Origin of the sequence: Paraburkholderia podalyriae (genome assembly GCF_014397785.1) — a bacterium.
Classification (GTDB): Bacteria; Pseudomonadota; Gammaproteobacteria; order Burkholderiales; family Burkholderiaceae; genus Paraburkholderia; species Paraburkholderia podalyriae.
Window position 1 is genome coordinate 115,344 of record NZ_VZQQ01000013.1, and the last position, 56,134, is coordinate 171,477.

The 56,134-nt window shown below is 64.4% G+C and carries 54 protein-coding genes (1 of these 54 running past the window's edge); 39 read left to right on the forward strand and 15 right to left on the reverse strand.

The features are described 5' to 3' along the window. Positions 1 to 281, reverse strand: partial view of a helix-turn-helix domain-containing protein gene (locus F6X42_RS17500; protein WP_376776375.1) — the 5' end (the start) only. Its footprint begins 367 nt before the window's first position; 281 of the gene's 648 nt are visible here — the first part of the coding sequence; its start codon is at positions 279 to 281; the stop codon falls past the left edge of the window. Between the two features lie 137 nt (positions 282 to 418). Between F6X42_RS17500 and F6X42_RS17505 the strand changes: the two genes are divergently transcribed. Together F6X42_RS17505 and tdh are read left to right on the forward strand one after the other, a co-directional pair. After that, complete coding sequence (locus F6X42_RS17505) at positions 419 to 1,624, forward strand: glycine C-acetyltransferase (protein WP_187635425.1); 1,206 nt, start codon at positions 419 to 421, stop codon at positions 1,622 to 1,624. A 27-nt stretch (positions 1,625 to 1,651) separates the two neighbouring features. Beyond that, positions 1,652 to 2,683 carry an L-threonine 3-dehydrogenase gene (tdh, locus tag F6X42_RS17510; protein ID WP_187635426.1) on the forward strand — a complete coding sequence of 344 codons (1,032 nt, stop codon included), beginning with the start codon at positions 1,652 to 1,654 and terminating at the stop codon, positions 2,681 to 2,683. Positions 2,684 to 2,725: 42 nt separating this feature from the next. On the opposite strand, the gene F6X42_RS17515 is transcribed toward tdh, so the two are convergent. Further along, a complete protein-coding gene (locus tag F6X42_RS17515; RefSeq protein WP_187635427.1) occupies positions 2,726 to 3,376 on the reverse strand; it encodes a YceI family protein in 651 nt (216 codons plus the stop codon). A 122-nt stretch (positions 3,377 to 3,498) separates the two neighbouring features. Between F6X42_RS17515 and F6X42_RS17520 the strand changes: the two genes are divergently transcribed. Beyond that, complete coding sequence (locus tag F6X42_RS17520) at positions 3,499 to 4,164, forward strand: TetR/AcrR family transcriptional regulator (RefSeq protein WP_187635428.1); 666 nt, start codon at positions 3,499 to 3,501, stop codon at positions 4,162 to 4,164. 13 nt (positions 4,165 to 4,177) lie between these two features. Beyond that, complete coding sequence (locus F6X42_RS17525) at positions 4,178 to 4,657, forward strand: nuclear transport factor 2 family protein (RefSeq protein ID WP_187635429.1); 480 nt, start codon at positions 4,178 to 4,180, stop codon at positions 4,655 to 4,657. On the opposite strand, the gene F6X42_RS17530 is transcribed toward F6X42_RS17525, so the two are convergent. Then, positions 4,627 to 4,935, reverse strand: a complete 309-nt coding sequence (locus F6X42_RS17530; RefSeq protein WP_187635509.1) for a hypothetical protein — start codon at positions 4,933 to 4,935, stop codon at positions 4,627 to 4,629. The genes F6X42_RS17525 and F6X42_RS17530 overlap by 31 nt on opposite strands. Here F6X42_RS17530 and F6X42_RS17535 point away from each other — a divergent pair. From F6X42_RS17535 to F6X42_RS17590, 12 genes are all read left to right on the forward strand, one after another. Continuing rightward, on the forward strand, positions 4,907 to 5,425 hold the full coding sequence (locus tag F6X42_RS17535) for a hypothetical protein (RefSeq protein ID WP_187635430.1): 519 nt from the start codon (positions 4,907 to 4,909) through the stop codon (positions 5,423 to 5,425). The two genes, F6X42_RS17530 and F6X42_RS17535, sit on opposite strands and share 29 nt — an antisense overlap. Before the next feature lie 487 nt (positions 5,426 to 5,912). Beyond that, positions 5,913 to 7,253: an MFS transporter gene (locus F6X42_RS17540; protein ID WP_187635431.1), complete on the forward strand. Its 1,341-nt coding sequence runs from the start codon at positions 5,913 to 5,915 to the stop codon at positions 7,251 to 7,253. A 35-nt stretch (positions 7,254 to 7,288) separates the two neighbouring features. Further along, entirely contained in the window at positions 7,289 to 8,506 is a 1,218-nt protein-coding gene (locus F6X42_RS17545; RefSeq protein WP_187635432.1) for an acyl-CoA dehydrogenase family protein, read from the forward strand. 20 nt (positions 8,507 to 8,526) lie between these two features. Next, positions 8,527 to 9,048, forward strand: a complete 522-nt coding sequence (hpaC, locus tag F6X42_RS17550; RefSeq protein ID WP_187635433.1) for a 4-hydroxyphenylacetate 3-monooxygenase, reductase component — start codon at positions 8,527 to 8,529, stop codon at positions 9,046 to 9,048. A gap of 2 nt (positions 9,049 to 9,050) precedes the next feature. Further along, the gene (locus F6X42_RS17555) at positions 9,051 to 9,764 is read left to right on the forward strand and encodes an EthD domain-containing protein (RefSeq protein WP_187635504.1); all 714 of its coding nucleotides are present in this window, start codon (positions 9,051 to 9,053) and stop codon (positions 9,762 to 9,764) included. Positions 9,765 to 9,813: 49 nt separating this feature from the next. Beyond that, positions 9,814 to 10,734, forward strand: a complete 921-nt coding sequence (locus F6X42_RS17560; protein ID WP_187635434.1) for a LysR family transcriptional regulator — start codon at positions 9,814 to 9,816, stop codon at positions 10,732 to 10,734. A 160-nt stretch (positions 10,735 to 10,894) separates the two neighbouring features. Beyond that, entirely contained in the window at positions 10,895 to 12,202 is a 1,308-nt protein-coding gene (locus F6X42_RS17565; protein ID WP_187635435.1) for an MFS transporter, read from the forward strand. A gap of 135 nt (positions 12,203 to 12,337) precedes the next feature. Then, on the forward strand, positions 12,338 to 13,240 hold the full coding sequence (locus tag F6X42_RS17570; RefSeq protein ID WP_187635436.1) for a LysR family transcriptional regulator: 903 nt from the start codon (positions 12,338 to 12,340) through the stop codon (positions 13,238 to 13,240). A 214-nt stretch (positions 13,241 to 13,454) separates the two neighbouring features. Beyond that, the gene (locus F6X42_RS17575) at positions 13,455 to 14,663 is read left to right on the forward strand and encodes a CaiB/BaiF CoA transferase family protein (RefSeq protein WP_281393987.1); all 1,209 of its coding nucleotides are present in this window, start codon (positions 13,455 to 13,457) and stop codon (positions 14,661 to 14,663) included. Then, on the forward strand, positions 14,660 to 15,436 hold the full coding sequence (locus F6X42_RS17580) for an enoyl-CoA hydratase (RefSeq protein WP_187635437.1): 777 nt from the start codon (positions 14,660 to 14,662) through the stop codon (positions 15,434 to 15,436). Before F6X42_RS17575 ends, F6X42_RS17580 begins: the two co-directional genes overlap by 4 nt. Before the next feature lie 68 nt (positions 15,437 to 15,504). Beyond that, a complete protein-coding gene (locus F6X42_RS17585) occupies positions 15,505 to 16,812 on the forward strand; it encodes an MFS transporter (protein WP_187635438.1) in 1,308 nt (435 codons plus the stop codon). A gap of 120 nt (positions 16,813 to 16,932) precedes the next feature. After that, the gene (locus F6X42_RS17590) at positions 16,933 to 17,907 is read left to right on the forward strand and encodes a PDR/VanB family oxidoreductase (protein ID WP_187635439.1); all 975 of its coding nucleotides are present in this window, start codon (positions 16,933 to 16,935) and stop codon (positions 17,905 to 17,907) included. A gap of 15 nt (positions 17,908 to 17,922) precedes the next feature. Here the strand turns inward: F6X42_RS17590 and F6X42_RS17595 are convergent, their stop codons facing one another. Then, complete coding sequence (locus tag F6X42_RS17595) at positions 17,923 to 18,843, reverse strand: LysR family transcriptional regulator (RefSeq protein WP_187635440.1); 921 nt, start codon at positions 18,841 to 18,843, stop codon at positions 17,923 to 17,925. Positions 18,844 to 19,019: 176 nt separating this feature from the next. Here F6X42_RS17595 and F6X42_RS17600 point away from each other — a divergent pair, with 176 nt between their 5' ends. The 6 genes from F6X42_RS17600 to F6X42_RS17625 are packed head-to-tail and all read left to right on the forward strand — an operon-like array spanning position 19,020 to position 23,626. Next, positions 19,020 to 20,303: an aromatic ring-hydroxylating oxygenase subunit alpha gene (locus F6X42_RS17600; RefSeq protein WP_187635441.1), complete on the forward strand. Its 1,284-nt coding sequence runs from the start codon at positions 19,020 to 19,022 to the stop codon at positions 20,301 to 20,303. Next, positions 20,300 to 20,800, forward strand: coding sequence for an aromatic-ring-hydroxylating dioxygenase subunit beta (locus F6X42_RS17605; protein ID WP_187635442.1), 501 nt, complete (start codon positions 20,300 to 20,302; stop codon positions 20,798 to 20,800). Before F6X42_RS17600 ends, F6X42_RS17605 begins: the two co-directional genes overlap by 4 nt. Positions 20,801 to 20,820: 20 nt before the next feature. After that, positions 20,821 to 21,198 (forward strand): hypothetical protein, encoded by a 378-nt coding sequence (locus F6X42_RS17610; protein ID WP_187635443.1) that lies wholly within the window; start codon positions 20,821 to 20,823, stop codon positions 21,196 to 21,198. Further along, positions 21,191 to 21,721 carry a nuclear transport factor 2 family protein gene (locus F6X42_RS17615; RefSeq protein ID WP_376776376.1) on the forward strand — a complete coding sequence of 177 codons (531 nt, stop codon included), beginning with the start codon at positions 21,191 to 21,193 and terminating at the stop codon, positions 21,719 to 21,721. The genes F6X42_RS17610 and F6X42_RS17615 overlap by 8 nt, the downstream gene beginning before the upstream one ends. Then, positions 21,718 to 22,860 carry an amidase gene (locus tag F6X42_RS17620; RefSeq protein WP_187635444.1) on the forward strand — a complete coding sequence of 381 codons (1,143 nt, stop codon included), beginning with the start codon at positions 21,718 to 21,720 and terminating at the stop codon, positions 22,858 to 22,860. The genes F6X42_RS17615 and F6X42_RS17620 overlap by 4 nt, the downstream gene beginning before the upstream one ends. 22 nt (positions 22,861 to 22,882) lie before the next feature. Next, positions 22,883 to 23,626 (forward strand): SDR family NAD(P)-dependent oxidoreductase, encoded by a 744-nt coding sequence (locus F6X42_RS17625; RefSeq protein WP_187635445.1) that lies wholly within the window; start codon positions 22,883 to 22,885, stop codon positions 23,624 to 23,626. Between the two features lie 194 nt (positions 23,627 to 23,820). On the opposite strand, the gene F6X42_RS17630 is transcribed toward F6X42_RS17625, so the two are convergent. The 5 genes from F6X42_RS17630 to F6X42_RS17650 all read right to left on the reverse strand — a co-directional run bounded on the left by F6X42_RS17630 (position 23,821) and on the right by F6X42_RS17650 (position 28,329). Continuing rightward, positions 23,821 to 25,467, reverse strand: coding sequence for an NRAMP family divalent metal transporter (locus F6X42_RS17630; protein WP_187635446.1), 1,647 nt, complete (start codon positions 25,465 to 25,467; stop codon positions 23,821 to 23,823). A gap of 46 nt (positions 25,468 to 25,513) precedes the next feature. Continuing rightward, a complete protein-coding gene (locus F6X42_RS17635) occupies positions 25,514 to 25,654 on the reverse strand; it encodes a hypothetical protein (RefSeq protein WP_187635447.1) in 141 nt (46 codons plus the stop codon). Between the two features lie 667 nt (positions 25,655 to 26,321). Continuing rightward, the gene (locus F6X42_RS17640; RefSeq protein ID WP_187635448.1) at positions 26,322 to 26,702 is read right to left on the reverse strand and encodes a BON domain-containing protein; all 381 of its coding nucleotides are present in this window, start codon (positions 26,700 to 26,702) and stop codon (positions 26,322 to 26,324) included. A 203-nt stretch (positions 26,703 to 26,905) separates the two neighbouring features. Next, a complete protein-coding gene (locus F6X42_RS17645; RefSeq protein WP_187635449.1) occupies positions 26,906 to 27,310 on the reverse strand; it encodes a hypothetical protein in 405 nt (134 codons plus the stop codon). Positions 27,311 to 27,570: 260 nt separating this feature from the next. Further along, on the reverse strand, positions 27,571 to 28,329 hold the full coding sequence (locus tag F6X42_RS17650; RefSeq protein WP_187635450.1) for an SDR family oxidoreductase: 759 nt from the start codon (positions 28,327 to 28,329) through the stop codon (positions 27,571 to 27,573). Between F6X42_RS17650 and F6X42_RS17655 the strand changes: the two genes are divergently transcribed. From F6X42_RS17655 to F6X42_RS17675, 5 genes are all read left to right on the forward strand, one after another. Then, positions 28,328 to 28,510, forward strand: a complete 183-nt coding sequence (locus F6X42_RS17655) for a hypothetical protein (protein ID WP_187635451.1) — start codon at positions 28,328 to 28,330, stop codon at positions 28,508 to 28,510. The genes F6X42_RS17650 and F6X42_RS17655 overlap by 2 nt on opposite strands. A gap of 31 nt (positions 28,511 to 28,541) precedes the next feature. Beyond that, on the forward strand, positions 28,542 to 29,528 hold the full coding sequence (locus F6X42_RS17660) for a LysR family transcriptional regulator (RefSeq protein ID WP_187635452.1): 987 nt from the start codon (positions 28,542 to 28,544) through the stop codon (positions 29,526 to 29,528). A 107-nt stretch (positions 29,529 to 29,635) separates the two neighbouring features. Further along, positions 29,636 to 30,829 (forward strand): CaiB/BaiF CoA transferase family protein, encoded by a 1,194-nt coding sequence (locus F6X42_RS17665; RefSeq protein ID WP_187635453.1) that lies wholly within the window; start codon positions 29,636 to 29,638, stop codon positions 30,827 to 30,829. After that, positions 30,826 to 31,779, forward strand: coding sequence for a hydroxymethylglutaryl-CoA lyase (locus tag F6X42_RS17670; RefSeq protein ID WP_187635454.1), 954 nt, complete (start codon positions 30,826 to 30,828; stop codon positions 31,777 to 31,779). Before F6X42_RS17665 ends, F6X42_RS17670 begins: the two co-directional genes overlap by 4 nt. Positions 31,780 to 31,855: 76 nt before the next feature. Beyond that, a complete protein-coding gene (locus F6X42_RS17675) occupies positions 31,856 to 33,187 on the forward strand; it encodes an MFS transporter (protein WP_187635455.1) in 1,332 nt (443 codons plus the stop codon). Between the two features lie 392 nt (positions 33,188 to 33,579). On the opposite strand, the gene F6X42_RS17680 is transcribed toward F6X42_RS17675, so the two are convergent. Further along, positions 33,580 to 34,311 carry a GntR family transcriptional regulator gene (locus F6X42_RS17680; RefSeq protein ID WP_187635456.1) on the reverse strand — a complete coding sequence of 244 codons (732 nt, stop codon included), beginning with the start codon at positions 34,309 to 34,311 and terminating at the stop codon, positions 33,580 to 33,582. Positions 34,312 to 34,480: 169 nt separating this feature from the next. Between F6X42_RS17680 and F6X42_RS17685 the strand changes: the two genes are divergently transcribed. The 4 genes from F6X42_RS17685 (at position 34,481) to F6X42_RS17700 (ending at position 41,056) form a co-directional block, all read left to right on the forward strand. Beyond that, entirely contained in the window at positions 34,481 to 35,701 is a 1,221-nt protein-coding gene (locus F6X42_RS17685) for a pyridoxal-phosphate-dependent aminotransferase family protein (protein WP_187635457.1), read from the forward strand. 282 nt (positions 35,702 to 35,983) lie between these two features. Continuing rightward, the gene (locus tag F6X42_RS17690; RefSeq protein WP_187635458.1) at positions 35,984 to 37,270 is read left to right on the forward strand and encodes an MFS transporter; all 1,287 of its coding nucleotides are present in this window, start codon (positions 35,984 to 35,986) and stop codon (positions 37,268 to 37,270) included. A gap of 3 nt (positions 37,271 to 37,273) precedes the next feature. After that, the gene (locus tag F6X42_RS17695) at positions 37,274 to 38,023 is read left to right on the forward strand and encodes a 2-keto-4-pentenoate hydratase (RefSeq protein WP_187635459.1); all 750 of its coding nucleotides are present in this window, start codon (positions 37,274 to 37,276) and stop codon (positions 38,021 to 38,023) included. Beyond that, positions 38,024 to 41,056, forward strand: a complete 3,033-nt coding sequence (locus F6X42_RS17700) for an FAD-binding and (Fe-S)-binding domain-containing protein (protein WP_187635460.1) — start codon at positions 38,024 to 38,026, stop codon at positions 41,054 to 41,056. A gap of 25 nt (positions 41,057 to 41,081) precedes the next feature. Here the strand turns inward: F6X42_RS17700 and F6X42_RS17705 are convergent, their stop codons facing one another. Beyond that, a complete protein-coding gene (locus F6X42_RS17705) occupies positions 41,082 to 41,957 on the reverse strand; it encodes a helix-turn-helix domain-containing protein (protein ID WP_187635461.1) in 876 nt (291 codons plus the stop codon). Between the two features lie 250 nt (positions 41,958 to 42,207). Here F6X42_RS17705 and F6X42_RS17710 point away from each other — a divergent pair, with 250 nt between their 5' ends. The 3 genes from F6X42_RS17710 to F6X42_RS17720 all read left to right on the forward strand — a co-directional run bounded on the left by F6X42_RS17710 (position 42,208) and on the right by F6X42_RS17720 (position 45,930). Further along, positions 42,208 to 43,110, forward strand: a complete 903-nt coding sequence (locus F6X42_RS17710) for a DMT family transporter (RefSeq protein WP_187635462.1) — start codon at positions 42,208 to 42,210, stop codon at positions 43,108 to 43,110. A 285-nt stretch (positions 43,111 to 43,395) separates the two neighbouring features. Beyond that, complete coding sequence (locus F6X42_RS17715) at positions 43,396 to 45,579, forward strand: NHL repeat-containing protein (protein ID WP_187635463.1); 2,184 nt, start codon at positions 43,396 to 43,398, stop codon at positions 45,577 to 45,579. A gap of 93 nt (positions 45,580 to 45,672) precedes the next feature. Beyond that, a complete protein-coding gene (locus F6X42_RS17720; RefSeq protein ID WP_187635464.1) occupies positions 45,673 to 45,930 on the forward strand; it encodes a hypothetical protein in 258 nt (85 codons plus the stop codon). Positions 45,931 to 46,006: 76 nt separating this feature from the next. Here the strand turns inward: F6X42_RS17720 and F6X42_RS17725 are convergent, their stop codons facing one another. The 4 genes from F6X42_RS17725 to F6X42_RS17740 form a co-directional block, all read right to left on the reverse strand. After that, the gene (locus F6X42_RS17725) at positions 46,007 to 47,743 is read right to left on the reverse strand and encodes an FAD-dependent oxidoreductase (RefSeq protein ID WP_187635465.1); all 1,737 of its coding nucleotides are present in this window, start codon (positions 47,741 to 47,743) and stop codon (positions 46,007 to 46,009) included. Positions 47,744 to 47,861: 118 nt separating this feature from the next. Continuing rightward, positions 47,862 to 48,854 (reverse strand): DedA family protein/thiosulfate sulfurtransferase GlpE, encoded by a 993-nt coding sequence (locus F6X42_RS17730; RefSeq protein ID WP_187635466.1) that lies wholly within the window; start codon positions 48,852 to 48,854, stop codon positions 47,862 to 47,864. A 420-nt stretch (positions 48,855 to 49,274) separates the two neighbouring features. Next, entirely contained in the window at positions 49,275 to 49,526 is a 252-nt protein-coding gene (locus F6X42_RS17735; RefSeq protein ID WP_008921056.1) for a hypothetical protein, read from the reverse strand. A gap of 498 nt (positions 49,527 to 50,024) precedes the next feature. Continuing rightward, positions 50,025 to 51,425 (reverse strand): GntP family permease, encoded by a 1,401-nt coding sequence (locus F6X42_RS17740; protein ID WP_187635467.1) that lies wholly within the window; start codon positions 51,423 to 51,425, stop codon positions 50,025 to 50,027. A gap of 325 nt (positions 51,426 to 51,750) precedes the next feature. Between F6X42_RS17740 and F6X42_RS17745 the strand changes: the two genes are divergently transcribed. From F6X42_RS17745 to F6X42_RS17765, 5 genes are all read left to right on the forward strand, one after another. Then, positions 51,751 to 53,217, forward strand: a complete 1,467-nt coding sequence (locus F6X42_RS17745; protein ID WP_187635468.1) for a sigma-54 interaction domain-containing protein — start codon at positions 51,751 to 51,753, stop codon at positions 53,215 to 53,217. Positions 53,218 to 53,316: 99 nt separating this feature from the next. Continuing rightward, positions 53,317 to 53,580 (forward strand): hypothetical protein, encoded by a 264-nt coding sequence (locus F6X42_RS17750; protein ID WP_187635469.1) that lies wholly within the window; start codon positions 53,317 to 53,319, stop codon positions 53,578 to 53,580. 532 nt (positions 53,581 to 54,112) lie between these two features. Continuing rightward, a complete protein-coding gene (locus F6X42_RS17755) occupies positions 54,113 to 54,316 on the forward strand; it encodes a hypothetical protein (protein ID WP_187635470.1) in 204 nt (67 codons plus the stop codon). Between the two features lie 67 nt (positions 54,317 to 54,383). Further along, the gene (locus tag F6X42_RS17760) at positions 54,384 to 55,583 is read left to right on the forward strand and encodes a serine hydrolase domain-containing protein (protein ID WP_187635471.1); all 1,200 of its coding nucleotides are present in this window, start codon (positions 54,384 to 54,386) and stop codon (positions 55,581 to 55,583) included. A 125-nt stretch (positions 55,584 to 55,708) separates the two neighbouring features. Beyond that, positions 55,709 to 56,008: an H-NS histone family protein gene (locus F6X42_RS17765; protein ID WP_187635472.1), complete on the forward strand. Its 300-nt coding sequence runs from the start codon at positions 55,709 to 55,711 to the stop codon at positions 56,006 to 56,008. Positions 56,009 to 56,134 lie beyond the last annotated feature (126 nt).

A 56,134-nucleotide genomic window follows, 5' to 3' on the forward strand; every position in this document is an offset into this window, starting at 1 on the left:
TCGAGGCTCACGCCGAGCGCGTTGGTCAGCCGCCACGCGACCGCGATCGTCGGATTGGCCTTGTCGCGCTCGATTTCCGACAACGTCGATTTGGACACGCCGGCCGCGCGCGACAGATCGTCGAGCGTCATGCGCCGCTCCGCGCGCAGCCGCTGAATCTGCTCGCCGACGCGCGGCGGCGCCGCACTCGCCGTGGTCAACGGTGCTGCCGCGGTAGCTGAGGTGAGCGCCGCTTTGGCCGCCGTGCGGCGTGTACCCGAACTTGCCATTTCCTGACCCATCGTTTAGAGTTGTTCGATATACCGGATTTTAGTTCGAAAAAACGAAAATATCCGATAAAGCTGACAGCCGACTATAACAGGCCGCCTTTCCCGCGCCCATCCGAACGCGGGCGCCATCACCCTCAGGAGTGCCGTTCATGCGTGACCAATACCTTGCCCATCTGCGCGGTACCCTCGAACAGATCCGCGCCGACGGTTTCTACAAGAGCGAGCGCGTGATCGCGAGTCCGCAGTCGGCCGACGTGCGGCTTGCCGATGGCAGCGATGTGTTGAACTTCTGCGCGAACAACTATCTCGGTCTCGCCAACGACGCGCGGCTGATCGAAGCCGCCAGGCAAGGCCTCGACAGCGACGGCTTCGGCATGGCGTCGGTGCGTTTCATCTGCGGCACGCAAACCGTGCACAAGCAACTCGAAGCGGCGCTCGCCGCGTTCCTGCAAACCGACGACTGCATTCTCTACTCGAGCTGCTTCGACGCGAACGGCGGACTGTTCGAAACGCTGCTCGACGAAAACGACGCGATCATCAGCGACGAGCTCAATCATGCGAGCATCATCGACGGTGTGCGGCTGTCGAAGGCGAAGCGCTTTCGCTACAGGAACAACGACCTCGCCGATCTCGAAGCGCGTCTGCAGGAAGCCGATGCGGCTGGCGCGCGCTTCAAACTGATCGCGACCGACGGCGTGTTCTCGATGGACGGCATCATCGCGAACCTCGCCGGCATCTGCGATCTGGCCGACAGGTACGGCGCGTTGGTGATGGTCGACGACTCGCATGCGGTCGGCTTCATCGGCGAACACGGCCGCGGCACGCCCGAGCATTGCGGAGTGATGGCGCGCGTCGACATCATTACCGGCACGCTCGGCAAGGCGCTCGGCGGCGCATCGGGCGGCTACGTCGCGGCGCGCAACGAGGTCGTCGAGCTGTTGCGGCAGCGCTCGCGTCCGTATCTGTTCTCGAACACGCTGACGCCGAGCATCGCCGCGGCGTCGTTGAAGGTACTGGAATTGCTCGCTAGCGATGAAGGCGCGCAGTTGCGCGCGCGCGTGCGTGAAAACGGCGCGCACTTTCGCCGCGCGATGAGCGCGCTCGGTTTCACGCTCGTGCCGGGCGAACATCCGATCATTCCGGTGATGCTCGGCGACGCGCAACTCGCGGGACAGATGGCCGATGCGCTGCTGAAACAGGGCGTCTACGTGATCGGTTTTTCGTTTCCGGTCGTGCCGCGCGGCCGCGCGCGCATCCGCACGCAAATGAGCGCCGCGCACACGCCCGAACAGATCGATCGCGCGGTCGAGGCATTCGCGCGGGTCGGCCGCGAGCTCGGCGTGATCCCGGCATAGTCCCGCGTGATTGGAACGGAGAAGCAGATGAAAGCATTGGCAAAACTCGAACGCGGACCGGGCCTTACACTGACCGACGTAAAGAAGCCCGAAGTCGGTCACAACGACGTGATGATCCGTATTAAGCGCACCGCGATTTGCGGCACAGACATTCATATCTGGAAGTGGGACGACTGGGCGCAAAAGACGATTCCAGTGCCGATGCACGTCGGTCACGAATACGTCGGCGAAATCGTCGAGATGGGGCAGGAAGTGCGCGGCTTTGCGATTGGCGATCGGGTGTCGGGCGAAGGCCACATCACCTGCGGCTTCTGCCGCAACTGCCGCGCGGGCCGCCGGCATCTGTGCCGCAACACGGTAGGCGTCGGCGTGAATCGCGAGGGCGCGTTCGCCGAATACCTGGTGATTCCGGCCTTCAACGCGTTCAAGATTCCGCCCGAAATCTCCGACGACCTCGCCGCGATCTTCGATCCGTTTGGCAACGCGACGCATACGGCGCTGTCGTTCAACCTCGTCGGCGAGGACGTGCTGATTACCGGCGCGGGGCCGATCGGCATCATGGCGGTCGCGATCGCGAAGCACGTCGGCGCGCGCAACGTCGTGATCACCGACGTCAACGACTATCGCCTCGAACTTGCGCGCAGGATGGGCGCGACGCGCGCCGTGAACGTGTCGCGCGAATCGTTGCGCGACGTGATGCACGACCTGCACATGGCCGAGGGCTTCGACGTCGGCCTTGAAATGTCGGGCGTGCCGAGCGCGTTTACGGGCATGCTCGAAGCGATGAACCACGGCGGCAAGATCGCATTGCTCGGCATTCCGCCCGCGCAAACCGCGATCGACTGGACCCAGGTGATTTTTAAAGGCCTTGAAATCAAGGGCATTTATGGGCGCGAGATGTTCGAGACCTGGTACAAGATGGTCGCGATGCTGCAAAGCGGGCTCGATCTGTCGCCGATCCTCACGCACCATTTCAAGGTCGACGATTATCAGCAGGCTTTCGCGACGATGCTCTCCGGCGAGAGCGGCAAGGTGATTCTCGACTGGACCGCTGCCTGAGCGAGGACGGCGTAGTTCGATGTGCCGACGCCCGCATCGCGCTTACGCGCCTGCGGGCGTTTTCACGAACTCGGCCTGGATGCGCACGTGAACATCGTCGCCGACGGCGGGATACCAGGTAGCGAGACCGAACTTCGCGCGGCTGAAATGACCGTCCGCGGAAAAGCCGAGCGTGTCTTTCTTCGTCAGCGGATCGGGCGCAAAGCCGTTGAAGGTTACGTCGAGCGTGACCGGCTGCGTGACGTCGCGGATCGTCAGGTCGCCGCTCAGCGTGCCGCGCGCTTCGCCGGTGCGCTCGAAACGCGTGCTCGCGAAGCGGATCTGCGGATAGCGCGCGACGTCGAGCATGCTGTCGCCTTTCACCATCTTGTCGAGCAGCGGCACGTTCGTGTCGATGCTCGCGGCGTCGATCACGACCGACGCCGTACTGCGCTCAAGGCCGCCGTCGTTCCAGTCGAGCTGCCCCTGCTTGCGATCGAAACGCATCGTGAAGCGCGTGTATTTGAAGTGATCGATATCGAACGTGATGCTCGTATGGTCCGGATCGATCTCGTAGCGCCCAGGCGGCACGCGCGCTTCGTTCTGACTGACCGAATGCGTGAGCACCTGGATCGGCGTGCAGGCCATCGCGCTTAACAGCGTTGCGCCGAGCAGCGCGCGTATCCACGTGGTGCGAACGGAGGATAGGTTCATCGAAGCGATTCCGGTTGAGCGGTGGACCAGCGATTCCCACCAAGATAGCAGCAAGCGTATTCAGCGCGCGGAAGCTCGAAGAAAAACTTGACGAAGGAGAATGATCGTTCTACCTTTCGTCGATGACACGCGAGACCACCCCGACCGATCCGAACGACCCGGCCCAGCCCGGCACTGCGCGCGAGCGGCTGCTCGATGCCGCCGAGGCGCTCATTTACGCCGGCGGCATCCATGCAACCGGCGTCGATGCAATCGTGCGGCAGTCCGGCACCGCGCGCAAAAGCTTCTACACGCATTTCGAATCGAAAGACGCGCTGGTCGCAGCCGCGCTCGAACGGCGCGACGAGCGCTGGATGAACTGGTTTATCGCTGGCACGCAACGACGCGGCAACAGCGCGCGCAAACGCCTGCTCGGCATGTTCGACGTGCTGCGCGACTGGTTCGCATCGGCGGATTTTCATGGCTGCGCGTTTCTGAGCGCGGCCGGTGAAATCGAATCCGCCGACGATCCGATCCGCGTCGTCGCGCGCAAACACAAGGCCCGGCTGCTCGATTTCGTGCGTGCCGAATGCGATGCGTTTGTGGCGGAAGCGCAAATCGATGCGCGTCGCGCGGTGCCGCTCGCGCGGCAATGGCTTGTGCTGCTCGACGGCGCGATCGCGGTGGCGCTCGTGAGCGGCGAAGCCGATGCGGCGCTCAACGCGCGGACGGTAGGCAAAACCGTGCTCGATGCGGCAGCGAGACCCGCCGCCACCAAACGGCCGCCATCCCGGCGCACCACAACCTGACTGAGGAGCCATCATGGCCGATACGATCGAAACCCGTCCGCCGCTGCCGCCGTTTACGCGCGATACAGCGATCCAGAAAGTGCGCGCCGCGGAAGACGCATGGAACACGCGCGAACCCGAGCGCGTTTCGCTCGCCTATACGACGGATAGCGTGTGGCGCAATCGCGCCGAATTCGTGCATGGCCGCGCGCAGATCGTCGGCTTTTTGCGCCGCAAGTGGGCGAAGGAGCTCGACTATCGGCTGATCAAGGAGCTGTGGGCGTTTACCGACAACCGCATCGCGGTGCGCTTCGCATACGAATGGCACGACGATTCGAACAACTGGTTCCGCTCGTACGGCAACGAGAACTGGGAGTTCAACGAGCATGGTCTGATGGCGCGTCGCCACGCGAGCATCAACGATCTGCCGATCCGTGAAGCCGACCGCTTGTATCGCTGGCCGCTCGGCCGGCGGCCCGACGATCATCCCAGCCTGTCCGATCTCGGTCTGTAGACGTTGCTGCCACGTTCATCGCCGACGGCGCGCTCGATGCGCGCCGCGAACTTCTTCACCGCTTGTTCATCACGTCGCCATAGGTTCTCCGTTATCGTGGCGGTTCCGGCTGCGGGGGCCCGTCGCCTGCCCGGCCGGCCGAGCCAGTCCTCAACAGCGACCGCGCGGCGTCGGGTACAGTGCGCGACGGTCGGCACGCGAATCACCAGAACACCATGACACCGGCGCTCGACCGGTGACGGAGAAGAAATGCACTTCAGGCAGATGAACAGGAACATCCGACGCGCCTCGGTGGCGCTTTTCGCAAGCTTCGCGGCGGTCTCCGCGGCGCACGCGGGCAACTGGTGTGACGGCGGTGTATGGGTTGATGCGATGCTCGGCTCGTATCACATCAATCCCGATCCGGATACGCACTTCGAGCAGTTCAATCCTGGGCTTGGCGTCGAGTGCTGGCTGAACAACCAGTGGGCGCTGACGGCCGGCGGCTTTCGCAACTCGCTGCGTCGGCCGTCCTACTACGGTGGCGGCATATGGGCGCCGGAGTTCGCGCATTGGGGCATCGTGCGGATCGCGGCGATCGGCGGGATCATCTCCGGCTACAACTACGGCAACTGGGGCCTTGGGAGCAATCACACGATCGGGCCCGTGGTCGCGCCGATCGTGATGGTCGACTACAAGCGCGTCGGCGCGAACTTCATCATCATTCCGCCGATCCCATCGGATCACCTGCCCTTTACGATCGGTTTTCAGCTGAAGGTAAAGTTCTGACAGAGTTGTCAGCAATGAGGGCGATCGCCCTCAGGTGAGGTTTTTCGGGAGCCGACGGCTCCCGCTTCGCCAGCATCGACCGATTGTCGTGGGCGCGAGGCCTCGTATGCGAGGCTGATCTCCTGGAACTCCTCACTGTTGCGTGCCAGCGTCATTCGCTCGACTCCTGGAAATCCTCACCATCTGGAAGTCCTCACCTCAACGGTCGCGCTTCGGTTTCCAGCCCCCCATTTCGTCCCGCGCGCCGCTCCCGTAAATCCTCACCCTAGCACCACCTCCTGGAACTCCTCACCATTGGCGCGTCGCGCGAGCCGGGCGTCGCCCATGCACGCCATTCATATCGACCATTTTTGGCTCGAATTTGACCGCGTTTATCGCCGCTCATATCGTGCAGTCATGTCGTCCGGATGTGATTCGCCCCGCTGCGCAAGCCATCGTCATGCGGGAACTTAATCTTCGTTCTCCCTGAGCCATGAACTCTGACGCCATGAATTCCGATCTGAGCGCTCCGCCCGGATCACGCCGATCCGCCGCCGTGGCGGGCGGCGTACGACGCGCGGTCACGACCGCCGTGCTCGGTCAAATCCTCGAATGGTATGACTTCTTTCTGTACGGAACGGCCGCGGCGCTCGTATTCGGCAAGCTGTTCTTCCCCGTCGGCAGCGATCCGCTCACCGGCACCATCGCTGCGTTCGGCGGCTTCACGGTCGGCTTCATCGCGCGGCCGATCGGCGGTGTGCTGTGCGGACATCTCGGTGACCGCTACGGACGCAAGCTGGTGACGATGCTGACGCTGTTCGCGATGGGCACGGCCACGATGTTGATGGGCGTGCTGCCTACCTATCAGCAGATCGGCCTCGCCGCGCCGGCGCTGCTCGTGTGTCTGCGCATCGTGCAGGGGCTTGCCGCGGGCGGCGAATGGAGCGGCAGCATCCTGCTCATTCACGAGAACGCGCCGCAATCGAAGCGCGGCGCGCTTGCCGCATGGAGCCCGTGCGGGGCGGCGCTCGGCTTCGTGCTGTCGACCGGCGCGTTTCTGGTGGTGCAGAACCTGTCGTCTTCTGATTTCCTGAGTTGGGGCTGGCGCATTCCGTTCCTCTGCAGCGCCGCTCTCGTCGCACTCGGCTTGTGGATGCGCCGCTCGGTGGGCGAAAGTGCCGCGTTCGCTCGAGCGAAGGCAGCGCGTCACGAGAGCCGCATGCCGGTGATCGAAGCATTGCGGCAATGTCCTCGCGAAGTGCTGACGATCTTCGGTCTGCGCTTCGGCGAAGGCGGTGCGTCGTACATCTTCTTCGCGTTCTCGATCGCATATGGCCAGTTCCTCGGCGTGAAGTCGAGCTGGATCCTCGGCGGCCTGACTCTTTCGATGCTGCTGATGATTCCGTTCTCGCTGTTCTTCGGCTACCTGACCGACAGGGTTGGACGCAAGCCCGTGTATCTCGCGGGCGCGATCGCGACGATGCTGGTCGCGGGGCCGTACTTTGCGCTGCTCGGCTCCGGCGAATACTGGAAAGTGATCACGGCCCTCGTGCTGGCGAACAGCGTCACGCTGGGCATCCTCGAAGGCGCGCAGCCCGCGTTCATCAGCGAACTGTTGCCGGTGCATCTGCGCTTCTCGGGGCTCGGCATCGGGCGCGAAATCGCCTCGGTGCTCGGCGGCGGCCTGTCGCCGATGATCGCCACGGCGCTGCTCATGCACTATCGCAGCGCGACGCCGGTCGCTCTGTATCTCGGCGCGCTCGGCCTGATCACCGTGATCGCCACACTGCTCGCCCGGGAGACCTATCCGAAAGCGATGCGCATCAAAGCGTGTCAGGAAGCCGAATGACATCGTTCACATCATTGGATCAGGAGGTAACGCGCATGCACGCCGTTCATACCGCCCGCGCCCGCGCTTGCACCGCCGACGCACGCATCATCGATACGCAGGACGACTACCCCGAATACACGGGCCCGTTGTCGCTCGATGAACTCATCATCGAAGTCGAGCGTCGCCGCGACGAGTTCGATGCGGTTTCACACGTCCCGCGCGACATGATCGCGAAGATGAAGCGCGCGGGCATTTTCCGCGCGAGCACGCCGAAACGCTTCGGCGGCGACGCGCTGCCGCCACCGCAGTTTCTGGCGATGCTCGAGCGCATCGCGATCGTCGATGGTTCGACCGCATGGGTCGCGGCCTTTGGCTCCGCGAACACGTACCTTGCGTCGCTGCCGGTCGAGACCCAGGCTCGTCTCTACGCGTCCGGTCCGGACCAGGTTTTCGCGGGCGGCTTGTATCCGCTACAACCGGCCGAGCGCGCGCCCGGCGGCTACCTCGTGTCGGGTCAATGGCGCTTCGCGAGCGGCTGCAAGGGCGCGGACTGGATCGGCGTCGGTATCGGCGGCGCACCCGGCAAGCTCGGCGACGCGAACGCGGGCAAGCCGTTCACGGCCGTATTTCCCGCAAGCGAAGTCGAGATCGTCGATAACTGGAACGTGGTCGGCATGCAGGGCACCGGTAGCCACGATCTGCGCTTGAAAAACAAGTTCGTCGACGAACAGTGGACCTTCGTGCGCGGCGGTGTGCCGCTGATCGACGAGCCGCTCTACCGGTACCCCGCTGTCGCGTATCAGGCGCAAGTGCATGCGGCGGTCAACCTCGGGCTCGCGCGCGCGGCGCTCGACCTGCTGGCCGGCATGTCGGGCGTGACTAAAACGACGACCGGCGCGCCGCGTCTTGCCGACCGCGCGTACTATCGCTCGGACCTCGCGCAGGCCGAAGCGAATCTGCGCAGCGCGCGCGCGTTCTTCTTCGAGTCGGCGCAAACGTCGTGGCGCACGATCATGGCGGGCGACCCCGTGTCGCCCAGCGAAGCCAATCTGCTACGGCTCTCCGCCACGCATGCCGCGCACACGTGCGCCGAGGTGGTCATGCAGGCGTACAAGCTGGCGGGCATCGGTGCGATCTATCGCGAGAGCCGTATGCAGCGGATGGTGCGCGATTCGATCGTCGTCACGCAGCACGCGTTTCTCGGCGAGGGGACGTACGACGCGTCGGGCGCGCTGTTCGTCGGTATTGCGCCGGTCACACCCTATCCCTGAGCGACGAAGGAGCGACTGCCATGACGCACGACGAAACGCGCACGCACTTCCGCAACGCGATGGCTCGCCTCGGCGCGGCCGTCAACATCATCACGACCGATGGTCCGCGCGGGCGCTGCGGCATCACCGCGAGCGCGGTCTGTTCGGTGACCGATACGCCGCCGACCATGCTGGTGTGCATCAATCGATCGAGCTATGTGCATGACGTGCTGCACGAAAACGCGAACGTGTGCATCAACATCGTCGGCGCGAACTGCCAGGACCTGGCGCGCGTGTTCGCGGGCATCACGGGTTGCTCGATGGACGCGCGTTTCGATCAGTGCGCATGGCAGCCGGGCGCGCTCGGCATTCCTGTTCTTGGCGACGCGCTCGCGAGTCTCGAAGGACGGATCGTCGACAGCAAAACGGTGGGCTCGCACTCGGTGATGTTCGTGCGGATCGAGCGCATCGCCACACACGATGACGGCGACGGCCTCGTCTACTTCGGCAGGCAGTTCCACCGGCTTGCGCGTTCCGGGGATGCTGCTTGCGAGGCAGCGTGACGATGCAGGTCTGCCTCTTTCTCACCGCCACGTGCGGCACGTGCGACATGCGGCAGCCGCTGACGGACACGCCCGCATTGCTGCGGGCCGCCACGCAGGTCGCGGGGCTGCGCAAGCTGATCGTGCATGAGCCGATCGCGGGGGAGGTCGATGCGTGTCTCGCGCCGGCGGCGGATGCGCCGTCCTGCGTGCTGCAATGGTACTTCGACGAACTCGCGCCGCTCGAAACCGCACTCGAGCCCGACGGCACGATCGTGCAAGCGTTGCAGTCGACGATGCGAGCCGAACTTAAAGCGCAAACATTTTCGCAGCAGCTGATGGCCGTGCGTACCTTTGCTCCGCCGCATGCTGCGTCGGTTGAACCGAGCGCGCAACGCTGCACCTATCTGGTCGCGTACGAAGGCGTCGCGCAAGACTTCAACGCATGGCTCACGCACTATCTCGCGCATCATCCGCCGTTGATGCTGCAATTGCCCGCGCTGCGCGAGCTGGAGATCTACACGCGCATCGACAGTCGCAGCGGCTTGCCGTTCGCGCACGCGAGCGCGATGCAACGCAACAAGGTCGTGTTCGACGATGCGACCGCGCTCACCGATGCGCTCGGCTCGCCGGTGCGTGATGCGATGCGCCGCGACTTCCACGCGCTGCCGGCGTACAGCGGGGCGACGCCCCATTTTGCAATGCGCAGCATCTACGGTAACCTCGCGGCATGCTGACCAGCGCGTCGCGCGGCCAGCGACAAGCCTTCGTTTGCGAGAGCTGCGCATGAACAAGCTGAATCTCGGCGTCGCCGATCTGAATCTTCTGCGCGTTTTCCTCGCGATCTGGGACCTGCGCAGTCTGACGGCGGCCGGCGATCGGCTTGGCCTCACGCAACCCGCGGTCAGTCATGCGCTGCGCCGTCTGCGCACTCTGTTCGAAGACCCGCTGTTCGCGCGCACACCCAGCGGCATGGTCCCCACCGATGCGGCGTACCGCCTCTATCCGCCGCTCGCGCAAGCGTTCGCGATCATCAACGAAGCCGTGCAGCAGTTGGCGAAGTTCGAACCGTCGAGCGCTCGGCGCGTGTTTCGCGTGTCGATGTCGGACATGTCGGAGTTCTATTTCTTGCCGCCGCTCGCCGCGCTGCTCGATCGCGAAGCGCGCGGCATCCGCATCGAGGTCACCAACGTGCCGGTCGAGTCTGTCAGCGCGGCGATGCGCGCTGGCGAAATCGATCTCGCGCTCGGCTACGTGCCGGGTCTCGACGCGGGCTGCGTGAGCCAGACGCTGTTCGTCGACGAGCACGTGTGCGTGGTGCGCGCGGGTCATCCGTTGCGCAAGACCAAGCCGAGCCGCGAAGATCTGACCGCGCTGCGCTACGTCTACGCGAGCACGAATGCGACCGGGCATCGGATGGTAGAGCAATGGCTCGACGAGTTGAACCTGAAGCGCGATGTCGTGCTGCGGCTGCCGCATTTCGTCGTCGCTCCCGAGATCGTGACGAATACCGATCTTGCCGTGATCTTTCCGAAGAGCATCGCGAAGCGCTTCAACCGCGGCAAGGCTTTCCGGATTCTGCCGCTGCCGTTTTCGCTGCCGCCGATCGAAATCCAGGTGCATTCGCACACGCAGTTCGCGGCGGACCCCGGCATCGCGTGGCTGCGCGAGACCATCCATGCGATGTTTCATCAGCCGGCAGGCTGAGCTTGCCCCCAGGTGCCCGACCACGCCGGGCATATTAGCTGCACTGATACCCGCCCTGCTTTTCGGCTAATTTGACGCGGCTATCTGTCGCCTCGACACTGCATATCGTGCGAAGCCTGTTTGACAGGCCGCAATCCCCTCAATTCAGAAGCGAGCTGACATGTCCTCCGTTCAATCCCCGATCGCGGCCGCGCGCGCCACGGCAGAGTCGGATCGCGCACTCAGGAAAATCATCATTGCGTCGGTGGCCGGCAACGCGATGGAGTGGTACGACTTTTTCGTGTACGGCACCGCGGCTGCGCTCGTGCTCGGGCAACTGTTCTTTCCCGCGCACGCGGACCCGTTGATCGGCACGATCGGGGCGTTTGCCGCGTTTGCGATCGGCTTCGTCGCGCGTCCGCTGGGCGGCATCGTGTTCGGGCATATCGGCGACCGCTATGGACGCCGCGCGTCGCTCGTCTGGACGCTGCTGATCATGGGCTTTGCGACCTTCGGCATCGGGCTGTTGCCGACCTATGAGCACGTCGGTCTGGCCGCCCCCGCGGCGCTCGCCGGATTGCGCTTGCTGCAAGGCATCGCGTCGGGCGGCGAATGGGGCGGCGGCGTGCTGATGATCAGCGAAAATGCGCCGCCCGAAAAGCGCGGTTATTTCGCGGCGTGGAGTCAACTCGGCGTGGGCGGTGGCTTCGTGCTGTCGGCGGGCGCGTTCCTCGCGGCGCAAGCGTTGCCGCACGATCAGTTCATTGCGTGGGGATGGCGTCTGCCGTTTCTCGCGAGCATTCTGATTTTTGCGCTCGGCGTGTACATTCGCCACAACCTGCCGGAGAGCCGCGACTTCGAGAATGCGGAAAAAGCCGGCAAGACCACGCACATGCCGGTGCTCGAAGCGATCAAGCGTCATCCGAAAGAGATCCTGATGGCGATGGGTCTGCGGGTCGCCGAAAATGGCGGCGCTTATATCTTTCTCGCGTTTTCGCTCGTGTACGGCAAGTTCGTCGGCATTTCGAATTCGGTGATGCTGACAGGCGTGATGCTCGCGATGGTCGTCGAAATGGGCGCGATGCTCGCGTGGGGCAAACTGTCGGATCGCATCGGGCGCAAGCCGGTGTATATGATCGGCGCGGTGTCGCTCGCGGTGATGGCGTTCCCGTTCTTCTGGCTGCTCAACGCGCAGTCCACGCCGCTGATCTGGCTCGCGCTCGTGCTGGGCACGGCCGTCTGCCACGGGGCGATGATCGGCACGCTGCCCGCACTCGTCGGCGAACTGTTCAGCACCGAGGTCCGTTATTCCGGCGTGGCGCTGGGTCACGAAGTCGCGTCGATCTTCGCGGGCGGCCTGTCGCCGCTGATCGCCACCGCGCTGCTCGCGCACTATCAGGCCTACTGGCCCGTGGCCGTGTTCCTGATCGTGCTCAGCCTGATCACTGTCGTGACGCTGAAGTTCACGCACGAAACGCGTCAGCAGTGATGCTTCGCCTGCCTGTCGTGGAAGCCTTCGAACGATTAGGGCGCGCGCGGATGGTTCGCCACGGACCGCGCAGTCTGAGCTAACGGAGTGCGGTAACATGGCGCTCCCACCCAGACGCGGTTCGCATGTCAGCGCATGAAAGTCGACACCACCACCGTTCGTCTCATCGTCGCGATGGTCGAGGAGGGCAGCATCTCGCGGGCGGCCAACCGGCTGGGGCTCGCCGTGGCGGCGGCATCGCGGCGCGTGACGGATCTCGAGGAGCAGCTCGGCACGAAGCTCTTCAGGCGCGTGCCACACGGTGTGGAAGTGACCGAATCCGGCAGCAAGTTGCTCGGCTATCTGCAGCAGGTCGACACACTGGTGGACCGGCTCGCAAGCGAGGCGCAGGCGCTCGTGAGCGGGTTCGATGGACGCATCGTCATCGGCGCGCCGAAAGCCGTGATCATTGAGTTTCTCGCCGCGGACATCGCCGCAATCCAGAATACCTATCCGGGCATCTCGCTGAAGGTCATCGAGGAGAACAGCCGCATCGTTCAGCAGATGCTGCGCGACAAGATGATCGACATCGGCATCTACGAAAGAAAGAGCGGCTTTCTCGACCTGCCGCAAATGCGCTACCGCGAGGACCAACTGGTGCTCGTGTATAGTCGCGCACATTTCGCCGTTGATCCACAGCCCGTTGCGCTCGACGCATTGCTCGAGCTCCCGCTCGTCAGCCTCGGCAAGGGCTCGGCGATCCTTGCCGCCGTGCAACGCGCGTTTCGCAGCCGCGGCCGCCGCTTCGATTGCGACTATCTGGTCAACGGATTCGACACGATGCTCGCCATCGTGCGCCATGGGCTCGGCGTCGGTCTGATGCCGCCCGACGTGCTGCTCAGCTTCCATCCCGAGGACGGCCTCGGCGTCGCCGAACTCGCGGGCGACTGGCATCAGCGTAGCTACGTGTTGTCTTGCGTGGAAGGACATGCGCAGGCGCAGACGCTGCGCCACATCGAGGCCGCGCTCATCGCCGGACGGCGCGTGGCCGGGCGCTGACGCGCGACGGCCACAGTGCCGCCGGTCGACACGCTCGACCGCCAGGCAAACCCCCTTCGTCTTTTGCGAAACCAGGTATGACCGTCGCGTTCTTGCGGTGGCACCCTCGCGTGCGCCACAGTTGACGCACGCTAACAGGTGCCGCAACGGCCGGCCGCGATTTGCGCTTCGCGCTTCGCGCGACAGCGGCCCGGCCGAAAAAACAGGAGACGACATGACGCAAAGCCACGCACAAACACCATCCAGCGACGACGCGGACACGGACAACCGGCCATCGCCGCTGCAGGGCATCCGTGTGCTCGACGTCAGCCAGGTGATGGCCGGCCCGTTCGCCTGCATGATGCTCGCCGATCTCGGCGCGGACGTCATCAAGATCGAACCCCTCGAAGGCGACCAGACGCGCGGCGCCATGGGCTTCAAGATGAAAGGCCCGGACAGCATGGGCTTTCTCAACATGAACCGCAACAAGCGCTCGGTCGCGCTGGACCTGAAGACCGATGAAGGGCGCGAGTTTTTCTACCAGTTGGCCAAGACCGCCGACGTAATCGTCGAGAACTATCGGCCCGGCGTGGTTCAGCGGCTGCGGATCGACTACGAGACGATGCGCGAAATCAACCCGAAGATCGTCTACGCGAGCATCTCGGGCTTCGGACAGAGCGGCCCGTGGTCGCAGCGCCCCGGCTTCGACCTGATGGCGCAGGCCATGTCCGGCGTCATGAGCGTGACGGGCTACAAAGGCGGCAAGCCCGTGAAGGCCGGCGTGCCGGTGGCGGACATCGGCTGCGCGCTGTTCGCCGTGTACGGCGTGCTTTCCGCTTATATCGGCGCGCAGAAGACCGGGCAGGGGCAACACATCGACGCCTCGCTGTTCGATTCGGCGATGGCCTTCTCGATCTGGGACATGTCGGATTACTGGGGAACGGGGGTCGAGCCGACGCCGCTCGGCACCAGCAACAAGATGAGCGCGCCGTATCAGGCCGTGAAGGCGCGCGACGGTTACTTCGTGATGGGCGCAACCAACCATAAGCTGTGGTCGCGTCTTTGCGACCTGCTGGAGCGGCCCGATCTGCTCGCGAATCCCGAGTTCGAGACCGTTTCGCTGCGCCTGAAAAACCGTGAGGCGCTGATCGAATCGCTCGAGACGTCGTTCGGCCAGCGCGACTGCGAGGAATGGATCGAAACGATGCTGGCCGCGGGCATTCCCGCCGGACCGATCCTGTCTTATCCGCAAGCCTTCGGCAGCGAACATGCGCAGTATCGCCGCATGTGCATGGAGATCGACCATCCGGTTGAGGGCAAGGTCAAGAACATCGGGTTTCCGGTGAAGATGCTCGGAACGCCGCAGCGCGTGCGACGCCATCCACCGCGCCTAGGCGAGCACAACGACGAGCTTTATGCAGAGATCAACGGGGCCGCGAAATGAGCGAAGCGGCCAGTGAGAAAGTCAGGCTCGAACGTCTGACGGAGTCGGTCGCGCAGATCGTGATCGACCGCCCCGAGCGGCACAACGCAATGTCGATTCCGATGTACGAGACCTTGCTGGCACTGTTCGACCAGTGCCGCGCGGACGAAACGGTGCGTTGCATCATTCTGCGCGGCGCGGGCGGCAAGTCCTTCATTTCGGGCACCGACATCGATTACTTCCGCGACTTCACGGCAGGCAGCCAAGGTGTCGAGTACGAAGCGCTCGTCGAATGGGTGATCGGCGCAGTCGAGCGCATTCCGGTGCCCACCGTCGCCGCGATCGACGGTTGGGCCGTGGGCGGCGGACTCGCTATCGCGACCGCGTGCGACTTCCGAGTCTGTGCGGACGGTTCGCGCTTCGGCGCGCCGATCGCGAAGACGTTATCGAACACGCTGTCGTCGCGCAATCTCGCGCGGCTCGTCGCGGCATTCGGCGTGCCGCGCGTGAAGAAGATGCTGCTGCTCTCCGATTTCGTCGGCGCCGCCGAAGCGCACGCGTGCGGCTATGTGTACGAGGTGACAGCGAAAGAACAGGTCGGCAGCGCGGCATGCGCGCTTGCCGAACGGCTCGTTGCGCTATCGCCCGTCACGCAGCATGCGGTCAAGGAGAGCTTGCGGCGCATCGTGATCGACCAAAGCCTCGAAGACGAGGATCTGATCGAGGCGGTGTACGGCAGCCAGCGGTTCCGCGACGCCGTCGCGGCATTCGGCTCGGGGGCGCCGAAGGGCTGAGCGTCCTGCGCTGCACGCGTAATGGCAGCGCTTCACCCAAAAAATAAATGACATCTGGAGGACGACACATGAAACGCCTGTCGCTGAAGGCCACCACCACCGTGCTGGTGATGCTGTGCCTGATGTATTTCATCACCTATGTGGATCGCGTCAACATCAGTACGGCAGCCGGGCAGTTCAAGAGCGAGCTCGGCCTGAGCAATACGCAGCTCGGCATCATCTTTTCGGCATTCGCGTATCCGTACGTCATCTTCCAGTTTATCGGCGGATGGGTGAGCGACCGCTTCGGAGCGCGCCGCACGCTGCTCGCGTGTGCGGCAATCTGGGCCGTGGCGACCGCGCTGACCGGCATGGCAGGCGGTTTCGCTTCGCTGATCGCGGCGCGGCTGCTGCTCGGTCTGGGCGAAGGCGCGACGTTTCCAGCCTCGACGAGCGCTATGGCCTCGTGGATCGCTCGTGACAAGCGCGGCATGGCACAGGGCATCACGCACTCGTCCGCGCGGTTGGGCAACGCTATCGCACCGATGCTGGTCGTCGCGCTGATGACCGCCTTCAACTGGCGCTTATCGTTCTATCTGCTCGGTGCAATGAGCGCCGTCTGGCTGGTCCTCTGGTATCTGACCTATACGGAGCGCCCCGTCGATCACCCGCGCATCACGCGCGCGGAACTGGATAAACTGCCGCCTCCTACGACGCGTCCGGTCGATCCGCGTGGCACGTGGATGCGCCTTTATAAACGGATGGCACCGATCTCGGCGGTGTACTTCTGCTACAACTGGATCCTGTGGCTGATGCTCGACTGGATGCCGCTGTACTTCATGCATACGTTCCACCTGAACATCAAGAAGGCCGTGGTGTTCACATCGGGCGTGTTCGTGGCGGGCGTGATCGGCGATCTCGTGGGCGGCATGGTAAGCGACCGCCTGTTGCGCAGGACCGGCAACGTCAAGCGCGCGCGCAGTCATCTCGTGGCCGTGTGCATGGCGCTGACCGCGCTGTCGCTGGTTCCCGTCGTGCTGCTACACGATCCGATGATTTCCCTGATCTTCCTTGGCGCGGCGATGTTCTTCAACGAAATGAACATCGGCCCGATGTGGGCGATCCCGATGGACGTCGCCTACGACCGCTCGGGCACGGCCAGCGGCATCATGAGCGGCACCGGCTTCACTGCCGCGATCGTGAGCCCGGTCATCGCCGGGTTAGTCGCTGATCGCTTGCACAGCTGGGATCTGACGTTCGTGCTGTCGATCGGCGTCATGATCTTCGGCATCATGCTGAGCTTCTTCATGAGGCCGAACGTGCCGTTTTCGAACGACGCGGCGCAGCCGTCCGGCGGCTCGCAACGCAAGGAGGGGGATGCGCTGTCGGGCGCTTGACATATCGGAACAAAATAAACGGCATTGATGTCATCGCAGCTTTTTAACCTATTTTGCTTATTCGATGCGGGGCGCTAATCTCGGCATATCGTCCCCCCAGGAACACATCGGAAGGCAATCATGCAGGCGCAATCCCTGAAGGTTCGGGTCGACGCGTTGCGCGACGAAGCGCACGGCGTCCGCTCGTTCAGCATTTCGCGGCTCGATGGGCTGCCGTTCGAGCGTTACGAACCCGGCGCCCATATCGACGTCACGAGTCCTTCCGGCGTCACGCGGCAATATTCGCTGTGCGGCGACCCGGAACGTCTCGACTCGCAGATATTCGCGGTGAAGAAGGAAGAGCAATCGCGCGGCGGCTCGCGTTCGCTTCATGAAGAGGTGAGCGTCGGCACCGAGTTGTCGGTCGGCGCGCCGCGCAATCTTTTTCGCCTCGAAGAAGGCGCGGGCGAGCACATTCTGATGGGCGCGGGCATCGGCATTACGCCGTTGCTGTCGATGGCTTATCGGCTCGCCGCGCGGCAGGCGCGCTTCACGCTGCACCATTTTGCGCGCAGCGAAGCGCATGCGGCGTTCATGACGCTGCTCACGCGCGAGCCGTTCGCGCGGCACGTGAAGCTGCATTTCGGTGTGCAGCCCGACGAGCTAAAACCCGCGCTCGATGCGTGTCTGCGCGATGCAGGCGCGAACGCGCATGTCTACACGTGCGGTCCGTCGCCGTTCATGGATCTCGTTGTCGCGAGTGCCCGGCAACGCCTGCCCGCGGACGCGATTCATCTCGAACGCTTCAAGGCGGAGACCGCGCCGGCGCCCGCGGCTGACGCGTCGCTCAAAAGCTTCGACGTGCAATTGGCGAGTAGCGGTCAGACGGTGCGGGTCGATGCGAGCACGTCGATCGTCGCTGCGCTCGCGTCGATCGGCATCGAAGTGGACACGTCGTGCGGCGAAGGCGTGTGCGGCACCTGCATGGTCGATGTGATCAGCGGCGAGCCCGAACATCGCGATCACTGCCTGAGCAAGGCCGAGCGCGCGAGCAATAGCGTGATCTGCTGTTGCGTGTCGCGCTCGCGAACCCCCGTGCTCGTGCTCGATCTCTGATTCACTTACGCGCAATCACATCTTCTCGAAGCCGGCGAGGATCTCGGCGATGAGGCCGCGCATCCACGCAATGCCTTCGTCTTCATGGAAGTGCTCGTGCCAGTGCATCGTCACGGCGGCCTTCGGCAGCGGCACCGGCAGTGCGTAGATCCGGAACGCGTCGCCGCGATTGAGGATATGCGCGAGCCGTTCAGGCAGCGTCGCGAACAGATCCGTCGCGGCCAGCACACCGGGCACCGCGACGAAGTGCGGCAACGCGAACGCGATATTGCGGCCGACGCCTTGCGCGCGCAGCGCATCGTCGAGCGCATGGTGGCTATGTTCGAGCGAGCGCACCTGGATGTGCGAAGCGGCGAGAAACCGTTCGAGCTTCAGCGTGTCACCGCTCGGCAGGTCGCGGCGCTTGCGCGTCATGCACACATACGACTCTTCGAACAGCAGGCTATGCCGCGTGCGCGGCAGCAGCGACGGCAGATTGCCGATCGCGAAGTCGAGCCGGCTCGAACGTAGCGCCTCCTCGATCTCCTCTACGGGCAACGGCTCGACAACCAGCTTCACGCGCGGCGCAGACTTTTGCAGCGCCGCGCACAGCGCGGGCAGATACGCCATCTCGCCCGCATCCGATAGCGACAGACGAAACGTGCGCGTGCTCGTCGTCGGATCGAAACGTTCCGCGTAACGCAGCGCCTGACGCACGGTGTCGAGTGCGTGGCCGACGATCTCCGCGAGTTCGAGCGCGACGGGCGTCGGCTGCATGCCCGCACGCGTGCGGATGAACAGTGGGTCGTCGAACATCGAGCGCAGACGGCCGAGCGAGTAGCTGACCGCGGGCTGCGACAGCGCGAGGCGTTCGCCCGCCCTCGTCAGGCTGCGCTCCTCGACGATCGCCTGAAACACCCTCAGCAGATTGAGATCGACGTGGTCGATAGAAGTCATGGCCGGCTCTTGTGATATCAGCCGGATTTATCCGGCGACCTGTTTTTAATCGATTTGACGCATGATCGTCGCAAAGCGAGACTGATGTCAACGAGAGGATGCGCCAATGTGTGGCACGTGGCTTCACGCGTCGACGTGCATCTTCATTTCAACCACGCAACCGTCCCCCGCACACGATGAGTACGCCGACCTATCAAACCATCGACACCCGCGCTTTAGCCAGGCGCGCCGAGGCCGATCGCATCGCCCCTTCGCTCTACTACGATCCCGAGCTGTTCGAAGTCGAACTCGAGCGCATTTTCTACAAGACGTGGATCTGGGTCGCGCATGACAGCGAGTTGCCGAAGCCCGGCGATTTCATCACGACGACGATCGGCCGGCAGCCGGTCATCGTCGTGCGCGACAAGAGCGGCGCGGTCAACGTGCTGCAAAACCGCTGCCGTCATCGCGGCGCGACCGTGTGCGAGGAGCACAAGGGCAATGTGAAGGGCTTCACGTGTCCGTATCACAGCTGGTCGTATGCGCTTGACGGCACGTTGCGCGCGCTGCCGTACGGCGACGGTTACGAAGGCGTATGCGAGAAGGGCGATCTGCCGCTGAAGAAGCTGCGCGTGGGCGTTTATCAAGGCCTGATCTTCGCGAGCTTCAACGAAACGATCGAACCGCTCGAAGACTTCCTCGGCGGCGCGAAGCCGTGGATCGATCTGTTCATGAAGCAGGGCGCGGGCTATCCGATCAAAGCGAACGGCGAGCACAAGTTCAAGTTCAAGGGCAACTGGAAGATCCAGCTCGAGAACACGACGGACCTATACCACTTCCCGGTCGTGCACAAGTCGTGGATGAAGTCGATCGACGACGAGACCGCCGCCGCGATCACGAGCTTCATGACGAGCGATCAGGCGTTCTGCCGCTCGCTAGGCAACGGTCACAGTCTCGCGGTGCTGATGCCCGAGATCGTCGATCTGGACCGCGACGACGGCGCGCCGCTGCCCGAGCGCTTCAGCGAACTCGCCGCGCAACTTGCGCAAAAACACACGCCGGAAGCAGTGCGCCGCATCGTGCGCTCGCTGATGGGCGTCGGCTTCAACCTGAACCTGTTCCCGAACCTTGCTCTTTCTATGGCGTTCTTCCGCGTGCTGCGGCCGATTTCCGCCGAGGAAACGGAGATTCGCCACGTCGCGCTCGCGATGGACGGCGGTCCCGATGAAGCGAATCGGGTGCGCCTGCGCATCCACGAGCACTTCCAGGGCCCGTTCGGCTTCGGCAGTCCCGACGACGCCGAAGCATGGGAGCGCGTGCAGCGCGGCTCGCATGCCGGACCAGACGTGCCGATCCTCGTCAATCGCGGCCTGAATCGAGAAACGACCGCCGCGAACGGCGAGAAAACCGCCCACGCAACCGATGAAACCGGCATGCGCGAAGCGTACAGGCAATGGCGCTCAATGATGGAGCAGGCATGATGGACGACAGGAACGCACTTCTTTCCCACCAGACCTTTGCACGCGCGATCGAATTCATCTGGCGCGAAGCCGAATTGCTCGATCGACGCGATTACCGCGAGTGGCTCGACCTGTGGGACCCGTCCGGCCACTACGTCGTGCCGATCGATCCGAATACGACGGACTACGCGGCGACGCTGAACTACGCTTACGACGATCAGGATCTGCGCCAGAAGCGCGTTCAGCGCATGACGTCCGGCTATTCGGCGTCCGCGTCGGATGCCGCGCGCACGGTGCGCACGGTGTCGCGCTTCACGCTCGCGAGCGACAGCGCGGATGGGGTCGAGGTGAAGTCGTCGCAGATCATCATCGCGTACAAGCGCGGCGCGTCGACGATCTTCGCGGCCAATCTCACGCACAAGATCAGCATGGCGAGCGGCGAGCCGCGTCTCGTCGAGAAAGTGATTCGCCTCATCGATTCGACCGATGCACTGAGCGCGATCGGCTTCCTGCTGTGACGGAACCAGGGAACGTTCCCATGAACGACGACCGAAACCTGCCTTTGCGTGTGCTGTTCTGCTGCGGCGTCTCGCAGAACTTCTTCGACTTGCCGCGGGAACAGATCGGCGAAGTGTGGCAAGCGTACGGCAAGATGCTGAACGCGATCGAAGCGATGGAAAACGTGCGGGTGCTGGGCGTAATGGACGACGATCGGCTCGTCGTCGGCAATGCCGATGGCGCGCCGTGGACGTTTTACATCATGGCCGATGTCGCCGACTTCGATACCGCGGTGGCCGTGTGCAATCTGTATCGAACGACGCCGGTCGGCGACTACAACCTGTGGCGCTACGGCAAGATCGAAGCGCGTGTGGGCCGTACGCTGACGGTGCCGCCGGTGCTCGCCAATCATGCGTGACGCGATGACCGATCCGGCTATCGACGCGCTGCTCGCGCGCGTCAAAGCGCTCGAAGCACAGAACGCGGTGCGCAATGCGATCGCGCGCTACATGGCGTTATGCGATGTGCCGGCGCGCGCGCTCGAAGGCGAAGCGCTCGCCGCGCTATTCGCCGACGACGCGATCTGGGAAGGCATCGGCCCGCAGTACGCGAACAAGTTCGGGCGTCTCGAAGGGCCCGCGCGGATCGTCGCGATGCTGCAGCGTTATCTGCCGCCTACGCCGCACTTCGCGACCAACGTGCACTTTCTGACTGCGGAGCACATCGAGGTGAACGGCGACATGGCGAAGGGTCGCTGGATCATGTTGCAGGCTTCGGGTTATGTCGATGCGAAAGCCGAACTGATCGCGGCGCGCCTCGAAGTCGACTTCGTGCCCGCCGCTCACGACGCGGGCGCGACTTGGCTGATCCGCCGTTTCCGTACCGAGCGTCTTTTCGATGCACCGTGGCAAGTCAACCCGGTTGAGGGAGTTTCGGCATGAGCGCATTTCTGCGGACATTCAATCTGAGCGCGACGGACGGCGCCGATGCGCCGACGATCGCGATCAAGGACAGCATCGACATAGCCGGCTATGCGACGACGGCGGCAAGTCGCGCGCTCGCCGACGCACCGCTTGCATCGGAGCATGCCGAAGTCGTGCAGCGTTTGCTCGACGCCGGCTGGCGCATCACTGGCAAAGCCAACATGCACGAACTCGCGTTCGGCATGACCGGCATCAATGACTTCTCCGGCACGCCGCTCAATCCGCAGGACACGGCACGCATTCCGGGCGGATCGTCCAGCGGGTCCGCCTCGGCGGTCGGACAGAAGCTCGTGGACGCCGCGCTCGGCACCGACACAGGCGGCTCGGTTCGTGGCCCCGCCGCTTGTTGCGGCGTGATCGGCCTGAAGCCGACATTCGGCCGCGTGTCGCGGCACGGCGTGGCGCCGCGTGTGACGACGCTCGACTGCGTCGGTCCATTCACGCGCGAGATGGGCATGCTGATTCGCGTGATGACGGCGATCGATCCTTCGTTTCGCGCGGACGCTGCGCGTCGCGACGTTTCACGGCTCCGCATTGGCGTGGTGTCAGTCGATGCCGACGAAGACATCGCCAAAGCGATCGACAACGCCGTTGGAAAGGCCGGACTCGCCACACTAACGATCGAACTCGCGTCGCTGAAGGACGCATTCACGGCCGGCCTCGCAGTGATCAACGCGGAGACATCGCGCGCATTCGGCCATCTGGTGGCAAGCGGCAAGCTCGGCGCCGATATCGAGGCGCGCCTGCGCGCAGCCGCGGCCACGAGCGCCGCCGATCTCGACGCGGCCGAACGTGTGCGGCGCGCGTTCACCGACGAAGTGGACCGCGCGCTCGATCGCGTCGACGTGCTCGTGCTACCGACGATGCCTTCATTGCCGATCACGCTCGAAGCGGCGCGCGCCGGCACGTCGGTGATCGGCATGTCGTCGCTGATCCGGCCGTTCAACCTGAGCGGGCATCCGGCATTGAGCCTGCCCGTTCCGATCGAACATTCGACGCTGAAGGCGGGTCTGCAGATCATCGGTCGCAAGCACGACGACGAAATGGTATGCGCGCTCGCCGCTCACATCGAGGCGCGCCTCGCGCAATCCGCCTGAACGCAATCAAGGAGTCAGCAACGTGTCGAACAGAATCGCGCTCGTGACGGGCGCCGCGCGCGGACTTGGCGCAGTTCTCGCGCGTCGTTTTCACGAGGCAGGCTACAAGGTCGCCCTGGCCGATATCGCGATCGAGCCCGCGCAAGCGCTCGCGCATGAACTGAGCGGCGACGGTTCCAGCGCCTGCGCGATCCACCTCGACGTTACGCGCAAGGCGGACTTCGAAGCGGCGCGCGATGCGCTGCTCGAACGTTGGGGCACGGTGGATGCGCTCGTCAACAACGCGGGCGCTTCGAAGGTCGTGCCCGTGATGGACATCACCGCCGAGCAATTCGATCAGGTCGTCAACGTGAATCTGCGCAGCGTGCTGTTCGGCAGTCAGGTATTCGGCGGGCACTTCGCGCAGCGCGGCACGGGCCGCATCGTCAACATCGCGTCGCTGGCGGGGCAGAACGGCGGCTCGGCAACGGGCGCGCACTATGCCGCCGCGAAGGGCGGTGTGCTGGCGCTGACCAAGGTCTTCGCGCGCGATCTCGCCGCGAGCGGTGTGACGGTCAACGCGATCTCGCCGGGCCCGCTCGATTTGCCGATCGTTCACGAGAGCGTGAGGGCGGACGAACTGGCGAAGGTGATCGAAACGATACCGGTGGGCAAGCTCGGAGCGGCGTCGTATGTCGCCGATGTCGCGGTGGTGCTTGCTTCCGGCGACGCCTATTTCGCCAATGGCGCGTGCTGGGACGTCAACGGCGGCCTGTACATGCGCTGATGCGTCTACATGGGTCGCGGCGGCCGTGTCATTCCGGCCGCTCGTGCGGCGCTCGGCTTAGCCTCGACCGACCCGTGCAGCACTTCCTTCTCGCGCGAGGTGAGCGAGTTGATCCGCTCGCGCAGCTGCAGCGAACATGGCTCCCGTAAATCCTCACCATTGCCCGTACCTCCTGGAACTCCTCACCATTCGCACTACTTCAGCAACGCCACCTGCACGACCTTGACGATCACGAGCGCGATCGCGAGCAGCAGATAGCCGCGCAGCACGCTCATCCACAGGCGTTTGGCGAGCGTCAGACGCGGCGGCGGCAGTTCGTCGAGCGGCGGCATGCGCCATGTGTTGCGGGCCTCTTTCGCATAGACGGGCGCCGGTTCGGCCGCGGACTCGCGTTGCAGCTTGCGAATCCCGATGGTCGCGACATACCCGACGACCGCGAGAAACGTGCCGCCCGCAAGTACTTCGATTATCGTTTCCGCCGCGATGTCCGGATAGATCACCGACGCGGTCAGGATGATCGACAGCATCACGAGTACCCAGATCACCGCGCCGGTAAACAGGTTGAGCTTCTTCGAATTGGCCCACGGACCCAGCACCGCGCGGTCGTTGCACAGCAGCAGCAGGAACACGGTCGCGCTCGGTAACAGCACGCCCGCGAGCGTCTGCACCGCTTCGGTCAGCAGCCCGAGCGGGCTGCCCGGAATCAGTACCAACGCGGCGGCCGCTGCGACGATCGCGAAGTACACGACGTAGAAGCCCTTCGCATCCGACACGCTACGATGCAGCGAATGGCGGATCTTGAACACGTCGCCGATCGCATAGGCGGTCGATAGCGATACGGCCGCCGCGCCGATCACGCACGCGTCGAACAGCGCGATCGCAAACAGCACCGCCGAGGTGCGTCCCGCGTATTTCTCGAGACCGGCGATCACGCCGCCCGCGTCCGTGAAGTTGCCGAATCCGGGACGGCCGTCGAACAGCGCCGCGCTGAACGAGATCATCGCGACCGCGCCGATCAGCACGAACACGATGCCGATCCATAGGTCGGCTTTTTCGTAGTTCATAAAGCGCGGCGTGATGCGCTTGTCGACCACATAGCTCTGCTGAAAGAACAACTGCCACGGTGCAACCGTCGTGCCGACGATGCCGATCACGAGCAGCATCACGTCGGACAGCTTCGAATGCGCGGGCCAGTTTGGAATGAAGAAGTCACGCGCGATCTGGCCGACCGGCGGATGAATCGACACGAGCACCGGCACGAGCAGCAGGCTCAACACACACAGCGCGACCGCGAAGCGCTCGAAGCGGCGGAAGTCGCCGGTGCTGACGGCGGCCATCGTCAGCGCCGCGGCGATGCACACGCCCGCGATCTTCGAGACGCCGAAAAAGTCGAGCACAAACGTGATGCCGATGAATTCCGTCACGATGGTCAGCGCGTTCAGCAGGAACAGATCGATGACGCTGAACGCGCCCCAGAACTTGCCGAAGCGCTCGAAAATAAGCCGCGCGTGGCCCACGCCCGTCACTGCGCCGAGCCGCAGCACCATCTCCTGGTTGACGAACAGCACCGGCACCAGCAAAAGCATGGTCCACAGCAACGTCGTGCCGTAGTTCTGGCCTGCCTGCGTGTAGGTGCCGAACGCGCCCGCGTCGTTGTCCCCGACCATCACGATCAGACCGGGGCCGAGAATCGCGAGCAGCGTGCGCAGGCGCGCCCACCAGCTCGTGCGCGGCGCGGTGTCATGGTGAGCGATGGTGCCGAGTGCGCCTTTGATATCACCGACGTGTGCCGAATCGAGCACGGCGCTGCGCGCGGAGGAAATGTTCGTCGGAGTAGACATGTCGTTCTCTCCTGGTTGTATTTGTCGAAGGACGGATCGCGAAACGCTACGCCACGCGCGACATCAGGCGACGCCAGAAGGCGACGAACGAATGCGGTTCGCGAGTGTGCAGCACGAGCAGGCCGTCGTAATGGGCGCGCGATTCCTGCACGCGCGGGAACTGCGAAAGAAGGAGGCCGAATTGCATGAGGTAGCTCCGTGCGTCGGTTTCGACACGCTGATGGAAAGCCAGCAGACACGGAGGCCGCGTATGTCCGTGCGCGGCGGTAGAGGTCTACTCGCTTTCCTCGGTTGATAGAAGAGGGAAGCGGCATATGGGATAACTGTCACTGTCAGGCATGGCGGCTCCTTGTCGGTGTATGTAGCGGGTACCGCATTCGCGCGCATCGCGTTGAACTGACTGCGTTGACTGCTGACAACGCGCGCGCAAACGCGACCGCGGGCGCGAGGCTCGCGATGCGACGTCGTACCGGCGGACGGACGCGCGTGAACGCGACGTTCCTGTCATACGGATACGACGTTACTTAGGTGCACGGGAAGAGACTGCGGCGCGCACCGTCTGCCTGCTGGCAAGACGGCGGCTGATGAAGAGAGCGCGGACGTCCTGCCGGTCAGGCAGCGAATCTGTTCGAAAGTCGGCTACTGCAGGTGTCCAAGGCGTGAGCCCCACTGGTGATGATTTTTGAATTCTAGGGGTCGCCTTCCGCCGAGGTCAACCTGTTTCTTAAGCAGAGCAGAAATGATGTGCTACGCGCAACACTGCGCACGTCTGAATGACGTGCGGGTCAAGGCCGATATAGAGGAAGCTCGAACAGGCGGCATCGATCCATCCGACCGTTGCCGCCACGGCGCGCTCACTGGCTGGCGCGCCGACGCACGGTCAGCCGGTTATGCACGCTTGTGACGCCGCGAACCGAACGCGCGGCGTTGCCGGCTCGCGCGATTTGCGATTGCTGCGGCACCGTGCCGGACAGCGTCACGATGCCGTGGCGCGCCTCGACACGAATGTTCGCTGAATTGAGGTTCGTTGTGCGCGTGAATGCGCGGCGGACGTCGCGAACAATCGCGCTGTCGGTCCGGTTGTTGTTCCGGTTCGAAGCCGCGGGGGCCGCCGCGCTTTGCATCGACGCGTCGTTCGGCATGCCGCCCGTCTGTGCGTTCGCATAGGTCGCGCAACTCGCGATGGCCGCCGCGACAATTGCGCCGAGGATTCTGCTCGCGCCGTTTGTTTTCATTCTTCCTCCTTTGCCGGTTTGTCAGGAACTGCCGTTCGAGCCGCGTAAAGCCAGCGGGGAAGAGGCGGCGCAACGCACTGCCGCCTCGCGACGAGTAATCGACCGTCGGCTCCGATTATATTCTGCGGCGTACGCGTCGATGCCGATAGGTGAGAGGATTCGGGAGCCGCCGAGGTGAGAATATGTGCACCTGTACGCGCACTTCAAAATTGAGGGTGAGGAAATTCGGGAGTCGTCAGACGGTGCGGCAAGTCGCGGATGGTTTCCTTGGAAACTGATGTCGCATCCTCAAGGTTTTGTTCCTTTTTCGTCAGGTTCGCCACGTCGCGACGGGTGCGTCGCGCGAAAGGTGAGGTTTTTCGGGGGCCGCGCGCGGGCGGTTCTTTTGCAACTAACCGGCCACGCCCAAGCATGGAACAAGCCGCGGGCAAGAGCCTCGCGGGAACGCGCGCATCTTTGCCTGTTAGCCATAGGTGAGGATATTCGGGAGCCGTCGATGCCGAACCGGTCGGCTGCACGCTTTGTTGGCGTGCAAGACGCACTTCATGTAGCCGCGAATCATTGCATCCGTCGCGTTGACTGTTCGCCAACTGTGTAACGTAAGTCATTGAATGTCCAGGCGATCTGCCGCATAAGCGGCCGGCATCAGCGAAGCGAACCTGCCGCGTTCGATCAAAGGTGAGTGTTTTCGGGAGCGGTGCGCGAGAGCAGCAACGCGCGCACCGAAACATGCCCTTGACCCTCGTTTTCTCCGCAAAGGTGAGGCTTTTCGGGAGCAATGGCGACCGCACTTGACGCCGATTCGCCACGGCTCCGTGCCTGAGGTGAGGCTTTTCGGGAGCGCAAAAACCCGGCGGCAATAGCCCGTTCAGGCCGATTTCGCGATCTCGCGAATGTCCGCGACCGGTGTCTGCCCGAACGCATCGCTGAACGCGTAGTCGATCAACTGCGCCGCGCATTGCTCGGGCGTCGACAGTTGGCCATTGCGCTTCAGGTCGTCAAAGCGCGCGCGCATCGGGAATTGCTCTTCGCCGCTGCCGCGAATCTGCGCCTGCATGTCTGTATCGACCACGCCCGGTGCGAGGCTGCAGATGCGCAGCGCGCGATTCGCGTCGAGCGCGACGGCGCGCGCGTGATGATCGAGCGCGGCCTTCGTCGCGCAGTAGATGCTCCAGCCCGCATACGCATTGCGCGCCGCGCCGCTCGATATGTGCACGATGCGCCGGTCGGTGGCGTCGACGGCCGCGGCGGCAAGGGCGCTCGCGAGCATCAGCGGCGTCGCGACGTTCAGGCTCACCGCGTCCGCGACGTTCGTCGCGTCCTGTCCTTCGATGGGCCCAACCGGCTGCACCATGCCCGCGTTGTTGATCAGCAGCACCGTCTGCGCGCCGCGTACGAAGTGGCTCAGTGCGTCGGTAGCGATCCATTGCGCGACGCGCGCGGGGTCGGCCAACGGTAGCTCGATCTCTTCGAGCTGCGCGGCAAAGCGCGCCTTCAGCGCGGCATGTCGCGAGCGCGACAGACCCAGCACCGTGACGTTGCGCGCGAGCAGTTGTTCGGCGAGCGCCGCGCCCAGGCCGCGCGTATGGCCGGTGACGATCGCGCGAATCGGAGAAGAGGGAGGCATGTCGTACCTTGTGATCGTGGGCTTGCAGAGTCGACGATTTTCTCACGCCGCATTCAGGCCGGACGAAAACGCTCGCGATACTGCGTTGCAATCTATCCGCGATGGCATCGCCACGCTGTTCGGAATCGACGACAGCAAAAACCGTGACGGTGCTGGCGGTGCGTCCTCAGCTAGAGGATGATTATCACTGACCGAATTTCCGTCGCCGCGCCATGGTCATCAAAAACCTTCTCCGCAAGCTCGACCTCACCACGTTGCAGCTGTTTCTCGCCGTCTTCGAAGAGGGCACGCTCACGCGTGCCGCCGAGCGCGAGGCGATCGCCGTGTCCGCCGCCAGCAAGCGGCTGCTCGAACTCGAACAGGCAGTCGGCGCGTCGCTATTCCAGCGCAACGCGCGTGGCATGACGCTGACGCCTGCCGGCGAGACGCTGCTGCATCACGCGCGCCGGGTGCTGCGCGACATCGAGAACATCGGCATCGAACTGGCCGGCCATGCGAGCGGCGTGCTTGGCTACGTGCGGATGGTGGCGAATCTGTCGGCGATCGTCGAATTTCTGCCCGAAGATCTGCGCGCGTTCCAGTCGTTGCACGAGCGCGTGAAGATCGACCTCGAGGAGCGGCCGAGCGGCGGCGTCGTCAAGGCCATCGACGAAAGCCTCGCCGATCTCGGCATCTGTTCCGCCGACGCGGATACGCGCGAGCTGCACGTCGAGCACTACCGGCGCGATTCGCTCGTGGTCGTGATGCGCGACGATCATCCGCTCGCGGCGCGCACGAGCATCGCGTTCGCCGAAACGCTCGATGGCGATCACGTCGGCCTGCATTCGGCGAGTTCGATCAACGCGCGCACGCACCTCGCCGCGCGCCAGGCCGGCAAGCCGCTGCGGCTGCGCATCCACGTGCCGGGCTTCGATGCGGTCTGCCGGATGGTGCAGGCGGGCATGGGTGTCGGCGTGCTGCCGCGGAAGGTGTATCAGCTGATGGGCGGCCCGCTCGGTCTCGTCGGCACGCCGCTCGATGATGACTGGGCCGAGCGCAGCCTCGTCCTCGTCGTGCGTGAGGTCGATGCATTGTCGCCGGTGAGCCGACTGCTGTTCGATCATCTGCGCACGGTCGAAGCGCAGGAAGCCGCAGCGCACGCTCGAACCGAACCCGCTCCCGCAACCACGCAACCTCGGCGTCGAGCCCGTAGCCGCTGATGAGCGTTCGCCGTTGGCGAACGGTCGTTGGCGAATTGCGGTTGGACGCCGCCACCACGCCGCTCCTAAGCTGTCTCCCAACACGAAACGAGTTCGGAGACAGCAACATGAGTGGACCCCTGCAGGGTATCCGCGTCGTCGAGATCGGCACCCTCATCGCCGCGCCGTTCGCTGCGCGCCTGATGGCCGAGTTCGGCGCCGACGTGATCAAGATCGAAGCGCCCGAAACTGGCGATCCCCTTCGCAAATGGCGCAAGCTGCACGAAGGCACGTCGCTGTGGTGGTATCTGCAGTCGCGCAACAAGAGGTCCGTTTGCGTGAATCTGAAATCGGCCGATGGCGTCGAGATCGTCAAGCGCCTCGCCGCCGATGCCGACGTCGTCATCGAAAACCTGCGCCCCGGTGCGCTCGAAAAGCTCGGCCTCGGCTGGGACGTGCTGCACGCGCTCAACCCGAAACTGACGATGGTGCGCATCTCCGGCTATGGCCAGTCCGGTCCGTATCGCGACCGGCCCGGCTTCGGCGCGATCGGCGAGGCGATGGGCGGCATCCGCTACACGACGGGCGACGTGGACGGCGCGCCGGCGCGCGTCGGTGTGAGTCTCGGCGATTCGCTCGCGTCGTTGCATGGCGTGATCGGCGCGCTGATGTCGCTATTGCGCGTGAAGACGGGACAGGGCGAAGGCCAGGTGGTCGACGTGTCGCTGGTCGAGAGCGTGTTCAATCTGATGGAAAGCCTCGTGCCCGAGTACGATCTGCTCGGCCATGTGCGCGAGCGCAGCGGCGGTGCGCTGCCGGGCATCGCGCCGTCGAACACCTATCGCACCGAGGACGACGGGTTTGTCGTCATCGCGGGCAACAGCGATCCGATCTTCAAACGCCTGATGCATCTGATCGACCGCCCCGATCTCGCCGACGATCCCGCGCTCGCGCACAACGACGGCCGCGTGAAGCAGGCCGAGATGCTCGACCAGGTGATCACCGCGTGGACCTCGCATCACGCGACCGAAGACGTGCTGACCGCGCTCGAACGCGCTGAAGTGCCGGCCGGTCGCATCTATTCGGTGGCCGACATCGTCGCCGATCCGCATTACCAGGCGCGCGACATGGTGCTGCAGACGCAGTTGCCAGGCGGCGCGTCGGTGAAGATGCCGGGCATCGTGCCGAAGCTGTCGAACACGCCGGGCGAAGTGCGCTGGCCAGGACCGACGCTCGGCGAGCACACCGTCAGCGTGCTCAGCGAGCTTGGATTCGCGAACGACGACATCGAGCGGCTGCGCCGCGGCGGAGCCGTGCAATGAGCGCCACCATCGACTCATCCGGTTTCGACGCGCTGATCGTGCAGGAAGTCGCCCCGCGCGACGGCTTGCAGATCGAGCCCACGTGGGTCGAAACCGCCGACAAGATCGCGCTGATCAATGCGCTGTCCACGTGCGGATTCACGCGCATCGAAGCGGGCTCGTTCGTCTCGCCGAAAGCGATTCCGGCGTTGCGCGACGGCGAGGCCGTGTTCCAGCAGATCGAGCGGCGAGCTGGCGTGATCTACGTCGCGCTGGTGCCGAACCTGAAAGGCGCGCAGCGCGCATTGTCCGCGCGCGCTGACGAACTGAACCTTGTAATGTCCGCGAGCCAGACGCACAACCGCGCGAACATGCGCATGAGCTGCGAGTCGTCGCTCGCGGCGTTCGACGACATCGTGCGTCACGCGATGGCCGCGGGCGCGCGGCTCAACGCGACGGTGGCGACCGCGTTCGGCTGTCCGTTCGAAGGCCGCATCGACGAAGATCGCGTGATCGGCATCGTCGATACCTATCGCGAGATGGGCGTCGAGGGCATCACACTCGCCGATACGACCGGCATGGCGAATCCGCGCCAGGTCGCGCGGCTCGTCGCCCGCGTGCTCGAACGGCTACCGGCCGCGGCGCTGACGCTGCACTTTCATAACACGCGTGGCCTCGGCTTCGCCAACGTGCTCGCCGCGTATGAGGCCGGCGCACGCCGCTTCGACGCGGCGCTCGGCGGCCTCGGCGGCTGCCCGTTCGCGCCGGGCGCGTCGGGCAACATCTGCACCGAAGACCTCGTGAACCTGTGCGACGAAATGGGTATCCCGACCGGGATCGATCTGCCAAAGCTGCTCGCGCTGTCGCGCGGTTTGCCTGCATTGCTCGGCCACGACGTACCGGGGCAACTCGCCAAGGCAGGCCGCAATTGCGACCTGCATCCGGTGCCCGACTACGTTCGGCAGATCTGAACAGCACCGACCAAGTAACTCCCTTAACCGATCAAACGACCGGACGGCACCGCCGAATCCGGCATTGGAGACAAGCATGAGTGACCTGGGCGTAGTGGCGGGCAGTACCCGCGAACATGGCGCGGACGATCTCGCAGCCATCATCCGCAAAGTCGCGTGGCGACTGATGCCGCTCATCATGATCTGCTATCTGTTCGCGTTCTTCGACCGCATCAATATCAGCTTCGCGAAGTTTCAGCTGCAAAGCGATCTGGGGTTGTCCGATACGGCCTACGGTCTCGGCGCGAGTCTGTTCGTGATTGGCTACGTGCTGTTCGAAGTGCCAAGCAACCTGTTCCTGTACAAGGTCGGCGCGCGACGCTGGATCGCGCGGATCATGATTTCTTGGGGTCTCGCGACCGCGGCGATGGTATTCGTCAACAACGAATGGCAGTTCTACGGGCTGCGCTTCGTGATCGGCGCAATGGAAGCGGGCTTCGCGCCCGGCGTGCTGTACTACCTGACGCTGTGGTTTCCGACCGCGTATCGCGGCCGCATCACGTCGATGCTGTTTCTCGCGTCGGCGTTTTCGGGACTGGTCGGCGCGCCGCTCGCGGGGCTCGTGATCGGCCATCTGGACGGCGCGCTCGGCATGCCGGGTTGGCACTGGCTGTTCCTGCTCGGCGGCTTGCCGTGCATCGTGCTCGGTCTGCTGGTGCTGAAGCTGCTGAAGGATCGCATCGACGATGCGGGCTGGCTGTCGCCGGCGGAAAAGACCTTGCTCGCTGGGCAGATCGCGCAGCAAAGCCGCCCGGCACAGACAGCCCATTCGCTGATGGGCGCGCTGAAAACGCCGGGCTTCCTGACGCTCGGGCTCGTGTACTTCCTGATTCAGATCGCGTCGTACGGTCTGAACTTCTGGGCACCGCATCTGATTCACGTGGCGGGCACGAAGAATCCCACCGTGGTCGGCCTGCTGACGGCGGTGCCTTATGTGTGCGGCGCGATCTGCATGGTGGTCGTCGGGCGGCTGTCGGACGCGAGCGGCGAGCGGCGCAAGTTCGTGTTCGGGCTGCTGTTGATGTCGGCGCTCGGCTTCTTCGCCGCGGGCTTCTTCGACAAGCAGACCACCTTGCTGGTGGTCGCGCTCGCGGTGATGGGCGCGGGCGTGGTCGCGTCGATTCCGGCGTTCTGGGCGCTGCCGCCAAAGCTGCTGACGGGCGCGGGCGCCGCGGGTGGCATCGCGTTGATCAACACGCTCGGGCAACTCGGCGGGATCGTGAGCCCGGTGATGGTGGGACGCGTGATGGATCTGACCGGCAGCACGACGCCAGCGCTGTATGTGATCGGCGCGCTGAGCGTGGTGTGCGCGGTGATCGTGCTGTATGGTCTGCCGGAGTCGCTGCGCAACCGTGAAACGGCGCAGTGAAATCGAGGTGAAGGGCGCGGCCGTTGGCTTGCATCACATGATGTGCCGCGCCGCTGCCCGCTAGTGCATCCGCGAATGATAGGCCTGCCGCATCAATCACTTGGCGGGCCTGTGCTCAGGTTGTCCACAAGCTTGTTCCCAAATTATGTGGACAACTGCACTTTGAGATCGTCGTGAGTGATACTGCGTCCTTGCGAAGCACGGTTGCCAGTATCACGGGCTCCGTAGCGCGCTCGCTGCCTACGCGTGAACCGCGCGCAGATAGTTCTCACGCTTCAAGCACTTAAGCTCGCTGTGCGAAGGTTGTCCACAGCCTTGCCAACATTTTAGGTGGACAAGTTTTGCTTGCCGGCGGGGCGCGTGGACCGGAACTCGGCATGGAGTTGTCCGCATCACGCCTTCAATACAGGCGCCGAAGCCACCACCTCTTCCCGCACCTGCACCTGCAAAACCGCATCCCGCTTATCAAGCAGATGTTGCCGCAGAATCGCGCTGAGCTTCTTCCCGTCGCGAGCCTCGAGCGCCTTCAGCATTTCATCGTGATCGTGAATCGCGCGGTCCCACTTCGGCGTCTGATAGTTCGAGCGAAAGCGCAGCGCCTGCAGCCGACGATTGACGGACACATACGTCTGCCGCAGCGCCGAATTTCTCGCCGCTTCGTTGATCTTGTCGTGGATCGCCTGGTTGCGGCTGTAGTAGCCCGGCAGATCGTTCTGCGCGCGGCACGCGAGCATCGCGTAATGCAGCGCCTTGATGTCGGCGAGTTCGGCCGCGGTGATGCGCTCCGCCGCGAGTTCGCCGGAAAATGCTTCGAGGCCGCTCATCAATTCGAACGTTTCGCGCACTTCCGCTTCCGACATTTTCGATACTGACGCGCCCCGGTTCGGCGAAATCTCGATCAGACCTTCGGCAGCCAGCACCTTCAACGCCTCGCGCAGCGGCGTGCGCGAAATGCCGAGCGTTTCGCACAACTCGCGCTCGTTCAGTTTCTTGCCGGGCTCCAGCGCCCCCTCGACGATAAAGCGGCGGATGTGCTCCACCACCGTATCGTGCAGGCGCTGACGCTCGACCTTCGGCATCAGCGGGGCGGCGGTCAAACCCGCGTCGACATCCGAATTTTGCATACAAAAACCTCAGCTTGACATGATGTAGGATTTTATCCGAACGCTAATGATTAGTTAATCACTGTGCAAACGAGGGTAAACACCGGCCTCATTGGCCAATTTTTGACTTGGGGCGTCACCGTTCGTCTGATATAGTTTTTTGCATGCAAAATTCAATTGGAGGAACCCGATGTTGAAGCTAGATTTCCATCCCGCTGGCCGTCACTTCCTGCAGATTCCGGGGCCGAGTCCGGTCCCCGATCGCATCCTCCGCGCGATGAGCTATCCGACCATCGACCACCGCGGCCCCGAGTTCGGCGAACTGGGTCTCAAGGTGCTCGACGGCATCAAGAAGATCTTCAAGACGCAACAGCCGGTCGTGATCTATCCGGCGTCCGGGACGGGCGCGTGGGAAGCGGCGCTGTCGAACACGCTGAGTCCGGGCGATCACGTGCTGATGTTCGAGACCGGCCACTTCGCGACGCTGTGGAAAAAGATGGCGGAAAAGCTCGGCCTGAAGCCCGAATTCCTGGGGCTGCCAGGCATCGAGGGCTGGCGGCGCGGCGTCCAGCCGCAGATGATCGAAGAGCGTCTGCGCGCCGACACGCAGCATGCGATCAAGGCGGTCTGCGTCGTGCACAACGAAACCTCCACGGGCGTCACGTCCGACATCGCCGCCGTGCGCCGCGCGATCGACGCCGCCGGCCATCCCGCGCTGCTGCTCGTCGATACGATCTCCGGTCTCGCGTGCGCTGATTATCGCCACGACGAATGGGGTGTCGACGTGACCGTGTCGGGTTCGCAAAAGGGCTTGATGCTGCCGCCAGGCATCAGTTTCAACGCGATCTCGTCGAAGGCGATGGCCGCGAATCAGCACGCGAAGCTGCCGCGCAGCTTCTGGGATTGGCCGGAAATCGTCGAGATGAACGAGGCCGGCTACTGGCCGTACACGCCGAACACGAACCTGCTGTACGGGCTGCACGAAGCGATCGAGATGATTCTCGGCGAAGGGCTCGACAACGTGTTCGCGCGCCACGAGCGGCTCGCCGAAGCGACGCGCCGCGCGGTGCGCGCGTGGGGGCTCGAAATCCAGTGCGCCGATCCCGCTGTCTATAGCCCGGTCCTCACCGGCGTGATGACGCCCGACGGCGTCGATGCCGACGTGGTGCGCAAGCTGATCTACGAACGCTTCGACATGTCCCTCGGCACGGGCCTCGGCAAGATGAAGGGCCGCATGTTCCGCATCGGCCATCTCGGCGATTGCAACGATCTGATGCTGCTCGCGACACTGGCCGGCTGCGAAATGGGTCTGCGGCTTGCTGGCGTGCCGGTGAAGGAAAGCGGCATGCCGGCCGCGATGGAGTGGCTGAGCCAGGCACCGAAGACGCCGGGGCTGAAGGCGGCGGCCTGAGCGTCGGGCGCTGTTCGTAGGCGTGACGCGCTGCGCGCAAGGGTTTGCTTGCCGCAGCGCGACGCACCTCGAACGCTAGCGAACCCCAGCGAGCCTCGGGCAGGCAAACAGTCAGCAACAAAGAACAATCCGCAACAGCAGGGAGCGCTTCCCTCAACGAGCTGCGCACAGAACGCGGCCAGAGCAACATGCAATGCGTCCATAGCGGCCCTCGCCGCCGACGGGCGACGATGCAGCGCGCCACTTCAGACGCGCCGTCGACAGATGCCATGGAGAGAGACGATGAAGCGGTTTCGTTTGACCAGTGCGACCAGTATCGTTCTAGTGATGCTCTGCATCATGTACTTCATCACGTACCTCGATCGCGTGAACGTCAGCACCGCGGCCGCGGGTTTCGGCAAGGAATTCAATCTCACGCATACGCAGGTCGGCCTCGTGTTCTCGGCCTTCGCGTATCCGTATCTGCTGTTTCAGGTGATCGGCGGCTGGGTCAGCGATCGCTTCGGCGCGAGACGCACGCTGCTGTTCTGCGGCGCGATCTGGGGTCTCGCGACGGTGCTCACCGGCCTCGCAGGCGGACTCGCCTCGTTGCTCGCCGCGCGTCTCGTGCTCGGTTTCGGTGAAGGCGCGACGTTCCCGGCTGCAACTTCGGCGATGTCGCGCTGGGTCGCAAAAGAAAAGCGCGGCTTCGCGCAGGGCATCACGCACGCCGCGTCGCGAGTCGGCAATGCGATCGCGCCGGCGCTCATCGTGCTCGTGATGACTACCTGGGGCTGGCGCGCATCGTTCTTTATCTGCGGCGCGCTGAGTCTGGTGTGGGTCGTCATGTGGGCACTCACCTTCACCGAGCACCCGAAAGATCATCCGCGCATCACGGCTGAAGAGCTCGCCGTGCTACCCACGCCGAAGCCGAAAATCGCCGGCCTGCCGTGGGGCAAGCTGTTTCGCCGCATGGCGCCGGTCACGATCGTCTACTTCTGCTATGGCTGGACGCTGTGGCTGTTCCTGAGCTGGATTCCGCTGTACTTCCTGCACAACAATCATCTGCAATTGCAGAAGTCGGCGATCTTCGCGTCGGTCGTATTCTTCGCCGGCGTGATCGGCGACACGCTGGGCGGTATCGTCACCGATGCGATCTTCAAGCGCACCGGCAGCCTCAAACGTGCGCGCAGCTGGATGGTGTCGGTGTGCATGCTGTTCTGCCTGCTGTCGCTGATTCCGCTGATGTTCACGCATGACCTGACGCTGTCGATCGCCTGTCTCGCGTCGGGCTTCTTCTTCGCCGAGATGACGATCGGCCCGATGTGGGCGATCCCGATGGACATTGCGCCGGAATTCTCCGGCACCGCGAGCGGCATGATGAACACGGGCTCGGCGCTCGCCGCGATCATTTCGCCGGTGATGGGCGGATTTCTGATCGACTACTTTGGCAACTGGGATCTGCCGTTCGTCGGCAGCATGTTGCTGATGGGCGTCGGCGTCGTACTCGCGTTTCGCATGCAGCCGGAGAGCCGCTTCGAACTCGGCGCGTCGGAGAAGGCGCACGTTTCCACCCGCATGGGCGTATAAAACATGATCACATCACTGAGCCAGCTTCTTGCCGATGCGCGTCGCCGTCGCACTACGCTCGATACGTTGTCGCCCGAGCAGCTTCCTTCCGATGCCGACGCAGCCTACGCAATCCAGCACGAGATCCTGAGCGCGTGCGGCGCGCGAATCGGTGGCTGGAAGATCGGCGCGAAATCGGCGAGCGGACCGATCCAGGGTGCGCCATTGCCCGACACCGATCTGCGCGCGGACGGCGCGCGTCTGTCGCGCGAAGGCTTCGCGCCGCTCGGGCTCGAACTCGAAGTCGCGTTCCGTTTCGGCCGACGCTTCGAGCCGTCCGCGACGCCTTACGACGAAGACGAAGTGCTCGCGGGCATCGGCTCGATCGGCGCGACCATCGAGATCGTCGCGAGCCGCTATGCCGCGTGGCCGGCCGTCGACAAGCTCGCGCAGCTCGCGGACCTGCAAAACCACGGCGCGCTGATCGTCGGCGAATTCACGCGGTATCGCGAGGATTTTCCGTTCGTCGCGCCATCGCTGCGGTTCGAGTTCAACGGACGCAACGTCGTCGAGACGACGCCCGCGAATCCGGCCGGCGATCCGCGGCGGCTGTTGGCGTGGCTCGTCAATCATGCGAGTGCGCGCGGCATCGAGGTGACGCCGGAGATGGTGATCACCGCGGGTTCGTACACCGGCATGTTTTTCCCGCGAGAGGCGGGTACCATGAGCGGGCATATCGAAGGCCTCGCGCCGGTTCATTGCGCGTTGTACTAAATGACGAATCCCACTGCGGGCTTGCTCATCAAGCCGATCCATCTGGTTCCCTCCGCCGCGCGCGCGATAAGCCCGCTCGCGCGGCATCTGCGCAAATCGCTGCGCGGCGACGTGCTGTTCGATCTCGCCAGCCGGGGCCGCTACGCGACTGATGCGTCGATCTATCAGATCACGCCGATCGGCGTCGTGGTGCCGCGCGATCAGGACGACCTGCGCATCGCGCTCGAGATCGCCCGCAGCGAGAAAGTGCCGCTGCTCGCGCGCGGCGCGGGTACGAGCCAGTGCGGGCAGACGGTCGGCGAAGCGCTCGTGGTCGATACCAGCAAGTGGCTCAATAACATCGTCGCGTTCGATGCCGACGCGCGCACCGTGACGGTCGAGCCCGGCGTCGTGCTAGATCATCTGAACGCGTGGCTGAAGCCGCATGGACTGTGGTTTCCGGTGGATGTATCGACGGCTGCCCAGTGCACGATCGGCGGCATGGCCGGCAATAATTCGTGCGGCTCGCGCTCGATCGAATACGGCAACATGGTGCACAACGTCGACGCGATCGAAGCGATTCTTGCCGACGGCATCGAAGCGCGCTTCGCGTCGCTGCGCGAGCCGCCGCAAGGCGAGCGCTTGCAGCAGATCGTCGCGGGCGTCACGCGGATCGCGCAGCGCGAGCGTGACGAAATCGTCGCGCGCGTGCCGAAGGTGCTGCGCCGTGTCGCGGGCTACAACATCGATCTGTTCGACTGCCAGAATCCGCGCGCCTATACCGACGACGGCAGCGCGAACCTCGCGCATCTGCTGGTCGGCTCGGAAGGCACGCTCGCGTTCAGCCGGCAGATCACGCTGAAGCTCGCGCCGCTGCCCGCGCCCAAGGCGCTTGGCGTGGTCAACTTTCCGACCTTCCGGCAGTCGATGGCGCTGACGCAGCACATCGTCAAGCTGAAGCCGGTCGCGGTCGAACTCGTCGATCGCACGATGATCGACCTGGCGTTGAGCAATCCCGCATTTCGTCCGGTGATCGAGAAAGCGCTGGTCGGCGAGCCGCAGGCGATTCTGCTCGTCGAATTCGCGGGCGAGGATCGCGACGCGCAGCTCGCGTCGCTGAAGCAACTGACCGAGTTGATGGGCGAACTGGGCTTGCCCGACGCGGTCGTCGAAATGCCGGACACGAATGCGCAGAAAGCGCTGTGGGAAGTACGCAAGGCCGGGCTCAACATCATGATGAGCATGAAGGGCGACGGCAAACCGGTGTCCTTTATCGAAGATTGCGCGGTGCCGCTCGAACATCTGGCCGACTACACGAGTCGTCTGACCGACGTGTTTCATCGCCACGGCACCGAAGGCACATGGTACGCGCACGCGAGCGTCGGCACGCTGCACGTGCGGCCGATTCTCGACATGCGCCGCGACGGCGCCACGAAGATGCGCGCGATCGCCGAGGAAGCGGCCGCGCTCGTGCGCGAGTACAAGGGCGCGTATTCCGGCGAGCATGGCGATGGCCTGTGTCGCGGCGAATGGGTCGCGTGGCAATACGGGCCGCGGCTCAACGAGGCGTTCGGCGAAATCAAGACGCTGTTCGACCCGGACAATCGCTTCAATCCCGACAAGATCGTGCGTCCGCCGAAGATGGACGACGCGCGCAATTTCCGCTTCGCGCCGGGCTATCGCGAACAGCGCATCGAAACGGTGCTCGACTGGTCGACGTGGAACGTGAAGCGCGATCCGCTGACGGGCGAAGAAAGCGCGCCCGGCAGTGGCGACGATCTGAGCGGCGGTCTCGCGAAAGCGGTCGAGATGTGCAACAACAACGGCCACTGTCGCAAGTTCGACGCGGGCACGATGTGCCCGAGCTATCGCGTGACGAAGGACGAACAGCATCTGACGCGCGGGCGGGCCAACACGTTGCGGCTCGCGATTTCCGGGCAGCTAGGCGAACGCGGGCTCGCGAGCGATGACGTGAAGGAAGCGCTCGACCTGTGCGTGTCGTGCAAGGGCTGCAAGCGCGATTGCCCGACCGGCGTCGATATGGCGAAGTTCAAGATCGAGGCGCGGGCGGCGCGTGCAAAGACGCACGGCGTGCGGTTGCGCGACAGGCTCGTCGCGTTCATGCCGCGCTATGCGGGCGCGGCGAGCCGCATGCCGGGACTGCTGGCGCTCGCGGACAATGTGCCGGTGCTGTCGGCGTGGTTCAAGCGTTCGGTCGGGTTCGCGACGGAGCGGAGTTTGCCGCGGTTCAAGAAGGCGTTTCTGGCCGATGCGGTGTCCGCGAAGTCTGCACGCAACGCCACACAAGCCGCCACTCTGAAAGAAGTCGTGCTGTTCGTCGACACTTTCAACAATCACCTGGAGCCCGACAACGCGCGCGCCGCGCAACGGGTGCTTGAAGCGGCGGGCTACACGGTCCACTTCAACGCACGCCCGGGCGAGCGCCCCGTGTGTTGCGGCCGCACGTTTCTCGCGGCGGGTCTCGTCGATGAAGCGAAGCACGAAGCGCGGCGCATGCTCGATCTGTTCAGGCCGTTTGTCGAACGCGGCGTGCCGGTGGTGGGTCTGGAGCCATCCTGCCTGCTGACGTTGCGCGACGAATTCCTGCAGTACGGTTTTGGCGACGAAGCGCGGCGCCTCGCGCAGCACGCGTTTCTATTCGAGGAATTCCTCGTGCGCGAAGAACAGGCCGGACGTTTGCGGCTCAAATTGAACCCGCTGCCGATGCAGCAGGCGCTCGTGCACGGCCACTGCCATCAGAAGGCGTTCGACGCATTCACGCCGGTGCAGACCGTGCTGAAGTGGATTCCCGAATTGAAGGTATCGACGGTCGAATCATCGTGCTGCGGCATGGCCGGCAGCTTCGGCTATGAAGCGGAGCACTACGCGAGCTCGCAGGCGATGGCCGAGCTGTCGTTGCTGCCCGCGGTGCGCAAGCTCGATGCCGCCACGGTGATGATCGCCGACGGTACCAGCTGCCGCCACCAGATTCACGATGGCGCGGGTGTCGACGCGATCCACGTCGCGCGCGTGCTGGGGATGGCGCTGCAATGACGCGGCGCTAACGCAAGCGCGAAACTCAAACGCCGATCGCTTGTCGATATGCACTCGGCGCCACCCCAACAGCCTCGCGAAACCGGTGACTAAAGTGACTCGCGTTCGCATAGCCGCATTGCCCGGCGATCTGCGCGAGCGGCAGCGTCGTCGTGCGTAGCAGCGTGCGCGCGTGATCGAGCCGTTGTCGTGCGATCCAGGCGGCGGGCGGCAGCCCAAACGACTCGCGAAACATGCGTGCAAGATGAAACTCCGACAGCGCCGCGACGCCCGACAACTCACCGAGCGTCAACGGCTGCGCGAGATGGCTGTCGATATAGTCGCGCAGGCGGCGCCGCGTCGCGGCCGAGAGCCCGCCCTTCAGCGCCACGTTCGCGCGCCGCACGCCCTGTCCGCGCAATAGCAGGCTCAGCACTTCGTGCGCCGTCTCGTTGGTGCGCAGCAGACCATCGGGACTTGCCCACTCTTCGTTGACGAGCGACTGGCACAGACTGGCAATGCGCGGGTCCTCGAAATAAGTGCGATCGGCGAGCGTCAGTTCGCGCGGCTCGCGGTCGAGCTCCTGCACCGCGCGTCGCGTGAAGTGCTCGGGCAGGAAGTACAGGTGCATGAAGTGCATGTGGCCGCGCACCCACCAGCGCGATTCGTGATCGCCGGGCAATGCGCACAGCCGCGACGGCGCGCCGTAGTGGCCCGGCATTTTCTGGCGCTCGGTGCGATAACCGCCGTCCAGATAGCACGACAGCGTGTGATGGCCGGGCCGCTCGTAGACGGTCTCGGCTTCCTTCGTGTCGCGCGTCCATAGCGCGATCGCGAGTCCGTCGCCGAGCCACGCGAAGCGGTCCAGATGCGCGTTTGCGCTGGCGAGCGTGTGACAGACCGACTGCAAGCCAAAAGGCATGCCGGCGGTGGATATCACGGGGACGGACGGACTGGGGTTCACGGCGGCGCGCGGAGGTTTTTCCGGGTATAGGGTGAGGGCTGAGCGGCCAGTATACGGCGCGTCCGGTCAGCTTGCGCATCGGTGCGAAAAAGTGCGCAATTTTAGACAATTGCCGGCGGCGGAGCGGTTGCATAGTCGGGCTTTCGTCCATGCTGCGTGCCATTGCAGACCGTCATCGCAGCCCGTTATTGCAGTTTGAGGCCCGACCATGAATCTCCTCCTTTATGCCGTCACCGTGCTGATCTGGGGCACCACCTGGATCGCAATCAAATGGCAACTCGGCGCGGTACCGCCGCCCGTATCGATTGCGTGGCGTTTCTGGATCGCCGCGCTGCTGATGTTCGCGCTGCTGCGCATCATGCGCCGGCCGCTCTGGCCGCCGCGCGACGCGTGGCGTTACCTCGCCGCGCAGGGTCTCGCGCTGTTCTGCCTGAATTTCCTGTGCTTCTACTACGCCGAACAGATCGTGCCGAGCGGGCTCGTCGCGGTGGTGTTCTCGACGGCGCCGCTGCTGAACTCGATCAACGGGCGACTATTCATGGGCCGGCCGCTGCAGCCGAGCGCGATTGCGGGCGCGCTGCTCGGGCTCGTCGGCATCGTCTGTCTGTTCGTGCAGCAGATGGCCGGGCATCTCGGCGATCACACCGCGTGGCTCGGACTTGGCGTCGCGTTTCTCGGCACGCTGTGCTTCTCGGCCGGCAACCTGCTGTCGAGCCGCATGCAGTCGATGGGCCTGCATCCGTTCGCGACGAATAGTTGGGCGATGCTGATCGGCGCGGCCATCCTGACGGTGGGTAGTCTGCTCGCCGGCTATTTGTTCGCGCTGGAAGCGTCGGCGCGCTATCTCGGCGCGCTCGCGTATCTCGCAGTGTTCGGCTCGGTGATCGCGTTTACGGCCTATCTGATGCTGGTCGGCCGCATGGGTCCTGAGCGCGCTGCCTACTGCACGGTGCTGTTTCCGATCGTCGCGCTTGCCGCGTCGACGCTGTTCGAAGGTTACCGCTGGTCCGCGCTCGCGGTGGTCGGTCTGCTGCTCGTCGTGGCTGGCAATCTGGTGGCGTTCGGTCTGATGCGACGGATTTTCGTGCGTCGCCGGCCGGCGCGAACATGATGCGCCGTGTCGCTCGAGGTGAGGATTTACAGGAGCAGGAAAGCTCTGCCCGGTGAGTCTTTGCGGGAACTGGTCTTGACCGGATTCGTGACCGGACCATATCGTTGTAAACGTAATTCGATGCAAATGGAATGATTTGAATTGGCCGGCATTCAATAGCCATTTTTTCGTCAATTAATTTGCTATTTTTATATGAGAGGATAAAAGACCCACTCCGATGTGCACAGGCGAAGCGCGCCGGTCAGCCTTACCGTGCGTGCCTCGTGCCTAGCAAGGAATACCGCCGTGAAGATTTTCTCCCGCCTTGGCGTGGCCGTGGTTTTAATCCACAGCCTCGTTTCGCCGAATGCCTCCGCGCAATCCCAATTGAATTACACCACCTCGTGGATCGGTAATAGTTTCGGATTTGGCGACGGTAAATGGATGCAGCAGGATATTCAGGCCATTAGCGTCGGCGCTGATGGGACCGTTTATACGAATTCGCCATGGGACGAAAGCGGCAGCGAAATCGCCGCCTATCGCGCCGGCGGCAAGCTCGCGGTCGCCGGTTCGACGCACGGCTGGGGCGCGGCCGGTGGCGACGCGGTGGCCGTCAATCACACGTACCTGTATGCGGCAATGTCGATCGGCAACGAGAGCAATGCGCTGGTCGGCGCCGACTATCCGCCGGCCAACCAGACCTGGTACGGCATCACCCGACGCACGCTCGCGAATCTCGCGACCGGCGCGCCGTTTTCCGGCGGCATCGGCAATAGCGCGAACGCGACGAAGAACAGTTTCGTCGCGGTGCAAACCGTGAAGACCGGCACCGACGCGAGCATTCGCGGCCTCGCCGCGACCGACAGCGAGCTTTACGTGGCGGACACCTACGGCAACCGCATCGTCGTGTACGACGCGCAATCGATGCAGCCGCTGCGCTCGTGGAGCGTCGCGTCGCCGGCCCGCATCGCGATCGACACCGACTCGACGTTGTGGATCATCAGCGGCTTCGGGTCAGGCAACCTGAGCATCCAGCACTACCGCGCCGACGGCACCGCGCTCGCCGGTCCATTGGCGCTGCCCGCCAGCACCGTGCCGACCGACATCACGGTCACGCCATCCGGCCAGCTGCTGGTCGCCGACAACGGCGTTTCGCAGCAGATTCTCGTGTTCAAAAAGGGCGCGGGCGGCCAGATGCAGGCCGGTGCGTCGATCGGCACGCGCAACGGCATCTTCCACCCGGTGCGCGGCGTGCCGGGCGATACGCGCTTCAGCGGCATCACCGGCATCGGCGTCGATGCGGCCGGCAATCTGTACGTCGCGCAAAACGGCGAGGGCCCACGCGCGCCGGGCTCGGCGTCGGTCGGGCAAGGCGCGGTGCTGGAGAGCTATGTGTACGGCACACGCGTGCTCAACTGGCGGCTCTACGGCCTGACCTTCGTTGATAGCGGCGCGTTCGATCCGGCCACGCCCGCTTCGATCTACACGGGCTCGAAGCGCTTCACGCTCGATTACAGGCAGCCGGTCGGTCACGAATGGTCGTATGCGGCATTCACGCTCGATCGCTTCGATTACCCCGACGACCCCGCGTTTCACGAGCCGCGCGGCGTGCGCGGCGAACCGATGGTGCGCAGATTCGACGGTAAGCGTTTTCTCTATACGCTCGATTCGGGCGCGCACTATCTGAACGTCTATCGCTTCGATGCCGCGCATGGTGAGATCGCGATTCCGTCGGGAATGCTCGCGCAGAATCCGCTGCCGGGCACATGGCCCGCCGCGCAACCGGCATACGGTGAATGGCTGTGGCGCGACAGCAATGGCAATGGCGCCGTCGACGCAAGCGAGATCAGCAGCAATCCGTCGACCGGCAGCACGGTCGGCGATGGCTTCTGGTGGGTCGACGAACCCGGCAACGTGTGGCTCGCCACGCCCTTGAGTGGCGTGCGCGAAATGCCGCTGCAAGGTCTCGACTCCGCCGGCAATCCGATCTACACGTACGCGAGCGCGAAGATGTTCGCGATGCCCGCGCCGTTTACGCGGCTCGCGCGGCTCGTCTACGTCGCGTCGACCGACACGATGTATCTGTCCGGTTTCACCAGCGCGATTCCGTGGGACTCAACGCACTGGAAGGAAGCGGGCCCGGTGCTGGCCCGCTACGACAACTGGAGCACCGGCACGCCGACGCAGGTCTACACGATCCCGCTGCCGTGGAACACGCAAAGCGATCCGCAGACCACTACGGTCGGCGTCGCGGTGGCGGGCAACTACATCTTCGTCGCCGAGCTGTACACCGATCGCATCGACGTCTACGACGCGCGCAACGGCACGCCGGTCGGTTACATGACGCCCGGAGCGAGCGTCGGCGGCACGAGCGGCTGGGTCGACGTGTATCTCGGCATCAGCGCGGTGCGGCGCGATAACGGCGAGTACGTGGTGCTGGTCGAAGACGACGCGCGCGCGAAGATCCTGATGTATCGCTGGACGCCTTGACGTGGATCGCTGTCGCGCCGAACACGAATAGACGGCGGCGCATGATCGGTATATAACAACTTTACCGGTCATTCAATGGAGCGATGTTCGACCATGACGCAAGACGTTTCTCCCAAGCCGCCCTCTGACGATCGTCCCGAGATCGAGCAGCTCGACGCGGCGCTCAGTCACGTCGATCAGCAGATGTCGTCGGGCGGCATTGCGTCGGGCGCGGCGAAAGGCATTGTGTACAGTCTGATCGAAACGCTCGGCGCGCTGGTCGGCGATCCCGATCTGCCGGAGCACGCGCGTTCGGGTTACGAAGGATTGCTGGAGGCCGCGCGCGAGTTGCGTGCGAAGTTGGACCGCTGAGCGGTGCGCTGGGTGGAGCGCTGAAGCCGCGGTCCGCGTTGCATTGAAGACGATGCACTCAAGACCGCAGTGAGGCTCACGCGCCGAGCGCCACCGCCTCTCCGCTCGTCTGCGCCAGCAACTGGTGAATCTGCGCGACCACGGCCGCGCCCTCGCCGACCGCCGCGGCCACGCGTTTGGTCGACCCGGCGCGCGCATCGCCGATCGCATAGACGCCTTCGACCGTCGTGCCGAGATCGCACGCCGTGGCCGAGCCGTCCGCGCTGATGCCGGTCAGCACGAAGCCTTTCGCGTCGAGCTGCACGCCGCAGGTGCGCAGCCATTCGGTGTTCGGGTCCGCGCCGGTGAAGAGAAACAGATGCCGCGTCGCGAAGCGATCGACGCCATCGGGCAGCGGCCTTTTCAAGGCGACCGACACGAGCCCGTCCTCATCGCCTTCGAGCCGGCCGATTTCCGAATTCGGATGCACGAACACGTTCGGCAGCGAGCGGATGCGGTCGATCAGATAGCGCGACATCGTCGCCTCGAAGCCGCTGCGGCGAATCAGCACGTGAACCTTGGCGGCGTGCGTCGCCAGATAGACGATCGCCTGGCCCGCCGAATTGCCGCCGCCCACCAGCACGACCTCCTGGCGCTTGCACAACTTCGCCTCGACCGGCGACGCCCAGTAGTAGACACCGCGTCCGTCGAAGCGCTCGAGCCCGTCGAGCGCTGGGCGCCGGTACACGGCGCCGCTCGCGATCACGATCGCCCGCGCGCTGATGTGGCCGCCGCATTTCAGCTCCAACCGATACGGCGACTGCCCGCAGTGCAGCGCCTTCACGTTGACCGGAATCGCGACGTGCGCGCCGAACTTCTGCGCCTGCACGAACGCGCGGCCGGCGAGCGCCTGGCCCGAGATGCCGGTCGGAAAGCCGAGGTAGTTTTCGATGCGCGAGCTCGCGCCCGCCTGGCCGCCTGGCGCGCGGCTGTCGAGCACGATCACCGACAGGCCTTCGGAGGCCGCGTACACCGAGGCGGCGAGCCCCGCCGGCCCCGCGCCGACGATCGCGACGTCGTACACGTACGCGTCGTCGAGATCGGGCAGCATACCTAAGCGAGTGGCAAGTTCCGGCATGCTCGGATGACGCAGCACCGAGCCGTCCGGGCAGATCACGAGCGGCAGGTCCTCGCGTTGCGCGGCGAACTGCTCGATCAGACGCAGCGCGTCTTCGTCGCGTTCGTCGATCACGGAATGCGGATGGCCGTTGCGCGACAGGAAGCCTTGCAGCGTCACGAGCCGTGCGTCGCTGCTATTGCCGATCAGGATCGGGCCGCCCGCGCCCTTTTCGATCAGCGATACGCGCCGCAGAATCAGCGCGCGCATGATGCGCTCGCCGAGTTCCGCTTCGGCGACGATCAGCGCGCGCAGGCGCTCGGGCGGAATCAGCAGCGCTTCGACGGGGCCGATCGCGAGGCCGTTAACCAGCGAGGGCTTGCCCGACAACTGCCCGACCTCGGCCAGGAAATGCCCGGCGCCGCGCTCGCTGATCACGTGCTCGCGGCCGATGCCGTCACGCTGATAGACCTTCACGCGCCCTTCGAGCAGCACGAACATGCCGGGGCCGGTGTGACCGGTCTCGAACAGCAGCTCGCCGGACTTCCAGTGACCGATCTCGCCGAAGCGGCGCAGCCGGTCGATCTCGGCGCAACTGAGCTCCGGAAACATCTGGTGCATGCGCGTCGACAGCGACGAAAACGGCGCGTCGGCGACGACTCCCTGCTGTCCTTCCACTTCTTGAGTCTGAGTCGAAACGTCCTGAGTCGAAAGCATTGAACCGCTCCTTCGGTGTTCATTGCACGATTGAACGGCAGGCAACGCGATGCGCGCTCGCACCCCTGGGCGAGCCGTGCCGCGCGCTTGAGGCGGACGGTGCCGCCGCCAATTCCAGCTAGACGGCTTTGGGCGCGATGTCGTCGACCGCGACCTCCGGCGGCGGCATCGCGGGCAGCGAGTCGACCGGCTTGCCCGAGTCGCGCCAGGCTTCCATGCCGCCGCGCAGCGGCAGCACGTCGGAGAAGCCGGCTTCGTTGAGCTGCTTGGCCATCCATGCCGCGGAAATCTCGTTCGGACACGAGCAGTAGATCACGAGCTTCTGATCGTGCGCGTAGGTGGCGACGATGTCGTCGAGTTGCCGCTCGTCGGCGAATAGAGCGCCTGGTATCACGAACGGATCGAGCTTGCGCTTCTCCTGCGAACGGATGTCGAACACGACCGGCGCCCGGTCGGCCGCGAACAGCTTCGCGAGTTCGTCGACCTCGATGCGCGCGGACGCGAGCTTCGCGATCAACTGACGGCGCCGGATCCACCGGTACACCGCGTACAGCACCAGCAACGCGACGACGACGAGTGCCGCCGTGCGCCCGAGCCGCCCGGCGATCGCGAACAGCATGTCGATCTGCCGCGCGAACAGCGCGCCGATGATCAGCCCGGTGCCGGACCACAGCGCGGCGCCGACGCCGTCGTAAGTGAGGAAGGTGCGATAGCGCGTGCCCATCGCGCCCGCCATCGGGATCGACACGATCGACAGCCCCGGTACGAACTTCGCGACCGCGAGCACGCGCACGCCCCAGCGGCCGAAGAAGCGCTCGGTCTTTTTCACGCAGGTGTCGCGCGACAGCGACAACCGGCAGATCGTCTTCAGCGTATTGCCGCCGTAGATGCGGCCCGCGACGTACCACGCGCTGTCGCCGATCAGTGTCGCGAAGATCGACAGCACGAGGACCGGCAGCAATTGCGTGCCGACCGAGCCAGGGTGCATCGCGGCCATCGCGCCGAACAGCACGAGCGACGGCATGGCCGGTACCGGCAGCCCGAGCGCGGCGGCCAGCACGTTGATGAAGACGAGCGCCGGTCCATATTGCGCGACGAGGTCATGTAGCATCGGTTTAACATCCGCGGCCCTTGCGGGCGCAGCGCGGTAAGGAATCCACAGGCGAATGCAAGGATTATGGACGTATTTTCGAGACGTGCAAACGGCCCGGAAATCGGCCCGGGAATCGGCCAGTTGTGCGGCTGCGATCGCGCCGGCATGTGTGACCGCATACCCCGACACGCAAGCGTGGCAGGCGCTTGTGACAACGTGCTGAAGGCGGGGGTAAGCGAACCCGGTGAGACGCGCGAAAGCGCTTGCTAAAACCCGTAGGAAGGCGTGGATTGGCGGCGCAAGCGGAACAAACGGAAGCGCGGCGACGCGCACAGGCGCGCCCCATGCGAATAATCCGCGCGTAAGCGTCGAAGTGCGACGCAAGCGGCGCGAGAGGCTGACGAGTCACGCGGCGGACCCACCTGCCGCGCGCCTGCTTCACTGACGATGATTGTGCTGTTCGCCCGGCAACTCGGCGCCATGCGCGCGGATCGCGGCGATCAGCTCCGCGGGCGTGATTTCGTAGCGCACTTCGCGATGGATGCCCGGCTTGCGCTCATCGACTTCGATCAGCAGGATGCCTTTGCCGTCTTCGGTCGATTCGAGGCGCAGCGAGCGAAGTTCGCGCGCCGTTGCGTCGTCGTATTCGGTGAGCAGGGCCATTGACCCGGAGGACCCGGTGATGCGCATCGAAGTTGTCCTTGTCGCGTTGGTGATGGAACCATTGTACGGGGCGGATGGCGTGCCGTCTGCCGCGTCGTCGTGCCGTGTTGCGTCTGCCTCTGTCTCTATCTCGCCGGGGTTTTAGTCGGGTATGACGCCGCCGTTAGCGCATGCGCGGTTGCGGAGCGTGCAATCAGTTTAACGCGACTCGTCGTCGCGACGAACGCATTTTTCATGCCCCGCGGCAGTGCGATGCGCGTTCCGGATTTGTCATGCGGATGACGCGAGCACGGGCTAGGAGACGTTGGGCGGCGCATGCGCCGCGCGGCCGCACGCGTCGCCGCGCTTGCAAAAAAATAGCCCGTCCGGATAGGGGCGGGCCGTTAAACGCCGTTGTTACTCGGGTCAGCCTGCCCTTGCAACGAGTGGGCGCTGACGACTCCATCCTCGTGCTTCGTTGCCGAACTGTCGAGGTGGGAGTAATGCGGATCTATCAGATCAAAGTACCGTTTTCCGGTTCGACGCTCACACCAGGCCGGTCGCGTAATACACCGCGATCACGAAGAACACCGCGAGCGTCTTGATCACGGTGACCGCGAAGATGTCGCGATACGACTGCCGATGCGTGAGGCCCGTCACCGCGAGCAGCGTGATCACCGCGCCGTTGTGCGGCAGCGTATCCATGCCGCCGCTCGCCATCGCGACCACGCGATGCAGCACCTCGAGCGGAATCTGCGCGGCTTGCGCACCCTTGATGAACATCTCCGACATCGCGGCGAGCGCGATGCTCATCCCGCCGGACGCCGACCCCGTGATTCCCGCCAGCGTACTGACCGACACGGCCGCGTTGACCAGCGGATTCGGAATGCTTTTCAGCGCATTGCCGACGACGACAAAGCCCGGAAGCGCCGCGATCACGCCGCCGAAGCCATATTCCGACGCAGTATTGAGCGACGCCAGCAGCGCGCCCGCCACCGCCGCCTTCGTGCCGACCGCGAAGCGCTGGCTGACGCGACCGAACGCCGTCACGACGACCATCACGATGCCGAGCAGCAGCGCGCCCTGCACGGCCCAGATCGCGACCACGGCCTTGACGCTCGTCTCGACCGGCGCATGCAGACCCGGTAGGGTGTCAGGCGTGACCGTGAAGGTCGGACCGTACCAGGTCGGAATCCAGCGCGTCAGCAGGAAGTTCGCGACGCCGACCACGACGAGCGGCGCCACAGCCAGCAGCGGATGCGGCAGGTGCTTCGATTCGACGTGCTCCGGCTCGTTGACGAGTTCGGTGCCGTAACCCTCGCCGGTCGCGATCGCGGCGCGGCGGCGCCATTCCAGATACGACAGACCGACCACGAGGATGAACAGCGAGCCGATCACGCCGAGCGTCGGCGCGGCCCACGAGGTGGTCTTGAAGAACGTCGTCGGGATGATGTTCTGGATCTGCGGCGTGCCGGGCAGCGAGTCCATCGTGAACGAGAACGCGCCGAGCGCGATCGCGCCGGGCATCAGTCGCTTCGGAATGTTGCTTTGGCGATATAGCTCGGCCGCGAACGGATAGACCGCGAACACGACGACGAACAGCGACACGCCGCCGTAGGTGAGCAGCGCGCACACCGCGACGATCACCGCATTCGCGCGCGAGCGGCCGATATAGCGGATCGCGGCCGCGACGATCGCCTCTGAGAAGCCCGACAGCTCGATTACCTTGCCGAACACGGCGCCGAGCAGAAACACCGGGAAGTACAGCTTCACGAAGCCGACCATCTTGTCCATGAAGATGCTCGTGAAGACGGGCGCGACGGCGGCGGGCTCGGTAGCGAGGACGGCGGCGAGCGCCGCGATCGGCGCGAACAGGATCACGCTGTAGCCGCGATACGCGGCGAACATCAGAAACGCCAGCGCGGCGATAACGATGAGAAAGGACATTGAGTCTCCATAGCCGGGTTGTTCTAAGGGGTTGCCGTGCTGATCGAGCGACGGCGCGGCGCGGTCGGAATGCAGCTTCCATGCCACGCCGGGCGTTTTGCCGGCCAGGCGGCGTGGCGCAAGGCGCGCCCGCGCAGCGCGGCCCGGGCAACGCCGGCGGATTGTACCCGGGCGTCTCCAGAACGGGACGCCAATCCGCTGGGGATAGCCTCAAACCAGGGTAAGTCATGATGGATAAGGCCTGTCGCCTGTCTCCATTTGGAGATAAATTCGTCCACCAATGGAGACGGGCACAGACACAACGATAAGTGGAGACAGCGACAGCATGATGACCGACTGGACGGGCTTGCCCGCCACTTATGACGACGTGCTTCGTCGGGCAATGGATTCGCTCTTTCGCACGTTCGAAAACTTCAGCGAAGGCACGTTTATCGTCGATGGGCAGGCGCGCGTCGTCTGGATCAACAAGCGTTATGCGGCGCGCTTCGGCTTTGCGGACCCGCAGCAGGCGATTGGCCGGGATTGCGAAGCGGTGATCCCGAACAGTCTGATGCGCGAGGTCGTCAACACCGGCCGGCCGATCCTGCTCGACATCATGGAGACCGATCGCGAACCGCTCGTCGTCACGCGTCTGCCGCTGAAGGACGATGCCGGCGCGACGATCGGCGCGGTCGGCTTCGCGCTGTTCGACGAGCTGAAAGCGCTGTCGCCGCTTTTTTCGCAGTACTCGCGGCTGCAGCAGGAACTGATCGCGACGCGCCAGTCGCTCGCGCAGGCGCGCCGCGCGCGCTACACGTTCGGCAGTTTCGTCGGCACGAGCGCCGCGTCGCTCGAAGTCAAGCGCCAGGCGCGGCGCGCGGCGCAACTGGAATCGCCGGTGCTGCTGCTCGGCGAAACCGGCACCGGCAAGGAGCTGCTCGCGCATGCGATTCACGGCGGCTCGGCACGCGCGCATCAGCCGCTCGTCAGTGTGAATGTCGCGGCGATTCCCGACACGCTGCTCGAAGTCGAATTCTTTGGCGCCGCGCCCGGCGCGTACACCGGAGCGGATCGCAAGGGGCGGGTCGGCAAGTTCGAGCTCGCGAACGGCGGCACGCTGTTTCTCGACGAGATCGGCGACATGCCGCCGTCATTGCAAGGCAAGCTGCTGCGCGTGCTGCAGGACAAGGAGTTCGAGCCGCTCGGCTCGAACCGCATCGTGCGCGCGGATGTGCGGATCATCGCGGCGACGTCGGCCGACCTGCCCGCGCTCGTCGCGGCCGGGCGTTTTCGCGCGGACCTGTTCTACCGGCTCAACGTGCTGACGATCCATGCGCCCGCGCTGCGCGAGCGTTCGTCCGACATCGAGGCGCTTGCCTACGCGATGCTTGAGGATCTGGCTGCGCAGGCACCCGGCGGCAGACACTTCGAATTGCACGACGACGCGTTGCGCCTGCTGTGCGCATACGGCTGGCCCGGCAACGTGCGCGAGCTGCGCAACACATTGGAGCGCGCCGTGATGCTGTCCGACAGCGAACGCATCGATGCGCGCGTGCTCGCGCCTTTCATCGGCTCGGGGCAGGGCGGCACGCTCGCACCGACGCAGACCCCGCCTCTGGCGCACGCCAGCGTGGACGCTACCGTCGCGGCCGAACCGTCCTCGTGGAGCGACGCGATGGCCGCGTTCGAAAAGCGTTTTCTGTGCGACGCGTTGCGCGCGAACGGCGGCCGCGTCATCGACACTGCCAAACAGATCGGCATGGGTCGCGCGACGCTATACAAGAAGATCGCCGCGCACGGCATCGACGTTTGACGCGTCGTGCCCAACCGGTCGTGCCGTGCGAACTGACGCAGCACGAGGGCCGCGTGGCACAATCGCGAGATCGAAAAACAAGACGTGACCGGGGTCTCCATGAAACGCCTTTCCTTCTTCGCGCGCCGCTCCAGCGTTGTGCTGGCCGTCGGCGCGATTGTCGCGCTTGGCGGTTGCAGCAGCAGCGCGCCGCTGTTCCTGCCGGACGGCCGCGCGACCACGCTGGTGCAATGCCCGGTGGGTTCCGACTCGTGCTCGCAGCAGGCGGCCGCGAGTTGCAATGGCGCGTTCGACGTCGTGCGCCAATCGAGTGAGGGCGGCACATTGAGCCTGATCTACGCGTGCCGCGCGACCGCGAAGTAAGCACTTGGTGTCGCGCCGGTGCAATGCCGGCGCGCTCGGCTGGCCGATAATCGGCCGGCGCCGTCTGGTTTCTTTTCTGCGAACCCCCGCCATTCCCAATCCGCTCGAATAGCACCTCGCGTCATTCCGGTTAGCACATGGCCGTCATAAATCCATGCGCCTAATGTGTGTCGATAAGCGATTAGCATGCGAATTGGGTTAAGTAGGTCCGCACGCGGCATTTTTACAACCTTGAGTCGCCGCGCACCGCTTATGCTGTGCGCCCGACGACAATTTGTCTTCACCCTTGGGGGCGTCGAACCGGGTCGGTGCGGAAGCTAACGGAAGGTGAACTTTGACAGCAGTATTCTTTTTAAACCGTTTGGTGATTTAACACGGCGCGGAGAAACCGCCGGTTTTTCCGACGCAGCAGAGGTTCGGGAAGGTTTTTCCGCCACCGGCAGGCCTTATTTTCGGGCCGCGCAGGCCAACGCGGCTTCATGCTTTCGATTTTCTTGCTCCAACACTAATCCAATAGAATTCGGGGAAAGCAATGAATCATCAGCAACTCGAAAAAGACATCGAGCATCTCGAGCAAATAATTTCCCATATTTCCGTACAAGACCGTATTCCGTTGTCTTACTGGCGAAACCGCCTCAAGCACGTTTCCGGTGCGGTTCTTGTGCCGGCGCAGGCAACACGCGTCAAACGCCTCGATGCCGCGCTTTGCGCACTGGAAAAACGGCAGAAAGCCTAATCACTGTGTCCACCAATCGGAATCGGCACTTAGGAAATCCGTTTTCTTGTACCGACACAGGACGAACATGCAGATAGCGGGACTTGCCGCGACCCGGCTCACGACGTTGACCAATGAGATGCAGGGCTACGTGGAACGGGGCGAAGTGGCGGGGGTGGTGTCGCTCGTATGGCGGCATGGCGAAATCGGCTACTTCGAACCGGTCGGCCTACGCGACGAAGCCGCGCAATTGCCGATGGAGCGCGACACGCTGTTTCGCATCGCGTCGATGACGAAGCCGGTGACGAGTGCCGCGATCCTGATGCTGATCGAGGAAGACCGCCTCGCTCTCGATACGCCCATTTCACCGTGGCTGCCCGAGCTTGCGGCGCCGCGCGTGCTGCGCGATCCGACCGGCCCGCTCGACCGGAGCGATCCGATCCGCGCGCCGCTCACGGTGCTCGATCTGCTCACGCATCGCGCGGGCTTCGCGTATCACTTCACGGCTACGGGTCCGCTCGCCGAAGCCTACGCGGCCGCGTTCAACGGCTTCGAAGCGAGCGGCGACAACAGCGCGTGGCTGGCGCGCATCGCCGCGTTGCCGCTGATGTTCCAGCCCGGCTCGCGCTGGCACTACGGCGTTGCGACCGACGTGCTCGGCGTGCTGATCGAACGCGTGAGTGGCATGCCGCTCGGCGAGTTTTTCCGCACGCGTATCTTCGAGCCGCTCGGCATGCGCGACACCGCGTTCTGGGTGCCCGACGCGCAGCTTGCGCGCCTCGCTACCGCATACAACATCGATCCCGGCACGCGGCGTCGCGTGGTCGAGGATCATGCGGCGGCCAGCCGTTGGGCGAATCCGCGGCGCTTTCAGAGCGGCGGCGGCGGGTTGGTCTCGACCGCCGAGGACTATCTGCAATTCGCGCAGCTGCTGCTCGGGCGTGGGCGCGTCGGCGACACGCGGCTGCTGTCGCATCGCTCGGTCGATCTGATGCGCAGCAATTTCCTGAGCCGCGACCAGCGCCGCCTGCCCGCCTTCGGTCACGTGATCTGGGCGGGGCAGGGCTTCGGCCTCGGTCTGTCGATCGTCGACGATCCGGCGCAGCAATTGCCGCTCGGCTATCGCTCGCCCGGTTCGTTCGGCTGGCCCGGCGCGTACGGCACGAGCTGGTTCGCCGATCCGGTCGAGAACATGATCGGCCTGATGCTGATTCAGCGCCGCTCGATCGACCCCTTTCCGATGGCCATCGACTTCGAACGCCGCGTCTACGATGCGATCGACGATTGAGCGCGTCCGCCGCGCATGCACTCGGGCACGCGATTCACTATCCTGTGATTTATTCGTCTGATAGTGTGCGCCAACCATTCATTGCAATTCATCGCAGTGCGTCCAACCGAGGGGGAAACACCGGCATGGCCTCTTACAAACAACTGACCGCGCAACTCGAAAAACTCCACAAGGAAGTCGCAGCGGCGCGCGACAAGGAAGTCGCGCAAGCTATCGCCGATATCAAGCAGAAGGTCGCCGAATACGACCTGACCGCCGAAGAACTCGGGTTCACGAGCGCCGCGCCGAAGCCGCGCCGCAAGTCGTCAACGACGTCGGTCGCCAAGTACCGCAATCCGAAGACCGGCGAAACATGGAGCGGCCGCGGGCGCTCGCCAGCCTGGCTCGTCGGGAAGAATCGCGAGCGGTTTCTGATCGAAGGTTGAGCTTCGTCGTGGATGCTGAGGCGTCCGTGTTCTCTGAAGTGATGCGTAGTTTGATTCGTTCCGCACCGTTGCGAAGGTCCCGAAAACGCTCACCTTTGCGTGATGCCTGACCGCATACAGCGGGAT

Excerpts from the sequence above, each read along its gene's own strand:
- F6X42_RS17665 (WP_187635453.1), top strand. The coding sequence starts at position 29,636 with ATGAGTGGACCCCTGCAGGGTATCCGCGTCGTCGAGATCGGCACCCTC.
- F6X42_RS17700 (WP_187635460.1), top strand. The coding sequence starts at position 38,024 with ATGACGAATCCCACTGCGGGCTTGCTCATCAAGCCGATCCATCTGGTT.
- F6X42_RS17750 (WP_187635469.1), top strand. The coding sequence starts at position 53,317 with ATGAAACGCCTTTCCTTCTTCGCGCGCCGCTCCAGCGTTGTGCTGGCC.
- F6X42_RS17565 (WP_187635435.1), top strand. The coding sequence starts at position 10,895 with ATGTCCTCCGTTCAATCCCCGATCGCGGCCGCGCGCGCCACGGCAGAG.
- F6X42_RS17720 (WP_187635464.1), top strand. The coding sequence starts at position 45,673 with ATGACGCAAGACGTTTCTCCCAAGCCGCCCTCTGACGATCGTCCCGAG.
- F6X42_RS17605 (WP_187635442.1), top strand. The coding sequence starts at position 20,300 with ATGATGGACGACAGGAACGCACTTCTTTCCCACCAGACCTTTGCACGC.
- F6X42_RS17725 (WP_187635465.1), bottom strand. The coding sequence starts at position 47,743 with ATGCTTTCGACTCAGGACGTTTCGACTCAGACTCAAGAAGTGGAAGGA.
- F6X42_RS17515 (WP_187635427.1), bottom strand. The coding sequence starts at position 3,376 with ATGAACCTATCCTCCGTTCGCACCACGTGGATACGCGCGCTGCTCGGC.
- hpaC (WP_187635433.1), top strand. The coding sequence starts at position 8,527 with ATGACGCACGACGAAACGCGCACGCACTTCCGCAACGCGATGGCTCGC.
- F6X42_RS17575 (WP_281393987.1), top strand. The coding sequence starts at position 13,455 with ATGACGCAAAGCCACGCACAAACACCATCCAGCGACGACGCGGACACG.
- F6X42_RS17670 (WP_187635454.1), top strand. The coding sequence starts at position 30,826 with ATGAGCGCCACCATCGACTCATCCGGTTTCGACGCGCTGATCGTGCAG.
- F6X42_RS17560 (WP_187635434.1), top strand. The coding sequence starts at position 9,814 with ATGAACAAGCTGAATCTCGGCGTCGCCGATCTGAATCTTCTGCGCGTT.
- F6X42_RS17680 (WP_187635456.1), bottom strand. The coding sequence starts at position 34,311 with ATGCAAAATTCGGATGTCGACGCGGGTTTGACCGCCGCCCCGCTGATG.
- F6X42_RS17505 (WP_187635425.1), top strand. The coding sequence starts at position 419 with ATGCGTGACCAATACCTTGCCCATCTGCGCGGTACCCTCGAACAGATC.
- F6X42_RS17525 (WP_187635429.1), top strand. The coding sequence starts at position 4,178 with ATGGCCGATACGATCGAAACCCGTCCGCCGCTGCCGCCGTTTACGCGC.
- F6X42_RS17635 (WP_187635447.1), bottom strand. The coding sequence starts at position 25,654 with ATGCAATTCGGCCTCCTTCTTTCGCAGTTCCCGCGCGTGCAGGAATCG.
- F6X42_RS17765 (WP_187635472.1), top strand. The coding sequence starts at position 55,709 with ATGGCCTCTTACAAACAACTGACCGCGCAACTCGAAAAACTCCACAAG.
- F6X42_RS17650 (WP_187635450.1), bottom strand. The coding sequence starts at position 28,329 with ATGCCTCCCTCTTCTCCGATTCGCGCGATCGTCACCGGCCATACGCGC.
- F6X42_RS17620 (WP_187635444.1), top strand. The coding sequence starts at position 21,718 with ATGAGCGCATTTCTGCGGACATTCAATCTGAGCGCGACGGACGGCGCC.
- F6X42_RS17640 (WP_187635448.1), bottom strand. The coding sequence starts at position 26,702 with ATGAAAACAAACGGCGCGAGCAGAATCCTCGGCGCAATTGTCGCGGCG.
- F6X42_RS17740 (WP_187635467.1), bottom strand. The coding sequence starts at position 51,425 with ATGTCCTTTCTCATCGTTATCGCCGCGCTGGCGTTTCTGATGTTCGCC.
- F6X42_RS17610 (WP_187635443.1), top strand. The coding sequence starts at position 20,821 with ATGAACGACGACCGAAACCTGCCTTTGCGTGTGCTGTTCTGCTGCGGC.
- F6X42_RS17760 (WP_187635471.1), top strand. The coding sequence starts at position 54,384 with ATGCAGATAGCGGGACTTGCCGCGACCCGGCTCACGACGTTGACCAAT.
- F6X42_RS17600 (WP_187635441.1), top strand. The coding sequence starts at position 19,020 with ATGAGTACGCCGACCTATCAAACCATCGACACCCGCGCTTTAGCCAGG.
- F6X42_RS17745 (WP_187635468.1), top strand. The coding sequence starts at position 51,751 with ATGATGACCGACTGGACGGGCTTGCCCGCCACTTATGACGACGTGCTT.
- F6X42_RS17540 (WP_187635431.1), top strand. The coding sequence starts at position 5,913 with ATGAATTCCGATCTGAGCGCTCCGCCCGGATCACGCCGATCCGCCGCC.
- F6X42_RS17735 (WP_008921056.1), bottom strand. The coding sequence starts at position 49,526 with ATGCGCATCACCGGGTCCTCCGGGTCAATGGCCCTGCTCACCGAATAC.
- F6X42_RS17695 (WP_187635459.1), top strand. The coding sequence starts at position 37,274 with ATGATCACATCACTGAGCCAGCTTCTTGCCGATGCGCGTCGCCGTCGC.
- F6X42_RS17570 (WP_187635436.1), top strand. The coding sequence starts at position 12,338 with ATGAAAGTCGACACCACCACCGTTCGTCTCATCGTCGCGATGGTCGAG.
- F6X42_RS17710 (WP_187635462.1), top strand. The coding sequence starts at position 42,208 with ATGAATCTCCTCCTTTATGCCGTCACCGTGCTGATCTGGGGCACCACC.
- F6X42_RS17655 (WP_187635451.1), top strand. The coding sequence starts at position 28,328 with ATGTCGTACCTTGTGATCGTGGGCTTGCAGAGTCGACGATTTTCTCAC.
- F6X42_RS17530 (WP_187635509.1), bottom strand. The coding sequence starts at position 4,935 with ATGTTCCTGTTCATCTGCCTGAAGTGCATTTCTTCTCCGTCACCGGTC.
- F6X42_RS17595 (WP_187635440.1), bottom strand. The coding sequence starts at position 18,843 with ATGACTTCTATCGACCACGTCGATCTCAATCTGCTGAGGGTGTTTCAG.
- F6X42_RS17630 (WP_187635446.1), bottom strand. The coding sequence starts at position 25,467 with ATGTCTACTCCGACGAACATTTCCTCCGCGCGCAGCGCCGTGCTCGAT.
- F6X42_RS17730 (WP_187635466.1), bottom strand. The coding sequence starts at position 48,854 with ATGCTACATGACCTCGTCGCGCAATATGGACCGGCGCTCGTCTTCATC.
- F6X42_RS17675 (WP_187635455.1), top strand. The coding sequence starts at position 31,856 with ATGAGTGACCTGGGCGTAGTGGCGGGCAGTACCCGCGAACATGGCGCG.
- F6X42_RS17755 (WP_187635470.1), top strand. The coding sequence starts at position 54,113 with ATGAATCATCAGCAACTCGAAAAAGACATCGAGCATCTCGAGCAAATA.
- tdh (WP_187635426.1), top strand. The coding sequence starts at position 1,652 with ATGAAAGCATTGGCAAAACTCGAACGCGGACCGGGCCTTACACTGACC.
- F6X42_RS17690 (WP_187635458.1), top strand. The coding sequence starts at position 35,984 with ATGAAGCGGTTTCGTTTGACCAGTGCGACCAGTATCGTTCTAGTGATG.
- F6X42_RS17590 (WP_187635439.1), top strand. The coding sequence starts at position 16,933 with ATGCAGGCGCAATCCCTGAAGGTTCGGGTCGACGCGTTGCGCGACGAA.
- F6X42_RS17580 (WP_187635437.1), top strand. The coding sequence starts at position 14,660 with ATGAGCGAAGCGGCCAGTGAGAAAGTCAGGCTCGAACGTCTGACGGAG.
- F6X42_RS17555 (WP_187635504.1), top strand. The coding sequence starts at position 9,051 with ATGCAGGTCTGCCTCTTTCTCACCGCCACGTGCGGCACGTGCGACATG.
- F6X42_RS17535 (WP_187635430.1), top strand. The coding sequence starts at position 4,907 with ATGCACTTCAGGCAGATGAACAGGAACATCCGACGCGCCTCGGTGGCG.
- F6X42_RS17660 (WP_187635452.1), top strand. The coding sequence starts at position 28,542 with ATGGTCATCAAAAACCTTCTCCGCAAGCTCGACCTCACCACGTTGCAG.
- F6X42_RS17705 (WP_187635461.1), bottom strand. The coding sequence starts at position 41,957 with ATGCCTTTTGGCTTGCAGTCGGTCTGTCACACGCTCGCCAGCGCAAAC.
- F6X42_RS17645 (WP_187635449.1), bottom strand. The coding sequence starts at position 27,310 with ATGACTTACGTTACACAGTTGGCGAACAGTCAACGCGACGGATGCAAT.
- F6X42_RS17615 (WP_376776376.1), top strand. The coding sequence starts at position 21,191 with ATGCGTGACGCGATGACCGATCCGGCTATCGACGCGCTGCTCGCGCGC.
- F6X42_RS17520 (WP_187635428.1), top strand. The coding sequence starts at position 3,499 with ATGACACGCGAGACCACCCCGACCGATCCGAACGACCCGGCCCAGCCC.
- F6X42_RS17545 (WP_187635432.1), top strand. The coding sequence starts at position 7,289 with ATGCACGCCGTTCATACCGCCCGCGCCCGCGCTTGCACCGCCGACGCA.
- F6X42_RS17685 (WP_187635457.1), top strand. The coding sequence starts at position 34,481 with ATGTTGAAGCTAGATTTCCATCCCGCTGGCCGTCACTTCCTGCAGATT.
- F6X42_RS17585 (WP_187635438.1), top strand. The coding sequence starts at position 15,505 with ATGAAACGCCTGTCGCTGAAGGCCACCACCACCGTGCTGGTGATGCTG.